Origin of the sequence: Streptomyces sp. NPDC047042 (assembly GCF_040644035.1) — a bacterium.
Lineage (GTDB): Bacteria > Actinomycetota > Actinomycetes > Streptomycetales > Streptomycetaceae > Streptomyces.
The window spans coordinates 1-55,587 of sequence record NZ_JBEYVP010000030.1 but is presented as its reverse complement, the minus strand read 5'-3'; the positions used below and the strand labels follow the sequence as shown (position 1 = coordinate 55,587).

General features: G+C 70.9%; 55 protein-coding genes (1 of these 55 only partly in view). 32 read left to right on the top strand and 23 right to left on the bottom strand.

Annotated elements, in window-relative coordinates:
* The 5 genes in view from ABZ855_RS31615 to ABZ855_RS31595 are tightly spaced (at most 40 nt apart) and all read left to right on the top strand, a layout consistent with a single transcriptional unit that may run on beyond the window.
* Window positions 1–1,155, top strand: partial view of an extracellular solute-binding protein gene (locus tag ABZ855_RS31615; RefSeq protein ID WP_360812686.1) — the 3' portion only. 204 nt of this gene lie to the left of the window's left edge; 1,155 of the gene's 1,359 nt are visible here — the last part of the coding sequence; its start codon lies off the left edge, out of view; the stop codon is at window positions 1,153–1,155.
* Window positions 1,152–2,138, top strand: a complete 987-nt coding sequence (locus ABZ855_RS31610) for a sugar ABC transporter permease (RefSeq protein ID WP_360812684.1) — start codon at window positions 1,152–1,154, stop codon at window positions 2,136–2,138. The genes ABZ855_RS31615 and ABZ855_RS31610 overlap by 4 nt, the downstream gene beginning before the upstream one ends.
* Window positions 2,135–2,977, top strand: a complete 843-nt coding sequence (locus ABZ855_RS31605) for a carbohydrate ABC transporter permease (RefSeq protein WP_360812682.1) — start codon at window positions 2,135–2,137, stop codon at window positions 2,975–2,977. Before ABZ855_RS31610 ends, ABZ855_RS31605 begins: the two co-directional genes overlap by 4 nt.
* 40 nt (window positions 2,978–3,017) lie before the next feature.
* Entirely contained in the window at window positions 3,018–4,043 is a 1,026-nt protein-coding gene (locus ABZ855_RS31600; RefSeq protein WP_360812680.1) for a Gfo/Idh/MocA family oxidoreductase, read from the top strand.
* Window positions 4,040–5,059, top strand: a complete 1,020-nt coding sequence (locus ABZ855_RS31595) for a Gfo/Idh/MocA family oxidoreductase (protein WP_360812678.1) — start codon at window positions 4,040–4,042, stop codon at window positions 5,057–5,059. The genes ABZ855_RS31600 and ABZ855_RS31595 overlap by 4 nt, the downstream gene beginning before the upstream one ends.
* An 85-nt stretch (window positions 5,060–5,144) precedes the next feature.
* Here ABZ855_RS31595 and ABZ855_RS31590 read toward each other — a convergent pair whose 3' ends face one another.
* The 4 genes from ABZ855_RS31590 to ABZ855_RS31575 are packed head-to-tail and all read right to left on the bottom strand — an operon-like array spanning window position 5,145 to window position 8,608.
* Window positions 5,145–5,978 (bottom strand): ABC transporter ATP-binding protein, encoded by an 834-nt coding sequence (locus tag ABZ855_RS31590; protein WP_360812676.1) that lies wholly within the window; start codon window positions 5,976–5,978, stop codon window positions 5,145–5,147.
* A 13-nt stretch (window positions 5,979–5,991) separates the two neighbouring features.
* Complete coding sequence (locus ABZ855_RS31585; RefSeq protein ID WP_360812674.1) at window positions 5,992–6,774, bottom strand: ABC transporter permease subunit; 783 nt, start codon at window positions 6,772–6,774, stop codon at window positions 5,992–5,994.
* Window positions 6,771–7,634 carry an ABC transporter permease gene (locus ABZ855_RS31580; RefSeq protein ID WP_360812672.1) on the bottom strand — a complete coding sequence of 288 codons (864 nt, stop codon included), beginning with the start codon at window positions 7,632–7,634 and terminating at the stop codon, window positions 6,771–6,773. The genes ABZ855_RS31585 and ABZ855_RS31580 overlap by 4 nt, the downstream gene beginning before the upstream one ends.
* Window positions 7,631–8,608, bottom strand: coding sequence for an ABC transporter substrate-binding protein (locus ABZ855_RS31575; RefSeq protein ID WP_360812670.1), 978 nt, complete (start codon window positions 8,606–8,608; stop codon window positions 7,631–7,633). Before ABZ855_RS31575 ends, ABZ855_RS31580 begins: the two co-directional genes overlap by 4 nt.
* 352 nt (window positions 8,609–8,960) lie before the next feature.
* On the opposite strand from ABZ855_RS31575, the gene ABZ855_RS31570 reads away from it, so the two are divergent.
* Window positions 8,961–9,809 carry a PaaX family transcriptional regulator C-terminal domain-containing protein gene (locus ABZ855_RS31570; RefSeq protein ID WP_360812668.1) on the top strand — a complete coding sequence of 283 codons (849 nt, stop codon included), beginning with the start codon at window positions 8,961–8,963 and terminating at the stop codon, window positions 9,807–9,809.
* A gap of 251 nt (window positions 9,810–10,060) precedes the next feature.
* The gene (locus ABZ855_RS31565) at window positions 10,061–10,684 is read left to right on the top strand and encodes a hypothetical protein (protein ID WP_360812666.1); all 624 of its coding nucleotides are present in this window, start codon (window positions 10,061–10,063) and stop codon (window positions 10,682–10,684) included.
* A 19-nt stretch (window positions 10,685–10,703) separates the two neighbouring features.
* Here ABZ855_RS31565 and ABZ855_RS31560 read toward each other — a convergent pair whose 3' ends face one another.
* Window positions 10,704–11,732, bottom strand: a complete 1,029-nt coding sequence (locus ABZ855_RS31560) for a DUF6745 domain-containing protein (protein WP_360812664.1) — start codon at window positions 11,730–11,732, stop codon at window positions 10,704–10,706.
* A gap of 86 nt (window positions 11,733–11,818) precedes the next feature.
* The gene (locus tag ABZ855_RS31555) at window positions 11,819–12,145 is read right to left on the bottom strand and encodes a hypothetical protein (RefSeq protein ID WP_319210619.1); all 327 of its coding nucleotides are present in this window, start codon (window positions 12,143–12,145) and stop codon (window positions 11,819–11,821) included.
* A gap of 247 nt (window positions 12,146–12,392) precedes the next feature.
* Here ABZ855_RS31555 and ABZ855_RS31550 point away from each other — a divergent pair, with 247 nt between their 5' ends.
* From ABZ855_RS31550 to ABZ855_RS31520, 7 genes are all read left to right on the top strand, one after another.
* A complete protein-coding gene (locus ABZ855_RS31550; RefSeq protein ID WP_360812662.1) occupies window positions 12,393–13,361 on the top strand; it encodes an STM4015 family protein in 969 nt (322 codons plus the stop codon).
* 71 nt (window positions 13,362–13,432) lie between these two features.
* The gene (locus ABZ855_RS31545) at window positions 13,433–14,641 is read left to right on the top strand and encodes an STM4014 family protein (RefSeq protein WP_360812810.1); all 1,209 of its coding nucleotides are present in this window, start codon (window positions 13,433–13,435) and stop codon (window positions 14,639–14,641) included.
* A 31-nt stretch (window positions 14,642–14,672) separates the two neighbouring features.
* Window positions 14,673–15,479: an STM4013/SEN3800 family hydrolase gene (locus tag ABZ855_RS31540; RefSeq protein WP_360812808.1), complete on the top strand. Its 807-nt coding sequence runs from the start codon at window positions 14,673–14,675 to the stop codon at window positions 15,477–15,479.
* Entirely contained in the window at window positions 15,476–16,837 is a 1,362-nt protein-coding gene (locus ABZ855_RS31535) for an STM4012 family radical SAM protein (protein WP_360812660.1), read from the top strand. Before ABZ855_RS31540 ends, ABZ855_RS31535 begins: the two co-directional genes overlap by 4 nt.
* A 10-nt stretch (window positions 16,838–16,847) precedes the next feature.
* A complete protein-coding gene (locus tag ABZ855_RS31530) occupies window positions 16,848–17,771 on the top strand; it encodes an STM4011 family radical SAM protein (protein WP_360812658.1) in 924 nt (307 codons plus the stop codon).
* A 25-nt stretch (window positions 17,772–17,796) separates the two neighbouring features.
* Window positions 17,797–18,369, top strand: coding sequence for a hypothetical protein (locus ABZ855_RS31525; protein ID WP_360812656.1), 573 nt, complete (start codon window positions 17,797–17,799; stop codon window positions 18,367–18,369).
* 136 nt (window positions 18,370–18,505) lie between these two features.
* The gene (locus ABZ855_RS31520) at window positions 18,506–19,387 is read left to right on the top strand and encodes an SDR family oxidoreductase (RefSeq protein ID WP_360812654.1); all 882 of its coding nucleotides are present in this window, start codon (window positions 18,506–18,508) and stop codon (window positions 19,385–19,387) included.
* Between the two features lie 17 nt (window positions 19,388–19,404).
* On the opposite strand, the gene ABZ855_RS31515 is transcribed toward ABZ855_RS31520, so the two are convergent.
* Window positions 19,405–20,790, bottom strand: a complete 1,386-nt coding sequence (locus ABZ855_RS31515) for a DEAD/DEAH box helicase (protein WP_360812652.1) — start codon at window positions 20,788–20,790, stop codon at window positions 19,405–19,407.
* Between the two features lie 224 nt (window positions 20,791–21,014).
* Here ABZ855_RS31515 and ABZ855_RS31510 point away from each other — a divergent pair, with 224 nt between their 5' ends.
* Both ABZ855_RS31510 and ABZ855_RS31505 read left to right on the top strand, forming a co-directional pair.
* Entirely contained in the window at window positions 21,015–21,872 is an 858-nt protein-coding gene (locus ABZ855_RS31510; RefSeq protein WP_360812651.1) for an aldo/keto reductase, read from the top strand.
* Between the two features lie 150 nt (window positions 21,873–22,022).
* Entirely contained in the window at window positions 22,023–22,736 is a 714-nt protein-coding gene (locus ABZ855_RS31505; RefSeq protein WP_360812649.1) for a DUF2993 domain-containing protein, read from the top strand.
* Between the two features lie 86 nt (window positions 22,737–22,822).
* Here the strand turns inward: ABZ855_RS31505 and ABZ855_RS31500 are convergent, their stop codons facing one another.
* Window positions 22,823–23,680, bottom strand: coding sequence for a LuxR C-terminal-related transcriptional regulator (locus ABZ855_RS31500; protein ID WP_360812647.1), 858 nt, complete (start codon window positions 23,678–23,680; stop codon window positions 22,823–22,825).
* Window positions 23,681–23,979: 299 nt separating this feature from the next.
* Here ABZ855_RS31500 and ABZ855_RS31495 point away from each other — a divergent pair, with 299 nt between their 5' ends.
* The gene (locus ABZ855_RS31495; RefSeq protein WP_360812645.1) at window positions 23,980–24,855 is read left to right on the top strand and encodes a LuxR C-terminal-related transcriptional regulator; all 876 of its coding nucleotides are present in this window, start codon (window positions 23,980–23,982) and stop codon (window positions 24,853–24,855) included.
* 99 nt (window positions 24,856–24,954) lie between these two features.
* Here the strand turns inward: ABZ855_RS31495 and ABZ855_RS31490 are convergent, their stop codons facing one another.
* Window positions 24,955–25,998 (bottom strand): 2-oxoglutarate and iron-dependent oxygenase domain-containing protein, encoded by a 1,044-nt coding sequence (locus ABZ855_RS31490; RefSeq protein WP_360812643.1) that lies wholly within the window; start codon window positions 25,996–25,998, stop codon window positions 24,955–24,957.
* A 159-nt stretch (window positions 25,999–26,157) separates the two neighbouring features.
* On the opposite strand from ABZ855_RS31490, the gene ABZ855_RS31485 reads away from it, so the two are divergent.
* Window positions 26,158–26,442 (top strand): zinc-ribbon domain-containing protein, encoded by a 285-nt coding sequence (locus ABZ855_RS31485; protein WP_319210594.1) that lies wholly within the window; start codon window positions 26,158–26,160, stop codon window positions 26,440–26,442.
* A 151-nt stretch (window positions 26,443–26,593) separates the two neighbouring features.
* Complete coding sequence (locus tag ABZ855_RS31480; RefSeq protein WP_360812640.1) at window positions 26,594–27,958, top strand: FAD-dependent oxidoreductase; 1,365 nt, start codon at window positions 26,594–26,596, stop codon at window positions 27,956–27,958.
* Between the two features lie 94 nt (window positions 27,959–28,052).
* On the opposite strand, the gene ABZ855_RS31475 is transcribed toward ABZ855_RS31480, so the two are convergent.
* The 4 genes from ABZ855_RS31475 to ABZ855_RS31460 all read right to left on the bottom strand — a co-directional run bounded on the left by ABZ855_RS31475 (window position 28,053) and on the right by ABZ855_RS31460 (window position 31,270).
* Entirely contained in the window at window positions 28,053–28,346 is a 294-nt protein-coding gene (locus ABZ855_RS31475; protein WP_360812639.1) for a YkvA family protein, read from the bottom strand.
* Window positions 28,347–28,388: 42 nt separating this feature from the next.
* On the bottom strand, window positions 28,389–29,051 hold the full coding sequence (locus tag ABZ855_RS31470) for a DUF6629 family protein (RefSeq protein WP_360812637.1): 663 nt from the start codon (window positions 29,049–29,051) through the stop codon (window positions 28,389–28,391).
* Window positions 29,052–29,192: 141 nt separating this feature from the next.
* A complete protein-coding gene (locus tag ABZ855_RS31465) occupies window positions 29,193–29,576 on the bottom strand; it encodes a DUF6479 family protein (RefSeq protein WP_360812635.1) in 384 nt (127 codons plus the stop codon).
* Between the two features lie 176 nt (window positions 29,577–29,752).
* Window positions 29,753–31,270 (bottom strand): helix-turn-helix domain-containing protein, encoded by a 1,518-nt coding sequence (locus ABZ855_RS31460; protein ID WP_360812633.1) that lies wholly within the window; start codon window positions 31,268–31,270, stop codon window positions 29,753–29,755.
* A 77-nt stretch (window positions 31,271–31,347) separates the two neighbouring features.
* Here ABZ855_RS31460 and ABZ855_RS31455 point away from each other — a divergent pair, with 77 nt between their 5' ends.
* A complete protein-coding gene (locus ABZ855_RS31455) occupies window positions 31,348–31,968 on the top strand; it encodes an L-threonylcarbamoyladenylate synthase (RefSeq protein WP_360812631.1) in 621 nt (206 codons plus the stop codon).
* A gap of 94 nt (window positions 31,969–32,062) precedes the next feature.
* On the top strand, window positions 32,063–32,269 hold the full coding sequence (locus ABZ855_RS31450; protein ID WP_360812630.1) for a hypothetical protein: 207 nt from the start codon (window positions 32,063–32,065) through the stop codon (window positions 32,267–32,269).
* Between the two features lie 81 nt (window positions 32,270–32,350).
* Here ABZ855_RS31450 and ABZ855_RS31445 read toward each other — a convergent pair whose 3' ends face one another.
* The 3 genes from ABZ855_RS31445 to ABZ855_RS31435 all read right to left on the bottom strand — a co-directional run bounded on the left by ABZ855_RS31445 (window position 32,351) and on the right by ABZ855_RS31435 (window position 36,539).
* Window positions 32,351–34,282: a DUF2264 domain-containing protein gene (locus tag ABZ855_RS31445; RefSeq protein WP_360812628.1), complete on the bottom strand. Its 1,932-nt coding sequence runs from the start codon at window positions 34,280–34,282 to the stop codon at window positions 32,351–32,353.
* Complete coding sequence (locus ABZ855_RS31440; RefSeq protein ID WP_360812626.1) at window positions 34,279–35,310, bottom strand: hydroxyacid dehydrogenase; 1,032 nt, start codon at window positions 35,308–35,310, stop codon at window positions 34,279–34,281. The genes ABZ855_RS31445 and ABZ855_RS31440 overlap by 4 nt, the downstream gene beginning before the upstream one ends.
* 119 nt (window positions 35,311–35,429) lie before the next feature.
* Window positions 35,430–36,539, bottom strand: coding sequence for a substrate-binding domain-containing protein (locus ABZ855_RS31435; protein WP_360812624.1), 1,110 nt, complete (start codon window positions 36,537–36,539; stop codon window positions 35,430–35,432).
* Window positions 36,540–36,809: 270 nt separating this feature from the next.
* Between ABZ855_RS31435 and ABZ855_RS31430 the strand changes: the two genes are divergently transcribed.
* Genes ABZ855_RS31430 through ABZ855_RS31420 form a run of 3 tightly spaced genes read left to right on the top strand, consistent with a single transcriptional unit; the run spans window position 36,810 to window position 40,318 of the window.
* Window positions 36,810–37,694: an MHYT domain-containing protein gene (locus ABZ855_RS31430; RefSeq protein ID WP_360812622.1), complete on the top strand. Its 885-nt coding sequence runs from the start codon at window positions 36,810–36,812 to the stop codon at window positions 37,692–37,694.
* 20 nt (window positions 37,695–37,714) lie between these two features.
* A complete protein-coding gene (locus tag ABZ855_RS31425; RefSeq protein WP_360812620.1) occupies window positions 37,715–39,256 on the top strand; it encodes a metallophosphoesterase in 1,542 nt (513 codons plus the stop codon).
* A 30-nt stretch (window positions 39,257–39,286) separates the two neighbouring features.
* Window positions 39,287–40,318 (top strand): LLM class flavin-dependent oxidoreductase, encoded by a 1,032-nt coding sequence (locus ABZ855_RS31420; RefSeq protein WP_360812618.1) that lies wholly within the window; start codon window positions 39,287–39,289, stop codon window positions 40,316–40,318.
* Between the two features lie 14 nt (window positions 40,319–40,332).
* Here ABZ855_RS31420 and ABZ855_RS31415 read toward each other — a convergent pair whose 3' ends face one another.
* Window positions 40,333–41,331 (bottom strand): TauD/TfdA family dioxygenase, encoded by a 999-nt coding sequence (locus ABZ855_RS31415; RefSeq protein WP_360812616.1) that lies wholly within the window; start codon window positions 41,329–41,331, stop codon window positions 40,333–40,335.
* Between the two features lie 105 nt (window positions 41,332–41,436).
* Window positions 41,437–42,225, bottom strand: a complete 789-nt coding sequence (locus ABZ855_RS31410) for an IclR family transcriptional regulator (RefSeq protein WP_360812614.1) — start codon at window positions 42,223–42,225, stop codon at window positions 41,437–41,439.
* A gap of 135 nt (window positions 42,226–42,360) precedes the next feature.
* On the opposite strand from ABZ855_RS31410, the gene ABZ855_RS31405 reads away from it, so the two are divergent.
* The 3 genes from ABZ855_RS31405 (at window position 42,361) to ABZ855_RS31395 (ending at window position 45,919) form a co-directional block, all read left to right on the top strand.
* The gene (locus ABZ855_RS31405; protein WP_360812612.1) at window positions 42,361–43,254 is read left to right on the top strand and encodes a helix-turn-helix transcriptional regulator; all 894 of its coding nucleotides are present in this window, start codon (window positions 42,361–42,363) and stop codon (window positions 43,252–43,254) included.
* Window positions 43,255–43,513: 259 nt separating this feature from the next.
* The gene (locus tag ABZ855_RS31400) at window positions 43,514–45,304 is read left to right on the top strand and encodes an acyl-CoA dehydrogenase family protein (RefSeq protein ID WP_360812610.1); all 1,791 of its coding nucleotides are present in this window, start codon (window positions 43,514–43,516) and stop codon (window positions 45,302–45,304) included.
* A 180-nt stretch (window positions 45,305–45,484) separates the two neighbouring features.
* On the top strand, window positions 45,485–45,919 hold the full coding sequence (locus tag ABZ855_RS31395) for a cupin domain-containing protein (RefSeq protein ID WP_360812608.1): 435 nt from the start codon (window positions 45,485–45,487) through the stop codon (window positions 45,917–45,919).
* Window positions 45,920–45,949: 30 nt separating this feature from the next.
* On the opposite strand, the gene ABZ855_RS31390 is transcribed toward ABZ855_RS31395, so the two are convergent.
* The 3 genes from ABZ855_RS31390 to ABZ855_RS31380 form a co-directional block, all read right to left on the bottom strand.
* Complete coding sequence (locus ABZ855_RS31390; RefSeq protein WP_360812606.1) at window positions 45,950–48,319, bottom strand: SpoIIE family protein phosphatase; 2,370 nt, start codon at window positions 48,317–48,319, stop codon at window positions 45,950–45,952.
* 114 nt (window positions 48,320–48,433) lie between these two features.
* Window positions 48,434–48,901 (bottom strand): peroxiredoxin, encoded by a 468-nt coding sequence (locus ABZ855_RS31385; protein WP_360812604.1) that lies wholly within the window; start codon window positions 48,899–48,901, stop codon window positions 48,434–48,436.
* Window positions 48,898–49,278 (bottom strand): hypothetical protein, encoded by a 381-nt coding sequence (locus ABZ855_RS31380; RefSeq protein WP_360812602.1) that lies wholly within the window; start codon window positions 49,276–49,278, stop codon window positions 48,898–48,900. Before ABZ855_RS31380 ends, ABZ855_RS31385 begins: the two co-directional genes overlap by 4 nt.
* 149 nt (window positions 49,279–49,427) lie before the next feature.
* On the opposite strand from ABZ855_RS31380, the gene hemC reads away from it, so the two are divergent.
* Window positions 49,428–50,363: a hydroxymethylbilane synthase gene (hemC, locus tag ABZ855_RS31375; protein WP_360812600.1), complete on the top strand. Its 936-nt coding sequence runs from the start codon at window positions 49,428–49,430 to the stop codon at window positions 50,361–50,363.
* Between the two features lie 30 nt (window positions 50,364–50,393).
* Here hemC and ABZ855_RS31370 read toward each other — a convergent pair whose 3' ends face one another.
* Complete coding sequence (locus ABZ855_RS31370; RefSeq protein ID WP_360812598.1) at window positions 50,394–50,987, bottom strand: hypothetical protein; 594 nt, start codon at window positions 50,985–50,987, stop codon at window positions 50,394–50,396.
* 423 nt (window positions 50,988–51,410) lie between these two features.
* Here ABZ855_RS31370 and ABZ855_RS31365 point away from each other — a divergent pair, with 423 nt between their 5' ends.
* On the top strand, window positions 51,411–52,238 hold the full coding sequence (locus ABZ855_RS31365) for a SigB/SigF/SigG family RNA polymerase sigma factor (protein ID WP_360812596.1): 828 nt from the start codon (window positions 51,411–51,413) through the stop codon (window positions 52,236–52,238).
* A gap of 291 nt (window positions 52,239–52,529) precedes the next feature.
* A complete protein-coding gene (locus tag ABZ855_RS31360) occupies window positions 52,530–53,345 on the top strand; it encodes a VOC family protein (protein WP_360812594.1) in 816 nt (271 codons plus the stop codon).
* A gap of 48 nt (window positions 53,346–53,393) precedes the next feature.
* On the opposite strand, the gene ABZ855_RS31355 is transcribed toward ABZ855_RS31360, so the two are convergent.
* Window positions 53,394–53,897: a pep a2 gene (locus tag ABZ855_RS31355; RefSeq protein ID WP_360812592.1), complete on the bottom strand. Its 504-nt coding sequence runs from the start codon at window positions 53,895–53,897 to the stop codon at window positions 53,394–53,396.
* Between the two features lie 260 nt (window positions 53,898–54,157).
* Between ABZ855_RS31355 and ABZ855_RS31350 the strand changes: the two genes are divergently transcribed.
* Both ABZ855_RS31350 and ABZ855_RS31345 read left to right on the top strand, forming a co-directional pair.
* Window positions 54,158–54,454 (top strand): DUF5133 domain-containing protein, encoded by a 297-nt coding sequence (locus ABZ855_RS31350; protein WP_360812590.1) that lies wholly within the window; start codon window positions 54,158–54,160, stop codon window positions 54,452–54,454.
* A 96-nt stretch (window positions 54,455–54,550) separates the two neighbouring features.
* Window positions 54,551–55,587: maltotransferase domain-containing protein (locus ABZ855_RS31345; RefSeq protein ID WP_360812588.1), on the top strand; the 1,037-nt coding region annotated here is incomplete at its 3' end.

Below are 55,587 nucleotides of genomic sequence, written 5' to 3'. Positions count from 1 at the left end.
GACGACACCACCATGACCCCGGGCCTGATCGCGGCCTTCCGCGAGAAGCACCCCAACATCACCGTCAAGCGCCAGTACACCGGCTGGGACGACTACCTCAAGAGCATCAACACCACGATGTCCGCCGACAGCGCCCCCGACATCGCCCAGTTCACCTCCGGCATGCAGAACCTCGTCCCCGGACGGCTGCTGCTCAAGGTCGGCGAGTACGGCAAGGCGTACGGCTGGGCGGGAAAGTTCCCCGGCCTGGACCAGATCACTCTCACTCAGGACGGCAGAACCGTCGGCACCGGTGACTTGTACGGGGTGGGCGCGGGCCTGTCCTTCGAAGGCCTCTACTACAACAAGGACAAGGCGAAGAAGCTCGGTCTGACCGTCCCGCCGGCCACCCTGGCGGAGTTGGAGGCCCTGTTCGCCAAGGCCAGGGCGGCCGGGGAGACCGCGCTGGTCGCAGGCAACCTCGACGGCGGGCTCAACCACCCCTTCAACGTGCTGCTCTCGGCGTATCTCGATCCGAAGGACCGCGAGGCGTGGGCCTTCGGCCACAAGGGCGCCACCATCGAGCTGCCGGAGGCGAAAACCGCGGCCGAGACACTGCTGCGGTGGGTGGACAAGGGGTATGTCACCCCGAAGGTGAACGGTGTCAGCGACAACGACGCCACCGCCGCGTTCGCCAAGGGCCAGGGTGTCTTCCGGATCAGCGGGAACTGGGCCGCCGCCGCGGTGGCCAAGGGGCTGGGCGAGCAGGCCGGATACTTCAACATGCCGCCCGTCACCGCCGGCGGAAAGGTCAGAACGACCGGCGCCGGCGTGTACTACTGCGTGTCCAGCAAGTCCCGCAACGCCGCCGCGGCCGCCGCGTTCCTCGACTTCGCCGCCGGCGCACAGGCCGCCGCCGTCACCGCCAAGGCGGGCTTCATGGCTCCCGACGCGGGCGCCATGCCGAGCCAGAGCGGCCTTCTCGCCGACGTCCAGCAGGGCTGGCAGGCGATCGTCAAGGACGCCGGACTGCAGCCCTTCATCCAGAACTCCTCCACCCCGACGATGGGCGACACACTCACCACCCAACTGCAGCTACTGGTCGGCGGCAGGGCCACCCCGGAGAAGTTCCTGGCCGGGCTCCAGACGGACTACGAGAACTACCACAACAAGTGACCACTGCCGACCGCCGACTTGTCGATCCCGCCCGCGCTCCCCGCGCCCCGCGTCCGGCGGAGCGCGGCGCGGCGGACCACACCCCGCGCGGGGCCCTTCGTACGGCGCGCTCCGGCCGCCGCCGACGTCGGGCCGTGGCGTTCCTGTACCTGCTGCCGGCCCTGCTGCCCTACACGCTCTTCGCCGTGCTGCCGACGCTGCACACCGCCTACCTCTCCCTGTTCGACTGGGACGGGGTGACCCTCCCGTCCTTCGTCGGCCTCGACAACTACCGCCGTATCGTCGACGACCCCCAACTGCGCGCCGCCGCCTGGCACGCCGGGGCGCTGATCCTCTTCTTCTCCGTGCTGCCGATCTGCGTCGGGCTGGTCGCGGCGGCGATCGTGTCCCGGCGGGCCGGGCGCCGGGGTACCGGCCTGGTCCGTACGGTGCTGTTCCTGCCCCAGGTCATCCCGCTGGTCGCGGTGGGCATCCTGTGGCGCTGGGTGTACGCCGAGGACGGCATCCTCAACCAGGCGCTGCGGGCGGTCGGTCTGGGCGGGCTCGCCGACGCCTGGCTGGGCAGTTTCACCTGGGCCCTGCCTGCCGTGGGGCTCATCGGGACCTGGGTCGTGTCGGGCCTGTGCATGGTGCTGTTCCTGTCCGGGACCCAGCGCATCGACCAGGAGATCTACGAGGCGGCGCGGATGGACGGGGCGGGCCCGGTAAGGGAGTTCGTGTCGATCACCGTCCCGCTGCTGCGGCCGGAGTTCGCGGTGGCGCTGTCCATCACCGTGATCGCGGCCCTGTCCAGCTTCGACCTCGTCTACATCACCACCGGCGGAGGCCCGGGCAACAGCACCGTCGTCCCCGGCATCCTCATCTACCGGCTGGCCTTCGGAGGCGGCGCCGTCGGGGTGGCGAGCGCGCTGGCGATCGTCCTGACGGCGGTCATCTCGGTCGCCGTGCTGGTGATCAACCGGCTGTCCAGGGAGGCACCGTGACCTCGCCGACCTCGCCGACGAGAGCGGTCGCGGGACGCTTCGCGGCGCCCGTCGTCCTCGCGGTCTTCATGGCCGTCGTCCTCGTGCCGTTCGCCTCGCTGCTGCTGGCGGCGCTGCAGCCGGCGGGCGCCCCGCTGACCGGTTTCGCCCTGCCGGACGGGCTGCATCTGGAGAACTTCTCCCGCGCCTGGTCGGCGGCGGGGTTCGGGACGCTGCTGCGGTCGAGTGTGGTGATCGCGGTGTGCGTGGTGCCGGCCGCGGTGGTGTGCGCGACGCTGGCCGGGTACGCGCTGGCGACGCTGGACGTCCCCGGCCGGGGGCGGCTCTACGCGTATCTGCTGCTCGGCCTGTCCATCCCGACCGAGGGCACGGTCATCCCGCTCTACTACGACCTGCGCGCCGTGGGACTGACGAACACCGTGCCGGGGCTGGCCCTCGCGGAGATCGGCGCGTTCATGCCGTTCGGGGTGTTCTGGATGCGCGCCCACTTCGCGACGATGCCGCGCAGCCTGATCGAGGCGGCGCGGCTGGACGGTGCCTCGTCGTGGGCGACGCTCTGGCGGATCCTGCTGCCCAGTTCCCGCCCGGCGGTGACCACGCTGGGCGTCCTGTACTTCGTGTGGAGCTGGAACCAGTTCCTGCTTCCCCTCATCCTGATCCAGGACCCGGCCCGCCGTACGGCCCCCGCCGGACTGGGCTTCTTCACCGGGCGGTTCGGCGTCGACGTGCCGCTGCTCGCCGCGGCGACCCTGATCGTGATCGCCCCGGTGGTGCTCGTCTATCTGTTCTTCCAGCGGCATTTCATCAGTGGCGTGCTCAGCGGCGCCCTCAAGGGCTGACCGCGCACATGAACGAACGCACCGGAGGTCGGAGATTTCCATGGCAGAACTCGAAGTCGCGCTGATCGGCGCGGGCGGCATCGCCCGCACTCATCTGCCCGCGTGGACCGCCCTCGGCGCGCGGGTTCGTCTCTACGCGCCCGACGGCCAGGCGCCGGCCCTGGCCCGCGAGTTCGGCGCGACGTCCGTGGGCTCACTGCGCGAGGCGATCACCGGCGCCGAGGTGGTGGACGTGTGCACGCCGACCGACAGCCACCGGGAGATCACGCTGGCCGCCGTAGCGGCCGGGGCCCATGTCCTGTGCGAGAAGCCGCTCGCGCTCACCGCCGCCGAGGCCGGGGAGATGGCCGACGCGGCGGAGGCGGCCGGGGTGCTGCTGTACCCGGGTCACGTGGTGCGCTTCTTCCCCGCCTACGCGCGGCTGCGCGACCTGGTCGCCGGGGGTGGCCTCGGCCGGGTGGCGGTCGCCCGGTTCACCCGTACCGGCCGTTATCCCACCTGGAGCGACTGGTTCGCCGATCCGGCGCGTTCCGGGGGGATCCTGACGGACCAGATGATCCACGACATGGACATCGCCCGCTGGCTCTTCGGCGACGTCGTCCGGGTGCACGCGTGGCAGCGGGGGCATCTCACCGCGCCGGCCCCGGAGGACGCGGTCGCCACCGGGACCGCCGTGCTCACCCACGCGGGCGGCACGATCACCCAGGTCGTGGGGGTGTGGGGGCCGCCGGCGACACCGTTCCGTACGACGTTCCACGTGTCGGGCACCGGCGGGACCGTGCAGCACGATTCGCAGGCCCATTCCGAGCTGCGGATCACCGGTGCGGTGTCCGGCGGACCGGCGGCGGGCATACCGGGCGGGGATTTCGGGGAGTCGCCCTACCTGACCCAGATCCGCGAGTTCGCCGAGGCGTTCACGGGCGGACCGCGACCCCGGGTGAGCGGCCGGGACGGCGTGGCGGCCGTCCGTATCGCCGAGGCCGCCGCCGAGTCCGCCCGTACGGGGAGGGCCGTGGAACTCGGCGCGGGCGCAACGACCGTACTCACGGAGGGAATCGACCAGTGAGAGTCGCCGTACTGTCCTTCGCCCATCTGCACGCCGCGGCCTACATCCAGTTGCTGCGCGACCGCGAGGGCGTCGAACTGATCACCGCGGATCCCGAGGCCCCGCCCGGCGACCCCACCCGTGGCCGGAGCCTCGCCGAACGGCTGAACGCGGACTACGTCGACACCTGGGACGAGGTGTTCGCGCTGCGCCCCGACGCCGTCGTGGTCACCAGCGAGAACGCCCGCCACCGGACGCTGGTCGAGCGGGCCGCCGCGACCGGGGCGCATGTGCTGTGCGAGAAGCCCCTCGCGACGACGGAGGCGGACGCCCAGGCCATGATCGACGCCTGCGCCCGGGCGGGGGTGCGGCTGATGACCGCGTATCCGGTGCGGTTCAGTCCCGCTTTCACGGCTCTGCGCCGGGCGCTGGCCGAGGGCTCGCTCGGCGGGCTGATCAGTGTCCACGGCGCCAACAACGGTTCGAATCCGGCCCGTTCGCATCCCTGGTTCGGCGACCCGGAGCTGGCGGGTGGCGGAGCGCTGGCCGACCACACCGTCCATATGGCCGACCTCGTGGACGCGCTCCTGGACGGCGAGCAGGCGGCGGAGGTGTACGCCCAGGCGAACAGCGTCCTCGACGACGGCGGGTCCACGCCGGAGGTGGAGACCGCGGGGCTCGTCACCATCCGGTACCCCAGCGGGCTGGTCACGGCCGTGGACGCCAGCTGGAGTCATCCGCCGGACCACCCGACCTGGGGCGGGCTCGCGATGACCTGCGTCGCCGAGAAGGCGATCGTGGAGTTCGACGCCTTCCCCCCGCTGCTCGACGGCTTCGACTCCACCACCGGCCGAGGCCGTTGGGAGGCGGGCGGCGCCGATCTGGACGCCGCCATGCTCGACGAGTTCCTCGACGCCGTACGCACGGGACGGCGCCCCTCCCCCGACGGCGAGGCGGGCCTGCGCACGCTGCGAATCGTGCTGGCCGCCTACGAGTCGCTGCGCACCGGGCAGCCGGTCGCACTGCCGGTGGGGTGAGAGCGGGGCGGCGGTGCGGGCGCCGCGCCTCGTTCCGGGGGCGCGGCGCCTCGTCGTCGTCCGGCGAGGCAGACGGGGAGGCCGCTCAGTGTTCGGTCTTCTGGAGGGTGGGCTCGGGTACGCGGTCGGCGACGGGGGCGTCCGTTTCGGCGCCCGGGTGTTTCGCCCGCTGGATCTGTTCGTAGACGTGGGCGCGCAGTTCGGCGAAGCGGGGGCTGGAGCGGGTGTGCAACTGGTCGCGTTCGTCGGGGAGGTCGATGGTGAGGTCCTCCTGTACGACGGTCGGCGACTTGGACAGGATGATGGTGCGCTGACCGAGGTAGACCGCCTCGTCGATGTCGTGGGTGACGAACAGGACGGTGACGCCGAGTTCGCGCCACAGGCGGCGGATGAGGTCCTCGAGTTCGGCGCGGGTCTGGGCGTCGACGGCCGCGAAGGGCTCGTCCATGAGCAGGACCTTCGGTTCGAAGGCGACGGCGCGGGCGATGGCGACGCGCTGCTGCATACCGCCCGACAGCTGCCAGGGGTAGGCCTGGTGGGCGTCGGCCAGGCCGACCACCTCCAGCGCGTGGTCCACGAGTTCCTGTGTCCTGGCCTTGCCGAGCTTCTTGTTGCGCAGGGGCAGGGCGACGTTGTCGCGGACGTTCATCCAGGCGAACAGGGAGCGGCCGTACTCCTGGAAGACCACCGCCATGCCGGGCGGGGGTCCGTCGACCGGGCGTCCGTCCAGGAGCACTTCGCCGGAGGTGGGGGTGAGCAGGCCCGCCATGCACTTCAGCAGCGTGGTCTTGCCGCATCCCGAGGGGCCGACCAGGCAGACGAGTTCACCGGCGGCGAGCTCGAACGTCAGGTTCCGTACGGCTTCGACGCTTCGGTTCCGTCCGGTGTAGATCTTCTGCAGGTTGCGTACGTCGAGCATCGACGGCTCCGTTTCAGGGGTTGCGCTGGGCGCGGCGCAGGCCGTGGTACCAGGCCAGGACCCGGTTCTCGGCCAACCGGAAGAGCAGGGAGAGGAGGAAGCCGAGGATGCCGAGCAGCAGGACCCCGCTCCACATCTCGGGGATGGCGAACGAGCGCTGGAACTGCACGATCGTGAAGCCCAGGCCGTTGCTGGCGGCGAACATCTCGCTGATGACCATGAGGATGATCCCGATCGACAGCGACTGGCGCATACCGGTGACGATCTGCGGGCTCGCCGCGCGCAGCACCAGGTGCCGCAGCCGGGCCGTGCCGGTGATGCCGTAGGAGCGGCAGGTGTCGCTGAGCACCTCGTCGACGGCGCGGACGCCCTCAACAGTGTTGAGCAGGATCGGCCATACGCAGCCGCTGACGATGACGATCACCTTCATGGTGTCGCCGATGCCCGCGAACAGCATGATCACGGGCACGAGTACGGGCGGGGGGATGGCCCGGAAGAGTTCGAGGACGGGTTCGAGGACGTCCCGGACGGCGCGCCGCATCCCGACCAGCAGGCCGAGGCCCACTCCGACCACCACCGCGAGGAGATAGCCGGCGGTCAGGCGCAGCAGACTCGGGACGACGTCGGACATCAGCCGCTCTCCCGTCCAGACCTTCCCGAAGGCTTCCAGGATGGTGGACAGCGGCGGGACGTAGAAGTCGGTGCTGTCGGCGGTGGCGAACCACCACACGGCGAACAGGACGGCGGGCAGGCCCAGGACCAGCAGGGCGCGTCGCAGGACGGTGAGGACGGTCATGAGGCAGCCACCTCTGTGCGTACGGACTGGTGCCAGTGCAGTGCCCGTCGCTCGACCGCGCGTGCCACGAGGTTGACGGCGACGCCGAGCAGGCCGGTGACCAGGACTAGGGCGTAGACCCGCGGCACGGCTCCGGACGTCTGGGCGACGGCGATCTCGTTGCCGAGTCCGGGTGCGCCGATGACGAGTTCGGTGGTGACGGCGAGGATGAGCGCGACGGTGGCGGCCAGCCGTACGCCCGTCATCACATACGGCAGGGCGGTGGGCCACATGACGTGGCGCAGCCGTCCCCAGGTGCCGAGCCGGTAGCTGCGGGCGGTGTCGTCCGCGACCGGGTCGACGTCCTGGATGCCGGCCAGGACCTGGACGAGGACCTGCCAGAAGGAGGCGTACACGACGAGCAGCAGCTTCGACCTGAGGTCGGCGCCGTAGAGGAGGACGGCGACGGGGATCAGGGCGACCGACGGGATGGGGCGCAGGAACTCGATGGTGGAGGCGGTGACCGCGCGCAGGACGGGTACGGCGCCGATGACCAGTCCGGTGGCCACACCCGCCACGACGGAGATGGCCAGGCCCAGGCCCCAGCCGGTGAGAGTGTCGCCGAGAGCGGTCCAGAAGGTCTGTTCGGCGAGCAGTTGCCACAGCGCGCGGAAGGTCTCCGAGGCCGGTGGCAGATAGTCGGCCGACACCAGGCCGGTGTGCGGCAGGACTTGGAGTACGGCGACGAGCCCGGCGATTCCGGCCAGTCCGCGCAGGGGGGTGATGGCCCCCTCGGGGAGCCGCCGGGCGGGGGCCCCGCCGGGCCCGGTGACGGTTTCGGCGGGGCGGGTCACCTCGGTGGTGACAGCGGAGCGGGTCATGAGAAGAGGGCGTTCAGGTCGGGCTTCTTGCCGTCGAAGAGGCCGTCCGCCTCACCGAGGGAGGCCAGCTTCTGCAGCGAGGCCAGGTCGATCGCGGTGGGCCAGGCGGGCAGCGTGAGCTTGTCCAGGACGTCGCCGCCGATCTTCGTGTAGGTGGTGAGGATCTGGCGTGCCTCGTCGGGGTGGTCGGTGGCGTACTGGAGCGACTCGCTCATCGCCGCGGCGAACTTCTTCACCAGGTCGGGGTTCTGCTTGGCGAGCTTGGTGGAGGTGAAGTAGGTCGCGACGGTGAGCTTGGGGTCCGTCTCGGCGAACGGCGAGGCCACCACGCGGGCACCCTGCGCTTTGGCCATGGTCATCGCGGGATCGCCCATCCAGGCGGCGTCCACCCGTCCGCCGTCCAGCGCGGCCGGCATCTGGTCGAACGGCATCTCGACGAACTTGACCTTGGACGCGTCGCCCCCGGCCAGCCGTACGGACTCACGCACCGTGGTGGACCCGATGTTCTGCAGGGTGTTGACGGCGACCGTGCGCCCGGCGAGGTCCTTGGCCGACTTGATCGAGCTGTCCTTCTTGACGGCCACACCGGTGACGTCCGCCCCGACCTTGCCGTTGGAGGCCGCGCCGTTGACCACGGACTTGATGGGTACGCCCTTGACCTGGGCGATCATCAGCGACGTGGTGTTGCTGAACCCGAACTGGAACTGGTCGCTCACCACACCGGGGATGATCGCCGCGCCGCCCTGGGCGCTCACCATCTCCAGCTGGATGCCTCTGCTGCTGAAGAACCCCTTCTTCTGGCCGAGATAGAGCGGGGCCACGTCGATGATCGGGATGATGCCGACCTTGACCTGCGTGGTCTTGTCGCCGTTCGACGACGACGAACCGCTTTCGGCCGGATCCGAGGACCCGCATCCGGCCACGCCGACGACCGTGATCACTACTGCGGCAAGCCCGAGAACGCGCCTTTGCATGGGCCTCTCCTGACGGGAGCAACGCTGAATGGGTGAACGCCCCGAGGTGACGGAACGCCGTGGACGGAACGAGGTCGACGGAACGAGTCGGCGGACCCGCGAACCGAATGTTGTGCACTTTATTGACGGCCGCAATGTACACGCCTAGGTTCGCGCTGTCAGCACTCCGGACAAGACCGGCTCCGAGAACTTCGACGAGCCTGGCCACGGCCCAACAGGGCCCGGACAAAAGGGAGTTTGCGTCCATGCAGCTCAGCGCGAGAATCAGCGGCCTCGTCGGCCCGACAACCCCGTGACCTGGCCCGTCCCCCCTGGCGCCGATGACCGGCAGGGCGGCCGTACCCTTTCCGACGTGCACGACGAGAATCCACAGGCCGCCGGGGAGACCTCCGCCGGACCACAGCTGCGCCCGCAGTCGCTTCTGTTCGCCTTCTTCGGCAGTTACGTTCTGGACGAGGGGCTCGGGCATGTGTACTCGGGCAGCATCATCGATGTCCTCGCCCGGGCCGGGGTGGGGGAACACGCCGTCCGCTCCACCCTCACCCGCATGGTCAACCGGGGTCTGCTCCAGCGTCAGCGCCAGGGGCGCAGGATGCACTTCGGGCTGACCGCGCAGACGGAGGAGATCCTCCTGGACGGCAAGCGGCGTCTGTGGCAGACCGGCGCCGTCAACGCCGACTGGGACGGCACCTGGACGCTGCTCGGCTTCTCGCTGCCCGAGTCCTGGCAGCGTCAGCGGCACGATCTGCGCTCCCGGCTCACCTGGTCGGGCTTCGGCGCCCTGTACAGCGGGCTGTGGATCGCGCCCGGTGACGTCGACGCCTCCTCGCTCGTCTCCGAGCTGGGCCTCGCCGCCCACGTCAAGATCTTCCACGCGACCGCCGACGAAGCCACCGACATCGGCCTGATGATCCGGGACACCTGGGACCTCGGCGGCGTCGGCGCCCGCTACGCCGACTTCGACAAGCGCTGGCGCGCCTGGCCGGGCGTCGACTCCGGCGACCCGCTCGGTGTCCGGCTGCACGTGATCAGCGAATGGCTGGACACGATCCGCACGGACCCCCGGCTGCCGGCCCGCCATCTGCCCCCCGACTGGCCGGCCCGCGCGGCCCAGAAGACCTTCCACCGCGTCGCCCACGAGACCGAGGCCCCCGCCCACCGGATGGTCACCGAACTCCTGGCGACACAGTCCAGTGCCTAGCCGCCGGAGATGTCGTTCATGGCGGGACAGCAACGCACCCAATGATCACGTATCGGTAAAACGATCCAATGGACACACGTATGAAGTAATGATGACCCCTTCGGCCGGAATGACGATGGGGGAGTCACCAAGTGCCCAGCAGTCAGTACAAGTTGGCGGCGTTTGTCTTTGCAGCGGTTCTGCTGGCAGGCTGCGGGGGCGGGGGCGACAGCGCTTCCGACACCACGGCCTCCCCCTCCGAGTCTCCGTCGGTGTCCGCTTCCGCGTCGACGGACCCGGACGCGGATGTGCCGACGGCGTCGCCCGCCCAGGCGTCCGAGACTCCCGCCGAACCGCTCGGCGCCACCGAGCTGAAGTCCGCGGCGCTGTCCGCCACCGAGGTGGACGGCTTCCAGATCGCCGACTTCCCCGCGAAGCCCGCCGGCGGTGGCACCGCCCGGCCCGCCGCCTGCCAGCCGCTCGAGAACATGCGCACCGCCTCGCCGAAGCCGGCGCCGAAGCAGTTCCTCGGCCTCCTCGCCTACGCCACCTCCGGCTCGTCGGCAGGCTCGGGCACCACCATCGGTCTGATGGCGTACGACCAGGCCGGCGCGAAGGACGTTCTCGACGGCCTGCGCACCGCTGTGCAGGCGTGCACCGCCTACGAGGGGGGTGTACCCGCCCGCACCACCGTGAAGGCGGCCACCGCACCCGACGCGGGCGACGAAGCCGTCGCCTTCGAAATGCAGACCCGGGGCGGCTCCTCGGACGCCTTCGTGGTCGTGCGCAGCGGCGCCACAGTCGTCCTGTTCTACACGGCGAGCGGCACCGGATCCGCCGCCGAGGTACCGGGTGAACTGGTCTCCGCCCAGATCAAGAAGCTGGAGCAGGCCTAGGCCTGTCCCTAGAGCCGGCTCATGTCTGCCGCAGCGGCTCGTACGCCTCCGCGGTGATTCCGAACGTCCAGGCCACTCCCTCGTGGGCCGTGCGGGTCGTGGGCGGCACGCGCAGCCAGTAGGTGCGGCTCGTGCCGTCCGGTTCCGGGGTGGAGTTGACGACCTCGACCATCACCACGTCCTCGTCACCGGCGAGTTCGACGCGCCACAGCACTCCCGTCTCGTCACGATGGACGGGTTTCGCGCCCGACTCCTCCAGGTAGCGGTCGTAGCCGTAGAACTCCAGCATCACCCGGCGGAGTTCGGCGTTCTCCTCGTCGCGGATCCGCTCCGGGGTCAGCGTGGTCAGCTCGTCCAGGAAGTCCCGGGGAACGGGCATGCCACGCCAGGCGTACAGCTCGAATCCGTCCGCGTAACCGAGCGCCGGCCCGTCGCCGCGGTCCAGACGGCCCGCCTCGTCGCGGTGCAGGGTCAGGGGGCGCTCGCTGACGATCGCCGTCTTCTCGTAGGGCCACCACCAGCCGGCTTCGCGCGCCACGGCGGCCAGGCCGGCCAGGGGGCTGTCGTCGCCGGATGCGAACGCGCACAGCCAGGCGGAGTCGTGCTGACCCAGCGCGGCGTCCAGGAGAAGCAGGCGGACCTGTGTCTCCTCCTTGCGGTCGGCGGCGAGTTCCTCGACGATTCCCGCCCGGACCCGGTCGACCAGGGTGCGGGTCGACTCCCACAGGCTCGCTCCCGTGGCCCGCCAGTGCCCGCTCCACCGCTCCGGCCCCAATCGGGCGTGCAGCCGCTCGCGTTCGGCGGCCCAGGGCGCGCCCAGCACGGCCTCGCGGACCCCGCGGCCGAGGGAGCCCAGCGGCGAACCGTCCGGCAGCGTCGCCGTCATGAGTATCCGTACCGCCTCGCGGGGCGAGCGCGCCCAGACGATGCGCTCGGGTTCCGGCAGTCCCGCCAGCCGGTAGGCGAGTCGCACGCCCTCCTCGGCCGCCGCCCGCTCCCCCGGTCCCGTCGCTGCCGCCGCCGCCCGCCAACTGCCCTGATCCGTCAACGCCGTTCCTCTCCAAGTGCTGTGGTGTGCCGGGCCGCATCCCCGGTGCCGCCCGTGTCCTGCCCCGCCCGTGCGGACGGATGGTGTCAGTCGGCGACGACGCGCACCGAACCCGGCACGTACTCCCGCTGCCGGATCACCCGGTACCAGCCCTTCGGGATCGTGATCGCCGCGTGCTCCTCGTGCACGACACGCGCTCCCTCGGGTACGTGCAGCAGCATCGGCCCGAACACGCCGGCCTCGCGGATCAGCCGTCCCGGACCGGCCACCGCGTGGGCGTGGCCGGTGACTTCGCCGAGTGCCAGGACGAGTCTGCCGCGGCCGTCACGCGGCTCCGACGCCGCGTCGATCGCGTACTCCGGCACCGCCTCCTCGGCCAGCGCCACGATCAGAACGTCTCCTTGCCGGTACATGGGTCTCCCTCCCGTAGTGGCACGTCGAGTGCCATAGAACGACCGTAGAGGCGGGCACTGACAATCGGTCCTGACGGCCGGTCACGGCCCGCCGGGGCCGGGCGGGTCGGCGGCCCGGAGGCCCCCGTTCGCGGCGTTGTCAGTGGGGCTTGGTAGAACTCCTCTACCCGGACGCGATCGGCGCGCGCCGGGCCGGGCGACACCACCGCCGATCCACCGGCCGCAGCATCAGGGAGCAGGCACACGTATGACACTCGGTAACCACCTCGAGGAGTTCCACGGCCTGCCGGCCTTCACGTTTCCCGACGCCGGTGACACGTCGGCGGACGTGTCCGTCTTCCCGTCGCCCGAGTCCGTCGCCTGGCGGATCGCCGTGGACTCCTACGAGTCCGAGGAGGAGTGGGAGGAAGCCTTCGCCCGCTTCCTGAAGGCCGTCGACACCGAGCGGGTCCGCGCACTGATCGTCGGCGCGTGGAGCGACGCGTACGACACCGGGCCCGACGCCGTGATCGGGGCACTGCTGGCGGCCCGCGACCGACTGCCCGCCCTGCGCGGTCTGTTCCTGGCCGACATCCTGTCGGAGGAGTGCGAGATCTCCTGGATCAACCAGGGCGACGTCACTCCCCTGCTGGAGGCCTTTCCCGACCTGGAGGAGTTCGGGGTCCGCGGGGGCAACGAGCTGGTCCTGTCCGCGTTCCGCCACGAGCGGCTGCGCAGCCTGACGGTGGAGACCGGCGGCATGCCCGCCGCGGTGGTGCGCGCCATCGCGGCCAGCGATCTGCCCGCCCTCGTCGAACTCGACCTGTGGCTGGGCACGTCCGAGTACGGGGGCGACGCCGACGTCGCCGACCTGGAGCCGATCCTCGCGGGCACCAGGCTGCCGAGCCTGACCCGTCTCGCGCTGCGCAACAGCGAGATCCAGGACGCCATCTGTACGGCGCTCGCCTCCGCCCCGGTGGTGGCCCGCCTGGAGGTGCTGGACGTCTCGATGGGCGTGCTCACCGACGAGGGTGCGACGGCGCTGCTGACCGGTCAGCCGTTGACCCATCTGAAGAAGCTCGACCTGCATCACCACTACGTCAGTCAGGCACTGTGCACCCGGCTGCTGGAGACGCTGGAGCCGGCCGGTGTGGAGGTCGACACCGACCGCGACGACGCCGATGACGACGAGGACGACGACGGCACCGTCTGGCGTTTCGTCGCCGTGGGCGAGTAGCACGCCGGCATAGGTACGAGGCGGACCGAGGCAGACCGAGGCAGTCAGGGGGGAAGGTGAGGGTGAGCGGCATGCGGTGCACCGGGGACGGGGGCGGGGGCGCCTCGCCGAGGTGGGCGGTGGTCGCCAACGGGGACAACCGCCGCGTGGGCCTGTTCGTCGCGGCGGCCGAGGCAGCAGGTCACGGCACGCCTCGCGTGGTCGAGTGGCGGGATGTACTGCGGGAGGGCGGGCACGAGTTCGCCGCCGACGAGCTGGTGCGCCTCGACTCTCCGGGGGAGGACCCGCGGGTGGACGCCCTGTTGCGTGGGGTGGACGATCCGACGCGGGTTGAGGGGTCCGCGCGCTGGTACGGCCGCTTCCTGGAGTGCGTGGCCTCGTTGCGCGGCGGGAGACGGCTCGACGACCCGGCCGAGCTTGCGGTGATGTTCGACAAGCGGCTGTGTCACGACCGGCTTCTCCGGGCGGGCGTGCCGGTGCCGCCGTCCCCGACCTCCGGAGGCGTGCCGCCCGTGCGGGACTGGACGGACGTACGGCGTCTCATGGAGGAGGCGGGCCTGCGGCGGGTCTTCGTCAAGCTCGCGCACGGTTCCTCCGCGTCCGGTGTGCTGGCGATCGAGACGACCGGCTCGGGCCGTATGCGCGCGACCACGTCCGTGGAGCGGGCCGAACAGGGCCGGCTCCACAACTCCCTGCGGGTGCGCCGCTACACCGAGGAGCGGGAGATCGCCGAGATCGTCGACACGCTCGCCCCGGACGGGCTGCACATCGAGCGGTGGCTGCCGAAGGCCTCGCTCGGCGGCCGGTCGGCGGATCTGCGGGTTGTGGTCGTGGGCGGCCGGGCCACCCACGCCGTGGTCCGCACGAGCCGTTCCCCGCTGACGAACCTTCATCTGGGCGGGGCGCGCGGCGATCTGGCGGCCGTACGGGCGCTGGCCGGTGAACGTTGGGCGGCGGCGCTCGAAACGAGTGAGCGGGCCGCCGCCTGCTTCCCCGGCACCCTGTGCGTCGGTGTCGATCTGCTGCCCGCCATCGGCTGGCGCCGCTTCGCCGTCGGCGAGGTCAACGCCTTCGGCGACCTCCTCCCCCGCCTCACCGGCCTCCCGGGCAGCGGGGCGGAGGGCCTGGACACGTACGCCGCGCAGGTCGCGGCGGCCCCCTCCTTCCTGCCCGGCCCCCTCCCGGACACACGGGGGCCGTCCGCACGGCCCACCGCACAAGCACAGGCACCCGCACCCGCACCACCCGAGTTGCCGAAGGAACTGCATGCCACCGTCTGAGCCCCTTCCCGCCCCGGCCGCCGAGCCGGACATGAACCAGGTGGTGGGCCGCGACGACCTGCTCCTCCTCACCCTGGACACCCTCCGCCACGATGTGGCCGTCGAACTCGCCGCCGCCGGACGGCTGCCCAACCTGACCGCGCACCTGCCAGGCGGCACCTGGGAGAAGCGGCACGCGCCGGGCAGCTTCACCTACGCCTCCCACCAGGCGATGTTCGCGGGCTTCCTGCCCACCCCGGCGACACCGGGTCCGCATCCGCGTCTGTTCGCGGCCCGGTTCGCGGGCAGCGAGACGACAGCGGACGGCACGTACGTCTTCGACACCCCGGACCTGGTGTCCGGTCTGGCCGCGCACGGCTACCGCACGGTGTGCATCGGCGGCGTCGGCTTCTTCAACAAGCAGGGCGCCCTGGGCGGCGTACTGCCCGGGTTCTTCCAGGAGAGCCACTGGGAGCCGGAGTTCTCGGTGGCCTCCCCGACCTCCTTCGAGGCACAGGTCGCTCGCGCCGAGCGGACAGTGGCCGAACTGCCGCCCGAACAGCGGCTGTTCCTCTTCCTCAACGCCTCGGCACTGCACCAGCCGAACTGGTTCCACCTTCCCGGTGCGACCCGCGAGGCGGGCGACAGCCGACTCACCCACGCCGCCGCGCTGGAGTACATAGACCGTCACGTCGGGCGACTGTTCGCGGCGATGAGTTCACGCCGCCGCTGCTTCGCCATCGTCTGCTCCGACCACGGCACCGCCTACGGGGACGACGGCCACACCGGTCACCGCCTCGGCCATGAATCCGTGTGGACCGTGCCCTACGGCCACTTCTTCCTGGAGCCGTCCGTATGAGCACGACCCTCCCCTTGGTGGACCCCGCTGTGGACCTGCCTCGGCCCTACCAGAGCTATACGTACGCGTACCCGCACAAGACCGCCTACGGCGAGCTGCCCGACAAGCCTCGCCTCGCAGACCTGTGGGCCGGGGAGTCCCGCCAAGCCCTGTCGCTGTACCTGCACATTCCGTTCTGCGAGGTCCGCTGCGGCTTCTGCAACCTGTTCACCCGGATCGGCGCGCCGGACGGCCTGACGGGACGTTACCTGGACGCCCTGCGGCGTCAGGCCGCCGCCGTCCGCGAGGCCCTGGGCGACGAGGAACCTCCGAGGTTCGCCAACGCCGCGTTCGGCGGGGGCACTCCAACCTTCCTGGAGGCGGCGGAGCTGGAGCGGCTGTGCGACATCGCCGAGCGGGAGATGGGCGTGGACCTGCGGGCCGTCCCGCTGTCCGTGGAGGCGTCGCCGGGCACGGCCACCGCCGACCGGCTGGCGGTGCTGGCCGAGCGGGGCGCCACCCGCCTCAGCCTCGGTGTGCAGAGCTTCGTCGAGGAGGAGGCGCGGGCCGCCGTACGCCCCCAGCACAGGTCCGATGTCGAGGCGGCGCTGGCCCGTATCCGCGAGGCGGGCGTGCCCGTCCTCAACATCGACCTCATCTACGGCATCGACGGGCAGACGGCGGCCAGTTGGCGCTGCTCCCTGGACGCGGCCCTCGCCTGGCGCCCCGAGGAGATCTACCTCTACCCCCTCTACATCCGGCCGCTCACCGGCCTCGGCCGCCACACCGACCCCCTGGCGGCCGACCGGGAGTGGGACGAACAGCGCCTGCGCCGCTACCGGGAGGGCCGCGACCACCTTCTCTCCCACGGCTACGAGCAGGTGTCGATGCGCATGTTCCGGCGCTCGGACGCGCCACCGCAGGGACCGGACGACTACGCCTGCCAGACCGACGGCATGATCGGCCTCGGGTGCGGGGCCCGCTCGTACACCTCCCGGCTGCACTACTCCTTCGACTACGCCGTCTCCATGCGGGAGATACGCGGCATCATCGACGACTACACCGCCACCGAGGACTTCTCCCGCGCGCTGCACGGTCGCTGGGTCGACGAGGACGAGGCACGGCGGCGCCATCTGCTGCAGTCGCTGCTCCAGGCGGAGGGGCTGTCCGTCGCGGAGTACCGCCTGCGGTTCGGTACCCGGCCCGGCGACGACTTCCCCGCCGAGCTGGACACCCTCGCCGCCCGTGGCTGGCTCGACGACGGTCCGGCCGACCGGCTGCGGCTGTCCGCCGAGGGGCTGGCTCACTCCGACGCCATCGGCCCCGAGTTCTTCTCACCGGACGTGCGCGAGGCCATGGCCGCCTACGAGACGAAGTGAGGGGCGCGCCGTGGATCTGACGCTGCTGTACCGCGGGCCGCTCTCCTCCTGCGACTACGACTGCCCCTACTGCCCGTTCGCGAAGCGCCGCGACACCACGGCGCAACTGCGCGCCGACCGCGCGGCACTCGAGCGGTTCACGGCGTGGGCGGGCGAGCAGCGGGAGGACAGGCTGTCGGTGCTGTTCACCCCGTGGGGCGAGGGGCTGGTCCGCTCCTGGTACCGGCGCGCGCTCGTGGAGCTCTCCCATCAGCCGCACATCCGCCGGGTCGCCATCCAGACCAACCTCAGCTGCCGCACCGGCTGGCTGGCGGACGCGGACCGCGACACGGTCGCCCTGTGGTGCACCTACCATCCCGGGCAGACGCCCTACGAACGGTTCCTGGCCAGGACGCACGAGCTGTCCGCCCTCGGGATCCGCTTCAGCGTGGGCATCGTCGGCGTACCGGAACATCTGGAGGACACGCGACGGCTGCGCGCCGAGCTGCCGGACCACGTCTATCTGTGGGTGAACGCGGCCGAAGGGCACACCTACACCGACGAGCAGGCCGATGAGTGGAGCGCACTGGACCCGCTCTTCCCGTACAGCCGCCATCCGCACCGCTCGGCGGGTCTGCCGTGCCGCACGGGTGAGTCGGTGCTCTCGGTGGACGGTGAGGGGACGGTTCGCCGCTGTCATTTCGTCCCCGCGGAACTGGGAAATCTGTACGACGGTTCCTACCGTGCGGCGCTGCGCCCCCGGCCGTGTCCCCTGGACGTGTGCGACTGCCACATCGGCTACGTGCACCTGGAGACGCTGCCCCTGTACGACGTGTTCGCGGGCGGCGTCCTGGAGCGGGTGCCGCGTTCGCTTCCTGACCGGCCGCTCCTGCCACTGCTCCCGTCCGGGTTGGCGCCGACGGCGGCCGGCGTGACAGGGTCGCCCGAGTCGTGAAGATGCAGTTGGTGAGAGGAAGTTCGTGGACACGCAGACCTGGGACGCACTGGCCGCCTCGATGAAGAACGCGTACACCGCCGGCCTGGGCGAAGGGGCGGTGCCCCGCCCGGTCATCATGCCGCTGGTCCGCGGTGAACTGGTCGGCCTGATCCGGCTGCGTCCCGTCGAGACCGGCAAGGACGCGCTCACCGGCATCGCCCAGCTGTCGAACATCGCCGCGGCGGCCGGAGCCGACGAGGTCGTCCTCGCCTGGGAGACACAGGACGTCGCCGCCGTCTGTGAACTCCCGGCCGCCGACCCGGCGCCGTGCCTGAACATGGTGCACGCCACGAAGGACGGCCACACCTTGCACCGCTTCCCCTACGCCGAGCAGACCCCGGGTGACTCCGCCGAGCGTTCGAACGGGGTCGTACCGCAGTGGCTGCCCGCGCCCGAAGCGCAGCCGGGCGGCGAACTGATCCCGCCGGTGCGGGCAGCGGTCGACTACTCCTTCATCCCGCTCGAGATCGACCATCCCTCGCCCTTCGGCGTCACCGTCGTCCTCATGGAGGAGGACGGCTACGACGTGCGCCTGACCGAGGCGTTCGCCCTCTGACGGCCGGCGTGCGGTCGCCGTCACCGCGCGACGCGCCCAGCGGTACCCGCGTGCCCGTCCTGCGGATCCGCGCCGGTTTCAATACACCCGGCGCGCTCCGCCGCCCGAGCCGCTCACCCCGACCCGACCGGAAGTGATGCCAGCCATGACCGAACAGCCCACCGAATCGTCCACTCCCCCGGTCGTGGTCACCGGAGCCACGGGAAACCTCGGCGGACGCGTCGCCCGACGCCTGGCCGAGCGGGGCGTCGCCCAGCGACTGCTGGTGCGCGACCCCGACCGGGCGCCCGAGCTGCCCGACGCCACGGCGGTCCGCGGCGAGTTCGGCGACCGCGAGGCCGTCGTCGATGGACTCCGCGGCGCGAAGACGGTGTTCATGGTGTCCGCGTCCGAGAGCGCCGACCGGCTCGACCGGCACAAGGCCTTCGTGGACAGCGCGGCCGAGGCGGGTGTCGAGCACCTGGTGTACGTGTCCTTCTTCGGCGCGGCGCCCTATGCGACCTTCACGCTGGCCCGCGACCACTTCCACACCGAGGAACACATCCGCACCAGCGGGATGGCGTACACGTTCCTGCGCGACAACATCTACGCGGACTTCGTCCCCCTGCTGGCCGGCGCGGACGGTGTCATCCGTGGTCCGGCCGGGCAGGGGCGGGCCGCCTTCGTCTCCCAGGACGACATCGCCGACGCGGCGGCCGCGATCCTGGCCGGGCCCGGCGACCACACCGGTGCCGTGTACGACCTGACCGGCCCCGAGTCGCTGACGCTGGACGAGGCCGCCGGAATCCTGTCCGAGGTACTCGGCCGCGACATCACGTACCGGCCCGAGACGGTCGAGGAGGCCTACGCCTCGCGCGCCTCCTACGGCGCGCCGCCCTGGCAGCTCGACGCCTGGGTGTCCACGTACACGGCCATCGCGGCCGGTCAGCTGGACGGCGTCAGCGACGCGGTGCCCTTCCTCACCGGCCACCCCGCCACCCCGCTGGCGGACGTCATCCGCGCGACCGCCACTTCTTGATCATCGCGGCGCCGGCCTCAGCGGCCCTTTCGGACCCGGGCCGCGGCACGCGCTTCCGCCGTCTTGCGGGCCTCCGCCGCCTTGCGGGACTCCTTCGCGGGGCGGCCCGGGCGGGTGCCGATACCGCGGAACGGGGCGTTGCCGGTGCTGCTCTTCGTCTCGGTCGGCGGGCGCTTCGCGCCGGTGATGGCGGTCAGCTTCTGCTCGCCGGAGCGCACCTGCGCGACCGTGGGCCGGATCCCGGCCTCGGTCATCATCCGGTTGGCGTCGCGCCGCTGGTTGGGGGTGACCAGGGTGACCACCTTGCCGGACTCCCCCGCACGGGCCGTACGCCCGCCGCGGTGCAGGTAGTCCTTGGCGTCGGCCGGCGGGTCGACGTTGACGACGAGGTCGAGCGCGTCGATGTGGATACCCCGCGCGGCGACGTTGGTGGCCACCAGCACGGTGATCTCGCCGTCCTTGAACTGGCCGAGCGTATGCGTGCGTTGGGGCTGTGACTTCCCGCTGTGCAGGGCTCCGGCCCGTACCCCGCTGGCCCGCAGATGGCGGGTGAACTGGTCCACTCCGGTCTTGGTGTCGAGGAACATCAGCACCCGGCCGTCCCGCGCCGCGATCTCGGTGGCGGTCGCGTACTTGTCGGCGGCGTGGATGTTCAGGACGTGGTGTTCCATCGTGGTGACCGAGCCCGCCAGCCGGTCGACGGTGGCGAGTACCGGGTCGTGCAGATGGTCGCGCACCAGTTGGTCCACGTTGCGGTCGAGCGTCGCCGAGAACAGCAGCCGCTGTCCGTCGACGGGGATCTGGTCCATGAGGTCCGACACCTGTGGCAGGAAGCCCAGGTCGCACATCTGGTCCGCCTCGTCCAGCACCGTGATCCGCACGTGGTTCAGGACGCAGTCCCGGCGCGACACCAGGTCGGTCAGCCGTCCCGGCGTGGCGATGACCACCTCGACGCCGGCCCGCAGCTCCGCCTGCTGCCGGTTGATCGACAGCCCGCCGACCACCGTCGTCAGTCGTACGTCCAGTGCCCGCGCGTACGGGGTCAGCGCGTCGCCGACCTGCTGGGCGAGTTCCCTGGTCGGCACCAGCACCAGGGCGAGGGGCCGCTTGGAGTCGGCGCGCCGGCCCGCCGTCCGGGCGAGCAGCGCCAGCCCGAAGGCGAGCGTCTTGCCGGAGCCGGTGCGCGCACGGCCCAGCACATCGCGGCCTGCCAGCGCGTTGGGCAGGGTCGCCGCCTGGATGGGGAAGGGCTCCGTCACCCCGAGGCCCGTCAAGGTCTTCATGAGCCCCGACGGCAGTCCGAGCTCGCCGAAGGACGCGGCCGGCGGCAGCCCCGGGGACACCTTCCCCGGGGTGGTGAGCTCGCCCTGCGGCACTGTGCGGGCCGGCGGTTCGGCGTTCATGAGGAGCCTTTCTGGTCTGACGCCCGCAATGCGCCGGGGCCCGTACCCCTCGGTACGGGCCCCGGCGGTGTCGAAGCGTGCACCCATTTTATCAGCGGCGGAACAGGCATTCAGCTGCCCGAGTACTGAATGCGTTCGTATTCCTCTATTGGACCTCTGGACGTCGGCAGGCAAGGCTGGGGCGCGACCCCTGTTTCGCGACATCCGAAAGAGGCCACGAGCACATGCACACTCGACGCATCGGTGATGTTGAGGTCAGCGCGATCGGTCTGGGCGGGATGCCCATGTCGATCGAGGGACGACCGGACGAGGCGCGGTCCCTCGCCACCATCCACGCGGCACTGGACGCGGGCGTGACCCTGATCGACACGGCGGACGCCTACCATCTGCACGCCGACGAGGTCGGCCACAACGAAACCCTCATCGCCAAGGCGCTCGCCTCCCACGACCGCGGCGCGGACGTCCTGGTCGCCACGAAGGGCGGTCATCTGCGTCCCGGTGACGGCAGTTGGACCCTGGACGGCTCCCCCGAGCACATCAGGGAGGCGTGCGAGGCCTCGGTGCGCCGCCTGGGCGTGGAGGCCATCGGGCTGTACCAGTTCCACCGCCCCGACCCGAAGGTCCCCTACGCGGAGTCGGTCGGCGCGGTCCGGGAACTGCTGGACGAGGGCAAGATCCGTATGGCCGGTATCTCCAACGCCGATCCGGAGCAGATCCGGCTGGCGAACGAGATCCTCGGCGGACGTCTGGTCGCCGTGCAGAACCAGTTTTCCCCGGCGTTCCGCTCCAGCGAGCCGGAGCTGCGGCTGTGCGACGAGCTGGGCATCGCGTTTCTGCCCTGGAGCCCGCTCGGCGGCATCGCCCGGGCCGGCGATCTCGGTTCGGCGTACGCCCCCTTCGCCCGCATCGCCGCGGCGCACGATGTCAGTCCGCAGCGCGTGTGCCTGGCCTGGATGCTCGCCAAGTCACCGGTGGTCGTCCCGATCCCCGGCGCCAGCCGCCCGGAGACCATCCGCGACTCCGCGGCCGCCGTGGATCTGGTGCTGTCCGCCGAGGAGTCGGCCGAGCTGGACGCCGTCTGAGCCGCTGGGCGCCCGGTCCGCCGAACCGGGCGTCCTTGACGTGGCTTTGAACAACCTGACGCCTGTTCATGTCCAACGGCGCCCTAGAGTCTCCTCCGGCCTCCGTGTGAGGGCCATGTACTCAGTTAGCCACATCATGGGGGGATCGACGTGCGACGTCGATGGGTGAAGGTTCTGGTGATCGTGGTCGTGGTGCTCGCCGCGCTCTTCACGACTGTGGACCGGATAGCCGTGCACTACGCCGACAAGGAGGCCGCGCAGCTCGCCAAGGAGAAGTACGGCTACGGGAACACCACCGACGGCCACCTGGACGTGTCGATCGAGGGCTTTCCCTTCCTGACCCAGGTGGCGAGCCAGGACTTCGACCACGTGTCGCTGACCGCGAACCGGTTCACCGTAGACACCATGAACAACGCCCAGGGCGGCTATCTGAACGTCGACCGGCTCCATCTTGACCTGCGGGGTGTGACGGTGACGTCGCTGGCGGCGCGCAGCGCGGAGGCGAACCTCGCCACCGGCACACTGACCCTCTCGTACAAGGAACTGTCCGAGGTACTGACCCGGCTCGCGGGCCACGGCGGCCCGCTTCAGGTGTCCCGGGCGCCGGGGTCGAACGGCCAGGCGGCACGCGTGAAGGTCTCGGGCACCGTGGACGGGACGGCGTTGGACGCCACGGGCACGCTGCTGGCGCAGGGCGACGAGTTCTCCCTGACGGTCCCCGGTGTCGATCGGGCCGGGATGGACTGGCGGGTCGGTCTGCCGGAGGGCGTCGGCTTCGAAGCGGCGCGCGCCACGGCGGACGGCGTCGAGATCAGCCTCGTCGGTCACCAGGTGCGGCTCGGCTCGTCGCGGTTCGGAGCGTAGGGAGTTCGTCGGTCGTCAGTTGACGGTCGTCGGCCATCAACGGGCCTGTGTGCGGCGGCGGTTGTCCGGGCGGGACCAGTCCGGTTCTACGCGAGCAGGCCCGCCCGGCGGGCGGCGGTGACGGCCTCGAGCCGGGTTCTGGTGCCGAGTTTGCGCATCGCCGAGCGCAGGTGGCCCTTCACTGTCTCCAGGCCGATGCCGAGCCGGTCGCAGATGACGAGGTTGGTGCAGCCGGCGGCCACCGCGGTCAGGACGTCGAGTTCGCGCGGCGACAGCCGCACCGCCGCCTCGCCCGCCGTCCGTTCGGAGCAGCAGCCCGACTCCAGTAGGGAACACACCTCGTGGAAGCGTTCCTTGAGGTGGGTCTCGTCGATGGTCGCCGTCAACTCCAGCAGCTCGGTGTGGACTTCGTGCACCTGCGCCAGGGCCGCAGTGCCGTGGGGCGTGGCGGTGGTCCGTCCGGATCTGGCCTCCGTGAGTAGCCGGTGCGCGTGCTCGTGGGACGCGAGGAACTGCTCGAGGTCGCGTGCCGCCTCCGCCACCGCGGTCAGTACGCGGTCGCCCAGTCGTAGCGCTTCGCGCGAGCCCACGAAGAGCGCGGCCCGCACCCTGGTTCCCACGATCACGGGCGCCGCCGCCATCGCCCGTACGTCCTCCGCCGCGATGAACGCGTCGTACTGATGGGTGATCTGCCGGGCCGACCGGTAGTCGCTCACGGCTACCGGCCGACGTGTCGTCAGCACCTTGCCGAGCAGACCGGTGCCCGCCGGTACGGGAAACCCCCGGCGTTGCGGTGACTTCGCGCCGCTGGTCTCACCGATCCGCAGCAGCCGCGGGCCGACGACCCAGGCCGTCCCCGCGACGGGCAGACCGCTGTCCCTGCGCAGCGCCAGTACGGCGGCTCGGGCGGCGGCGGCCTCTGCGCTGTCTTCCGCCGGCAACATCACGGGCTGACTCCCTACCTGGCCGAACCCGGCCGACACTCGGAGTCCCCCGTCGCGAGGCAAACAGTCCTGCAAGCGCTTCCTGGCCGTCAAGAGGAGTGCAGGCAAAGGTAATTGACGGTACGTCACATTCCCTCTCCGCTGCCCGAACCCGCGCGCCCACCTCCCTCATCCGGGGGTAGCTCGGGCGGCCCGCTTTACCTCATGGTGGTGAAAGGGGAAGGCCGCTTCCAGCTCCCAAGAACGGGGTGTACGCCTGTATAACCTGTCGAGTCGACCCGCGCGGACCGAGGAAACGCATGACAGTGAAACCACCCCCCACATCGGACGACGACCGCCAGCTCAAACGCTCCATCGACGCGTTACGCCACACCGCCGGCGTGGATCTCACCTTCGGCGGTGTCGTGACCAGAGGGCGGCACGCCCAGCTCACCGAGTTCGCCGGCAATTCGACCAGAGCCCTCATGGGCCTGACCCTCGGCTTCGGCATGGGGCTCGGCGGGAAGGCGGTGGCTCTGCACCGCCCCGTCGCGGTCAACGACTACGCGAACTCGCGGCAGATCAGCCATCACTACGACCTCATGGTCGCCGCGGAGGGCATCCGTGCCGTCGTGGCGGCCCCCGTCGTGGTGAACCGGACGGTGCGGGCGGTGATGTACGGGGCGGTCCGCCAGTCGGTCGGGCTGGGTGACCGCACCGTCGACGCCGTCATGGACACCGCCCGCGCCCTGGAACAGAACCTGGCGGTGCGCGACGAGGTGAGACGCCGTCTCACCGCTCTCGACGAGCCCCCGGGGGACGAAGGGCGGTCGCCGCTGGGGGCGTCCCCCCGCTGGGAGACGATTCGAGAGGCGTACGCCGAACTGCGGGTCCTCGCCCAGCACCTCACCGACACCGATCTGCGGGACCGGGTCGCCGCGCTGAGCGGCCGACTGGCCGACGCGGGAGCCCCGGCGGACCGACGCTCCCCGGCCCCGGCCCCGGCGCTGTCGGCGCGTGAACTCGACGTGCTGTCGTGCGTCGCGCTGGGGCGGACCAACACGGACGTGGCGGATGAACTCGGCCTGCGGGCCGAGACGGTGAAGAGCTATCTGCGCAGCGCGATGCGCAGGCTGGGCTGCCACTCCCGGCTGGAGACGGTGACGACGGCCCGGCGTCTGGGCCTGTTGCCCTGACAGCGGAGGACCCGATCGCGGAGGGCCCGAGAGCGGAGGGTTCGTCACCGGCCGCGCGCTGGAGCCGCCCGGCAGCCGCCGGGCGGCTCCAGGCGTCGGTCAAGAGGTCAGGGCCTCCTTGCGGAGACGCTCGAGGACGGCCAGCCGGTCCTCCTGTTCGATCCGCGCGGTGGTGGAGCGCTCGGGGTAGCAGCGCATGAACATGTTGGTGAAGTGCGTCCCGTAGTGGATGAACTCGTCGGAGTCGGGGGCGTCCAGGGGGCGCGCCACGGCCTGGAAGGACGGCTCGTGGAAGTACGCCATGGTGAACCGCTCACGGTCGGCCAGGCGCACCTTGTGCGGGGTGGAGAGGAGCGTCCCGCCGGTGATGAACTGCATGATGTCGCCGGGGAAGACGGTGAACACCGAGGGGGTCGGGGGCACGAAGGTCCAGGGGTCCTCGTTCTCGTAGCGCCCCGCCATGGACTCCTCGGGGAGCCAGTTGCGTCCCCGGGTCTCGCCCGGGACGGGCGGCCGTATGTAGAGGCCGCCGACCTCGTCCTGGGCCGCGATGACGAGCAGACCGTAGTCGGTGTGGGAGCCGATGCCGCGCTCGGTGGTGGCGTCGGCCGGCGGGAAGCGCAGCACCCTCATGTGGTGCCAGCCGTCCTCCGTGAGTCGTGTGAAGTGCTCCATGTCGTCCAGGCCGAGGCCCAGCGCGGTCAGTCGGAGCAGCCGCAGGCCGATGTCGCCGACGGCGGCCATGTAGTCCTTCATGGCCGCCGCGTAGTCCTCGGACGGCCAGGGGGCGGGTCCGTGGCAGGGCCACTTGTCGAGGACGCGGGGGTCGTCCTCGGGGATGTCGGGGCAGACGGTGAAGATCTCCGAGCCGTCCTTCTCCCCGGCCGTCTCCTCCTCGCCGGAGGCGACGTATCCGCTGTAGGTGACGTCGGAGACGTGCCCGGCCTTCTCCTTCAACGGGCGGGCCACGAAGGCCCGGGAGGCGGCGAGGGCTCGTGCGGTGGCGGCGTCCTGTTCGGGGGTGGCCAGGATCTGGAAGATGCCGTCGGCCTGCCAGGCGGCGACGAGCGCCTGGCCGAGTAAGCGGTCGGCGTCGCCGCCGTCGACGGTCAGGGGCAGTTGGAAGGTCTGCAGTTCGGTCATGTGCACCACGATGAACCGGACGTATACGATCCACTACCCCCTTCTGAGGGGCCTGCGGGGCGGACGGACCGCGGATCCGCGCTCACAACGGCATCATGACGCGCTCAGTATCATCGGCAGCCCCGCACCGGCGGGCGCTCACCCGGGAGGGACCTGGACATGATCATCTTCGGCACCAAGGGGTACCTGTACCAGCTCGCGATACTCACGCTGGTCTGCGGGCAGTGCGGAAACCCGTCGGCGCACGCACTCAGGAAGCGCGTCACGAAGTTCACGCTGTTCTTCGTGCCCCTGTTCCCGTTCTCCACGAAGTACACGACACAGTGCACCTTCTGCGGCGTCGAACAGAAGGTGACCAAGGAGCAGGCGGAGCACCTGCGAAGCAGCGGCACCGAGGGCCGGACGCACACGCCGTCGCAGCAGCAGTCGTACCGCCCGCGATGATCCGCACCTGACGCGGCGGGCTCGCCACCGTCGAGCCAAGCCCATAAGTCCACTTTATGAGCTCATAACCCCGACCCCCGTACCAGCTTAGGCTTGCCTTAGTTTAGGCTTCACTTCGAAGATCTTGTCATCGCTCGAAGGGAACCTGATCATGCCTCGCCCTCTGCGGGTGGCCATTGTCGGAGCCGGCCCCGCCGGGATCTACGCCGCCGACGCGTTGCTCAAATCCGCAGTGGCCGCGGAGCCCGGCGTGTCCATCGACCTGTTCGAGCGGATGCCGGCCCCGTTCGGGCTGATCCGGTACGGCGTCGCCCCCGACCACCCCCGCATCAAGGGCATCATCACGGCGCTGCACCAGGTGCTCGACAAGCCGCAGATCCGTCTCTTCGGCAACGTCGACTACCCGAGCGACATCAGCCTGGACGATCTGCGCGCCTTCTACGACGCGGTGATCTTCTCGACGGGCGCCACCGCCGACCGGGCGCTCGACATACCCGGTATCGAGCTCGAGGGCTCGTACGGGGCGGCGGACTTCGTGTCCTGGTACGACGGCCACCCGGACGTGCCGCGTACGTGGCCGCTCGAGGCCGAGAAGGTCGCGGTCCTCGGAGTCGGCAACGTCGCTCTCGACGTGGCACGCATCCTGGCCAAGACGGCGGACGAACTGCTGCCGACCGAGATCCCGCCGAACGTCCATGAGGGCCTGGGGGCCAACAAGGCGCTCGAGGTGCACGTCTTCGGGCGTCGTGGCCCGGCGCAGGCCAAGTTCAGCCCGATGGAGCTGCGCGAGCTGGACCACTCCCCCAACATCGAGGTCATCGTCGACCCCGAGGACATCGACTACGACGAGGGCTCGATCGCGACCCGGCGCGGCAACAAGCAGGCCGACATGGTCGCGAAGACGCTGGAGAACTGGGCGATCCGCGACATCGGCGACCGCCCGCACAAGCTGTTCCTGCACTTCTTCGAGTCGCCGACCGAGATCCTCGGCGAGGACGGCAAGGTCGTCGGCCTGCGGACCGAACGGACCGCTCTGGACGGCACCGGCAACGTCAAGGGCACCGGCGAGTTCAAGGACTGGGACCTCGGAGCGGTCTACCGCGCGGTCGGCTACCTCTCCGACAAGCTGCCCAAGCTGCCCTGGGACGTCGAGTCGGGCACCGTCCCCGACGAGGGCGGCCGGGTGATCGAGGAGACCGGCAACCACCTCACGTCGATGTACGTCACCGGCTGGATCCGGCGCGGCCCCGTCGGGCTGATCGGGCACACGAAGGGCGACGCCAACGAGACCGTCGCCAATCTGCTGGACGACTACACGAACGGCCGTCTGCCCGAGCCCGCTTCGCCCGCGCCGGAGGCCGTGGACGCCTTCCTCGGCGAGCGGAACGTCCGCTTCACCACCTGGGAGGGCTGGCACCGGCTGGACGCCGCGGAGAAGGCTCTGGGCGAGCCCCAGGGTCGCGAACGCGTGAAGATCGTCGAGCGCGAGGACATGCTCCGGGCCAGCGAGGCATAAGCAGCACCGCGGTACAGAGGTACACAGGTACACAGCACGAGCGACGACGAGGGCCCGGCCCGCGGAACACCGCGGGCCGGGCCCTCGTCGTTTCTCAGCCGGACGATCGTTCGCCGTCGAGCTGCCGCCCGCCCTGCGCGCGCAGACTGCGCAGCGCCAGCAGGAGTACGCCGATGTCGTCGAGGTAGACGGGGTCGGGCACGAGGTCGGTCGGGAGCACCAGATAGAGGACCGCGCCCCAGAAGACCCAGCGCGGGCCGGTGGGCAGGCCCGCGCGCCGCAGGTCCCGGCGGGCGCGCACCAGCCGTACCAGCAGTGTGGCCGCCACGGCCAGCGCGGCTGCCGCGAGGGCCGCGGCGATCAGGATCAGTGTCGTGGTGGAATCCATCGCCCCTCCGCCGTTCGCCTCTCTCCCTCTACGACTTCCCCTTCACGATGTCTCCACACCGCGGTCCCCCACCTCTGGAGTACGGCACATTTGCGCACCGCGCGCCCAGTGCAGCAGGACCAGGGAGCAGAGCGCGGCGAGGGCGCACCAGGTCGACACGAACTCCAGTCGCCACAGCGCCCAGCACACCGGCGCGCCCACACCGGCCAGGACCCCGAACAGCAGCAGCCGGCGGTCGCCGGAGAGGAGGAGTGCGCCGACCGTCGCGAGCAGGTAGCCCGCGAGGATCAGTCCGGAGTGGGAGAGATGGACGGCGTACCCGACTGTGTGGCCCCGGATGTCCGCGGTCACCTGGTGCGTCGCCAGGTTGTACGCGAGTGCCGTGCTCGTCGCGAGGCCGGCGGCCAGCGGCAGCAGGAGGCGGCGTCGCGCGGTCCTGGGTGCCGCGCTCAGGACGGCTACCGGCACCCACAGCGCGAGCAGCGGGAGGGCGATGACGGCCCAAGCCAGGGTCGCCGGACCGGCGCCGCCGTCCGCCCGCCAGACCAGGGACTCGACGATCTGGTGGGCCCCCAGGAGCAGGGGCAGCGCGGCCAGCGGCAGATCACGGCCCCGGCCCGTCCGGGCCACGGCGCTCACACTCGCCACGCCCACGGCGGCGATGCCCACGCCCGCCACGAGATCCGCCGTCGCACTCCAGCACATCGCACCGCCACCGGGTCAGTCGTCGTAGACCTTGACCTCACAGCGGATCACGACGCGACCGGGGCCGCACGCCGGGCCTCGACGCCTGAGCGGCGATTCGGGCACGTCACGCCGATCAAGGGGGCCCACCCGCTCCATGAGTCACTTACGGCCCGAACCACCGCTGCCGAAGGATCCGCTGTTGCCCGGCGACCAGCGCGGACGCGTCTGGTCTTCGCCCCGTTTGGTCCCGGAGGCATGGAGATTGTGCGGGTTGAGCCGTTCGCTCTCTTCCGTGGCGGGCGGCACCTCGTTGGGCGCGCGCTGCTCCCGCTCCTCGCGCACGGGCCCCGACTCCGGCAGCCTGGGCTGCTCGTCGGGGCTGGGCGGGGGCGACTCCGCCTCCTTGGTCCGCACTCCCAGCCGGACGGCCCAGATCAGCAGGGCCACGACGATCAGGCCACCGGCGAAGGCGGCGATCACATTGAGTACGTTGCTCGATGCGGCGAGTACCTGTCCCGCGTCTGCTGCTTCTGCGGTAGTCATGGCGGCCGAGTGCCCCGAAAGCGGTCGGCTACTCGCACCCCGGAACGCGGAAGTGATCGCGGGCGCGGGGAACGGCCGCACCCCCGTGCCGGCCGCGCCGCGCCCGCAAAAGTGAACTTACGTCCGTACGGACACGATGTGTATCTCGCCCGTGCCCTCTCCGGTGCGCCGAACACTCAGTCGTGCACAGTCGCGTCCTGATGGTCCCGCTTCGCCCGGCCGACCGCCGGTTCGTCGAGGTCGCCGAGCGCCAGATGGGCGAGGACGACCTCGTACAGGTCGCTGCCCCCGGCGAGGAGCTCGCGTTCCAGGACGGGTTCCGCGCTGCGTACGTGGTCGCGCACGGTCTGCGCGTGGATGCCGAGCACCTGTGCGGTGCGTTCGGCGTTTCCGCCGGCGGTGATCCAGGTGCGGACCGTCCGCCGCAGGTCGCGGGTGTCACCGGCGAGACGCCCGAGGAGGCCGTCCGCCCAGGCCACCAGGGCTTCCGTACGCAGCAGTTCGGTCAGTCCGGCCGCCGGGGCCCCGGGCGGGCGCGGTCCGTCGGGGGCTGCTGCCTGGGTGTTCAGGGCCAGTTGGACGGCGGCCCGGGTGGTGAGGTCCGAGAAGTCGGCTTCGAGCAGGCCCTCCACGCGTTCCATCCGGGCCCGCACGGTGTTGCGGCTGACGCCGAGGATGATCGCCGTCTTCACGGCCGTGAAGGAGAATCCGAGGCGGGTGGTGGCGAGGAGTTCGGCGCGCGTGTGGTGGGGCAGGTCGTCGAGCGGGCTGAGCAGCCGGTCCGCCCAGCCGCGCAGCGCCGGCGGGTTCATGAGCCGCTCGGGGTGCGTGCGTTCCGCGTACACGGCGGCTCTGTCCGAGCGGAAGCGGGCCACGGCGAGGGCGCTCACGGCCTGTCCGTAGGCGGTGGCCGTCTGGGCCAGGTTCTGCCCCACGCTGCCGCCGATGAACGTGTCGGGATGGCCGCCGACGACCGAGCGCAGCTCCGGGCCCGCCAGGTCGTGCCCGCGTTCCATGGGCGCCACGACGATCAGGTGCTCGTCCACGGCCGGGCAGCGGACGATCAACGCGTGCCCCTCGGCCGCCGCCTGGCAGTCATCGGCCAGGTCGTCGCGTCGCGCGGCGTGGCCCTCCAGTACGTAGACGCGGGCGGAGTCGGTGTCGAACAGGCCGGGCCAGAGGCCGGCGGCGACCCGGCGGGCGGCGATGATGTCGCCCACCATCAGCAGCTGGAGGATGGCGAGCCTGAGGTCGGCGGTCGCCCGGTCGAGGCGGCGTACGGCGCCGGCCGTCTCGCGTTCCCGCAGGAGTAGTTCGAGCACCCAGACGGAGCGGGCGACGATGTCGGTGGCCCGTCGGTCGAAGGGCCGGCGACGGGCCACCCCGAGGACGCCCTTGGTGTCGGGGTGCCCGAGTCCGACCAGCCGGACGTGGTGTCCCGGGGTGTCCACCGCGGCGGAAGCGATTCTGCCGCTGGCCACGTCCGTCACCAGGGCGTCGTCCGCGGGCAGTCGGGTTCCGGCGAGGAGGGTGCCGGTCACGTCGTGGAGGGACACCTCCGCCTCGATGGCTCCGGCGAGCCAGGTGGTCACCCCGTTGATGTCGCGGGCGGCCGGCCTCAGCTGCTCGAGGAGTTCGTACGTCCAGTCGCCGCAGGTGCCGTCACGTCCGCCTCCGGTCCTGCTGCCCAACACGACGGCTCTCCCCAGGTCGATCACGTGCGCACCGCACCGGTCCGGAATTTACCTCACGTAGGGCATAGGCTCGACGGATGGCAAGGTACTTCGACGTCCATCCCGACAACCCGCAGCCCCGCACGATCAGTCAGGTCGCCGACAGCATCCGCTCCGGTGCGCTGATCGCGTACCCGACGGACTCCTGTTTCGCGCTGGGGTCCCAGCTCGGCAGCCGTGACGGTATCGACCGCATCCGGTCGATCCGGCAGCTCGACGACCGTCACCACTTCACCCTGGTCTGCCAGAACTTCGCGCAGCTCGGCCAGTTCGTGCAGGTCGACAACGACGTGTTCCGGGCGGTGAAGGCGTCCACGCCGGGCAGTTACACGTTCATTCTCCCCGCGACCCGCGAGGTGCCGCGCAAGATGCTGCACCCGAAGAAGAAGACCGTGGGCGTGCGCATCCCCGATCACACGGTCGTGCAGGCCCTGCTGGCGGAGCTGGGCGAGCCGCTGCTGTCCAGCACGCTGCTGCTGCCCGACGAGAAGGAGCCGCTGACGCAGGGCTGGGAGATCAAGGAACGGCTCGACCATGTCCTGGACGCGGTCGTCGACTCCGGGGACTGCGGTACGGAGCCGACGACGGTCATCGACTTCTCCAGCGGCGAGGCCGAGATCATCCGCCGGGGCGCGGGGGACACGTCCCGCTTCGAGTGACGGCGCCCTGACGTCGTTGTCACGGCGGTGCGGGGTGCGCGCGGGGCGTGGGCTGTGCATGGTGGTAGGAGGTCCGGTCGAGCAAGGAGACGTCATGCCGATCCAGCACTCCGATTCGCCCTCTCCGTCCGACGACACCACGACCCCCGACGCCCTGCTCCACACCGGTGCGGAGCATGGCGCTTCGGCGGAGGATCTGGTGTTGGCCACGGGTCGTGATCTCACTCCGCGTAATTTGGCTTGGGCGGAGCGGAAGCTGGCGAAGGAGGGGGCTGCGGCGTTGGACAAGTTGTTGCCGTGAGGTTGGTTGTTTTCTGTGCCCCGGGGCGTGGTTCGTTTGCTGCGGGCCGGTGGGGGCTTGTCGCGCAGTTCCCCGCGCCCCTTAGGTCAGTTCTGCGAGCGCGTGGAGCACAGTCAAGGGTTCGAAAGTGATCCTCGTGCGGGCGTTGTCCTCCGTCCATTGAATCTCGATCGTCTTTTCGGTGGCCTCGATGCCGGTGATCACTTGCTCGGGTACGACCGGTTTCGGGTCGGCTGTCAGGGTTGCCAGGGACGCGTGGAGTGAGGTGCCGGAGGTTTCGGTGGTCAGGCGGGGGACGAGGGCCCAGCGGGTATAGGCGGTGCCCTGGGGGGCGCGGGCCTCCTCTGTTTCCGGGTTCCAGCCGTACAGGGCGTGCAGGGTCGATGTCACCTCCTCCTCCGGGCCCGTCGCCCACCCGGTGTGGGTGACGCGGGTGCCGGACGGAGCGCCGGTCACGCGGTGGACACGGAGTTCGTGGCGGCCTCGTACCACCGTGACGCTCTCCACTCGCAGTCCCGGCACCATGGGCGGCCCGGCGGTGAAGACCGGCCGGTGCCAGGAGGCGGCCCAGCCCCAGCCGTCCCCGTGGCCCGCGCCCAGCGGGTGGAGACGGCGGCGCACACTGCCCCGGCCGCCGATCTCCACGGAGAGGTGGTTGTCGGCGAGATTCGCCAGGGCCGTCGGGCCGGAGTGCGTCGAGTAGGCCTGGCGGCCGTAGTGCGGATCGTCCTCGGCCGCCGTCTCGCCCTCGTGCGGGCGGACATGGTCGCTGCCGTGGTTGTGGAGCCGTACGATCCCGTCCGCGCGGGTCGACTGCACCAGCAGCCCCGGGGCGGGCAGCGCGAGCACCCGGTCGGATTCCTCGACCGGTGCCGGTTCCTCCGTGGCCGTCCACAACGGGGCGTCGGCGGGGGCAAGGAGCGAGATGAAGGCCTTCGAGGCCCAGTACGGGGAGGCGGGGCCCGAGTAGGTCTGGAGCGTGGCCGGGTGGGGGCCGTGCCAGCCGAGGGTGAGCAGGCCGTCGTCGGTCAGGGCTCCACGGTCGAGGAAGTGGCGGAGGTTGCCGCTGATCAGCCGGCGGCTCGCGCCGGGAGTGAGCGGGGTGTGGCCGGTGAGGGCGCCGAGGCCCACGGCGGCGGAGGCGGCGAAGCGGTAGGACAGGGAGCGGCCGAAGTGGATCGGGGCGCCGTCTCCACCGAACATCAGCGCGAAGCCCTCGAGGTGTTCGCGCAGCCGGGGGCCGTACAGGGCGGACTGTTCTCCGTCGTCGGCGAGATGGGCGTCGAGGACCGGGTACAGGTGCAGCGCCCAGCCGTTGTAGTGGTCGAAGGCCCGGCCGTCGCCGTCCGCGTACCAGCCGTCGCCCCGGTACCAGGTCTCCATCAGCCCCAGGGCGTGTTCGCGGGCCCTGGCCGTCTCCGCGTCCCCACGTCCCACGGACTCCAGGAAACCGGCGACGGTGTAGGGGAAGAGGTACCAGTTGTTCGGCGCGGGCGAATGCCGCAGCGAGCCGCGCAGCCATTCCTCCGCCCGGTCCTGTACGGCGGAGTCGAGCCGCTTCCACAGCCAGGGCGCCGTCAGTCTGAGGCCGAGGGCCACGGAGGCCGACTCGACCATCGGCTGGCCCTGGACGTCGTGGTCGAGGATGAGCGGCCAGGACTCGGTGTCCTCGCGGCCGGGGGTGCGGGTGCCGGCCGTGAGGCCCTGGGCGTACCGGTCGAGCCAGCCGTGCGGGTCGTCGCCGCCGGCGCCCGCGACGCGGAAGGCGGCGGCGAGGAACGTGCGGGCGTAGCCTTCGAGACCGTCGGAGCGCACCCCGGAGCGGGACGGGACGCCGGGCAGGTCCAGCAGGGCGCCGCCGGGGGTGCTGAAGCGCCACGCTGCGGCCAGCAGCCCGTCCGCCACGGCCTCCCAGTGGGCCCGTGTGTACCCGGTGTACGGGCTCGGCCCACGGTCCTCGGGCGGGAAGGCGAAGGGGATGCGGCTGCTGGTGTTACGGGCCGTGCTGCTCATGCGAGGAAGGCCAGCCTTTCGCGTCGTACGGGATGCCGGAAGCCCGCGCCGGATGCCCAGTGCTCCGTCTCGGCGACGGCGACATCGGCCAGGCGGCGCCATTCGTTGCCCTGGGAACCGGCGAGGTGGGGAGTGAGGAGCACGTCGGGGCAGTCCCACAACGGGTGCCCGGGGGGCAGGACTTCGGGGTCGGTGACGTCGAGCACGGCGCGGATGCGGCGCGCCCGTACGGCGTCGGTGAGGGCGTCCTGGTCGACGACGCCTCCTCGGGCGGTGTTGATGAACACGGCGCCGGGACGCATTGCGTCGAGCAGGGCGCGGCTCACCAGGCCCCGGGTGGCGGGCAGCAGCGGGGTGTGCAGGCTGACCGTGTCGGAGCGGGCGAACAGCGCGTCCAACTCCACCCGTTCCACGCCCAGTTCGGCCACGTCGGCGTCGGTGACGAAGGGGTCGTACAGGAGGACGTCGAAGTCGTGGGGGCGCAGTAATTCGATGACGCGCCGGCCGATGAGGGACGCGGAGACGATGCCCACGGTCCGGCGGTAGTTGCCGATGGTGCGGGAGGTGCGCAGCCAGTTGTCGCGGGTCTTGGTGGTGGCGTAGGCGTGGGCCCGTTCCAGCACCTGTTTTCCGCTCAGCAGGATCATGGCGAGGGTGTACTCGGCGACCGGCAGGGCGTTCGCGGCGGCGGCGGAGGACACCTCGATGCCGCGTTCCCAGCAGGCGTCGGTGACATGCGGGCGGACGCTGCCCGCCGTGTGCACGACCGCCCGCAGCCGGGGTGCCGCCTCGAGGACGTCGGCGTCCAGTACGGGGCAGCCCCAGCCCGTGACCAGGAGATCGACGTCGGCGAGGATCTCGCGTGCGCGCTCCGTGCCGAAGTCGTCGAGGACCGGCAGCGGGGCGAGGTCGCAGACGGCGGCGAGGGCGGCCAGCGAGGCGGGATCGAGGACGGCGGCAGCGGCGTCCGGGGACATGGCGAGGGCGGCACGGGGGCGGAAGCCGGGGCCCGGCGAGTACACGGTCATTCGGGTCGGTCACTCCTTGCTGCGAGACAGGGAAATCCTGATCGGCACAGAGCAAACGGTCAATAGAACGATCAGAAGAAAATAAAGCGGTCAAACGATCGTTGCGAGTCGGAGGCCGATTACTGGGAGGTCAGCGCCCTGGTCGAGCCGCGCACCTTCAGTTCCGGCAGCAGTTCGATCCGTCGGGCCGGCCGCCCCCCGCCGCCACGCGGATCCCGCAGGCGCTCCAGCAACAGCTCGGCGGCGGCTCGGCCGACCTCGCCCTTGGGTGGCGCCACTGCGGTGAGGGGAGTGCTGCCGAGGGCGGCCACGACATCGTCGTACGCGACGACCGAGCAGTCCTCCGGCACCCGGATTCCGTGCGCGGCCAGGTCCTGGACCAGCATCAGCGCGTCCGCGTCACCGTGCAACACGCAGGCCGTGGCCTCCAGTTCACGCAGGACACCGGGCAAGGCGACGGGCGGCCGGTCCGCGCCGTCGGTGCGGTCGGGGCCCGCCTCGGGGGAACTGAGGGTGAGAGTCCAGGCGTCGAGTTCCGGATGGGCGCCGGCGATCTCGGCGAGGGCGGCACGCAGGGCCCGGGCGGTGGGGCTGTCGTCCCGCGCGGCGAAGACGACCCTGCGGTGACCGAGGGCGACCAGGTGTTCGACGGCGAGATGGGCGCCGTACCAGTGGTCGGAGCACACGGAGTCCAGGGCGTGCAGGGCGCTGCCGGGGCGTGGTCTGCGTTCCATCAGGACCGTCGGTACGCCGAGGGCGCACAGCCACTTCGCGTCGGCCTCCTCGGCGGCGAGGGTGTGCCAGGTCGGGGCGATCAGCACACCCCGGGCTCCGTCCGCCAACGCCCGTTCCACCAGGGGCTGTTCGGCGCCGGCGACCTGCGGGGCGATGTGCAGGGCGATGCGCGCGCCCGCCTCCTCCAGGACAGAGCGGGCGCCGTGCAGGGTCTCATAGAGATAGGAGTGGCGGGCGGGTACGACCAGGACGACCGTGTCGCCGTCGCCGGACGCGGCGGCCCGCCCGGGCGGGGGTGCCGGGACGGGGAGGGTGGAGCGGGCGATGCCGTGGCCGCGCCGGAGTCTTCCCTCGCGGGCGAGTTCCTCCACGTCCCGGCGGACGGTGACCACCGAAACCTCCAGCTCGGCCGCCAGATCGGTCACCCGGGCCGCACCGCGCGCCTGCACGGCGGCCAGGATCCGCTGCCGCCTCAGTTCGACGGGCTCGCGCATGCCGTTCGCTCCCTCAAGTCGGCGCATCGGGCGGGCCGGTGCAGCGGATGTTCGTTTGAACGCTTTGTCGCGCAGCATAGCGATCAGCGAACCGAACAGCGGCATCACAACCGGAACAAGGGACTCCGACCGAGTCCCATCCTTTTTCGACCGATACTGACCTTCGTTCAAGCAAATTTCACCGAATACTCGCGGTAACTGCTTGATTTACTCGCATCCGAGGCGAGAATTTCATCCCTCAACATCTTGCGCCTCAGGGGGAATTGGCATATGCAGGGAACAATTGACGGATTCAGCTACGGGTTCGTCACCCCGGTGGCCGCCTACGTCATGGCCTGCCTGGGAAGCGCCCTGGGCCTGCGCTGCGTGGTCAGGACCCTGCTCAACCAGGACTCGTGGAAGCCGGGTTGGCTGGCGCTGGGCGCCGCGGCCATCGGGTGCGGAATCTGGACCATGCACTTCATCGCGATGATCGGGTTCCAGGTCGAGGAGACCGCGGTCCGTTACGACACCGGGCTGACGGTCATCAGCCTCGCCGTGGCGATCGTCGTCGTCGGTGTCGGTGTGTTCGTCGTCGGATACCGGGGCGCCACGCCCGCCGCGCTGTCCATCGCGGGCATCGTGACAGGCCTCGGCGTCGCCGCGATGCACTACCTCGGTATGGCGGCACTCCATCTGAACGGCACGATCCACTACAACGGGTTGACCGTCGCGCTCTCCGTGGTGATCGCCATCGTCGCCGCCACCGCCGCCCTGTGGGCGGTCGTCTCCATCCGGGGCTTCCTGACGAGCCTCGGGGCCAGCCTGGTGATGGGTGTGGCCGTCACCGGCATGCACTACACGGGCATGGCCGCCGTCAGCGTCCATGTGCACGAATCGGGTGGCACCATCTGGTCCGGGGACTCGCCGACCTCGCTCCTGCTGCCGATGCTGATCGGCCCGGTCATCTTCCTGCTGCTGGCCGGGGTCGTGGTGATGTTCGACCCGCTGCTCGTGCTGGGCGACGGCGAGTGGGGCGGGCGGACCTCGCGGCAACAGCCCACAGCTCAGGAGACGCCGCTCATCGGTAAGCAGCCGTCTCGGCGGGAAGCCGAACAGCCCTTCCCCGGCCGGCCGCGGACCACGTCGCCGACCCGGACGGATCTTCGGCTGTAGAACATTGCTACGGTGCGCCGATGGTCGACTCAACACAGTCCCACTCCTCCCGCGACACCCCGGAGGGCGCCGGCTGGAACCTCGAAGAACCGGGCTCCTACCGGGAGTTGATGCCACGTCGGGTCGAGAAGCTCTCCTGGGTCGACCCCCGGACCCTGTGGCCCGCCCGCAACGGTGTACTGGCCTCCTGGTTCGGGGACCCGACGGGCCGCACCCGGAGCCGTCTGGCGGCGGAGCGAACGGCAGCGGGCGCGCCCCCGGACAAGGTGATCAGGCGGAGCGATCCGGACCACTTCTCCTTCATGGTCATCGGCGACACGGGCGAGGGCGACGCACCCCAGTACTCCGTCGTACCCGGCTTTCTGAAGGTCGGTCAGGACACGGCGTTCACCGTGCTCGCCAGTGACGTGATCTACCCGGTCGGGGCGACCGACGACTACGGCACCAAGTTCTTCCGCCCCTACCAGGACTACCAGGCGCCGATCTACGCGATCCCGGGCAACCACGACTGGTACGAGGACCTGAACGGGTTCATGCGCGTGTTCTGCGGCGCTCCGCCCCTTCCGGCCGACCCCGCGCCCCGCCCCCTCACCCGGGCCTGGCTGCGTTCCCTCCTGTGGCACAGGCCGAGCGCGGTCGACGAGCAACGCCTGGCCGAGGCGGGCAAGTTGCGCTCGGCGCCCGCCCAACAGGGCCTCCAGCCCGGCCCGTACTGGGCGATCGACGCCGGACCCGTGCGCCTCATCGGCATCGACACCGGTCTGCTGGGCACGCTCGACGCCGAACAGGGCCGCTGGCTGCGGGAGGTGTCCGAGGGGCCGGTCCCGAAGATCCTCGTCACCGGCTCGCCCCTGTACGTCGACGGCGAGCACCATCCGTGCCCCATCGAGGGCGGAGGCACGGTCGACGACCTCGTCCGCGATCCGCAGCGCAACTTCGTGGCCGCGATCGGTGGCGACATCCACAACTACCAGCGCTATCCGGTGACCGTGCAGGGCCGCACCATCCAGTACGTGGTGTCGGGCGGGGGCGGTGCGTTCATGCACGCCACCCACACCATCAAGCGCGTCGCGGTCGCCGATGTCACCGAGGACGACTTCCGCTGCTATCCGCTGCGCGGCGACTCGCTGGCCTTCTACAGCGGGGTATACGGCAGACGACTGCGGCTGCGGCGCTTCTTCACCCTCTCCGAGGCCGAGGCGACGGCCGTGATCGCCGAGCGTCTCGGGATCCGTCCGGCGCGCGCACCGGGTGAGCCGGTCCGGCTGACCTGGCGCATCCGGCTGGTCGCGGGGCTGCTGGGCACGGCACGCCGGCCCGGCCGCACACGGCGCCTGCGGCTCCCTGTCCGCAAGGCGTACACACAGCTGTTCTCGCCCGGCTCGGCGACGTACAGTCCGCCCTTCTTCAAGAGCTTCCTGCGTCTCGACGTGTCCCCGGAGGCGGTCCGGCTGCGCTGTTTCTCCGCGACGGGCATGCTCAGGCAGGAGCTGGACCCGCCGGTCGAGGACGAAGTGGTGATCGCTTTGACCCCGCCGCCTGGCACAATCGACACAGCGTGAACATCCGTACGACGTTCGTTGGAGGAGCTCGTGCCCACCCCCTCACAGCCACTGCGCAAACTGGGCTTTCTCACCATCGGGCTGTTCGACGGGGACGATCCACGGGCAGGGCACGAGTCGACGCTGGAGATCATCGAGCTGGGTGAGCGACTGGGCTTCGACAGCGCGTGGCTGCGCCACCGTCATCTCCAGTACGGGATCTCCTCCCCCGTGGCCGTCCTCGCGGCGGCCTCGCAGCGCACCAGCCGGATCGAACTGGGCACCGCGGTCACCCCGTTGGGCTGGGAGAACCCGCTGCGCCTGGCGGAGGACTGGGCGACCGTCGACATCCTGTCCGGGGGCCGGCTCAACCCGGGTCTGAGTGTCGGCCCGCCGATGAACTACGACCACGTCAAGGACGCCCTGTACCCCGACACGGCGGACGCCGAGGACTTCAGCTACCGGCGGGTCGAACGGCTGCTGGACCATGTGCGCGGGAAGGCGGCCAGCGACTTCAGCGGGGTGCAGGGGTTCGAGGTGTTCTCGGACCGGGTGCAGCCCCATTCCCCGGGGCTGGGCAGCCGGCTGTGGTACGGCGGCGGGAGTCTGCGCTCGGCACGGTGGGCCGGTGAGCACGGGATGAACTTCCTGACCAGCAGCGTCGTCAAGGCCGAGGGCGACGAGGAGTCGCCGGACTTCGCCGAGATCCAGCTCGCGAGCGTCCGTGCCTTCCGGGCCCACCACCCCGACGGCGACCGGGCCCGGGTCTCCCAGGGCCTCGTCGTCATCCCCACCGACAGCGCCTCCCCCGAGCAGCGCGCGAAGTACGAGGAGTACGCGGCGAAGCGGCTGCCGCGCACCGCGTCCCCGCAGGGTCCGGCGCGCCTGATGTTCGCGCCGGACCTCGTCGGTACATCAGCCGAGATCGCCGAACGCCTGTACGCGCACGTCGCGTTCCAGGAGATCGACGAGGTGGCCTTCGCACTGCCCTTCACCTTCGAGCACGAGGACTACGTCCAGATCCTCACGGACATGGCGACCCGGCTCGGCCCCGCCCTCGGCTGGCAGCCGGCCACCGGCTGAGAGTCGTCGGGTTCTCACCACCGCCCGGGTTCGGTGCCGGTGACCGGCGCCGACGGCCTGCCGTCCACGCCCACCGGGATGTCGCCGGTCAGCATCACTCGGTGCATGACCCGTGGGTGGCCGAGGTGGGCGTTGTCGCTGGGGGCGAGATGGATGGTGGCCCGGTTGTCCCAGAAGGCGACGCTTCCGGGCTCCCAGCGGAACCGGACCGTGTACTCGGGCCTGGTCGCCTGTTCGAGAAGCATCTCCAGGAGCAGCCGGCTCTCCGCGCGGGAGACGTCCACGATCTGCTCGAGGTAGTAGCCGTTGACGAACAGCACCCGCTCCCCCGTCTCCGGGTGCACCCGTACCAGCGGGTGCACCGAGGCGACCTGGTGGTCCAGCAGATGGCGGAGGTACGCGTCGTCGCCGGGCCGTGCCTGGTAGCCGACGCCGAGCCGGTGCTCCGCCCGAAGCCCGTCCGCGAACTCCCGTACGGGCGCGGAGAGTCCGGCGTACGCGGCGGCCAGATTGGACCAGGTGGTGTCGCCGCCGTACGGCGGTACGGTCTCGGCGCGCAGGATGGTCGCGGCGGGCGGGTCGATACGGGCGCCGTGGTCGCAGTGCCAGCCGCGCAGCAGTGAGTGGCGGCGCCGCTCCAGCCACTCGGCGTGCTCCATGCCGTACCGTCCGCCCAGCTCCAGCCGGTCGGCGGTCGTCTCGACCTCCGGGAAGCCGGCCGGGGACGCGCCGCCGCGCCGTCCGAGAACGACGGGCTCGCCGAACCGGCGGGCGAAGGCGATGTGCCCGGCGTGGTCGAGGCGTTGGCCGCGGAAGAACACCACCTTCCAGCGCAGCACCGCCGCCCTGATCGCGGCCACCACGGTGTCGTCGAGGGGTTCGGTCAGGTCGACTCCCGAGATCTCGGCGCCGATGTGCCCGGCCACCGGCCTCACCTCGAGTCCGGCGGCCCCCGCCGCCGATGCCGGGGCGGGCGGCGGTACTTCGCCGTTCGTGGCCTGGTCCGTCCTCATGCACGCTCCGATCGTGATTCCGTGACGCCTGTCGGCCTCCCTCGTGAGTGTGCCGGTTGGACGCGGCGCTGGAAACGGCGGTCCACCCGACGGCTGGGCTGCCGCCTACGCGCCCGCCTCCACCATCCGCAACCCTTCTGTCCGGTCGCGCTGGGAGACCGCCTCCGCCGCGGCGAGGACCAACGGGGCCAGCCGGGACGATTGCAGCAGGTCCAGCGATCCCACGACGCCCACCGCCGCCACCACCGTGCCGCGCGCGTTGCGCACCGGGGCCGCGATCCCCCCATGGCCCTCGCTGAGGGCGCCGCAGAACATCGCGTATCCCTCCCGTCTGATCTTGTTCAGCAGGTTCCGCAGTGCGGTGCCGTCGGTGACGGTGGCACTGGTGTACGCGCGCAGCGGACCGGCGCAGACCTCGTTCTGCAGCTCGACATCGGCGTTCGCCAACAGGACGAGGCCCACCGCGGTGACATGCAACGGCAGCCGGCAGCCGGGGTCGCCCCAAACCGACGTGAGACAGGGATCGTTGGAGATGAACGAGAGACAGACGCTCTCCGTCCCGTCCCGGAGGGCGAGGACCGCCGCGCCGCCGGCCTGGTTCTGGAGTTCCACGAGACAGGGCCGCGCGGCCTCGGCCACGCTCGAGTAGCGGGGGGCGAGGGTCGCCGTCTCCCACAGTCTCAGGCCGATGCTGTATCCGCCTCGCTCTCTCCGTTCCAGCGCGCCCCAGCCATGGAGCTTGTTGACGATGCGATGGACCGTGGTGATCGGAAGCCCGGAGCGTCGGCTGATGTCGCTCAGCGTCAGGGTGCGATTGTCGCGGTCGAAGACGCCGAGAATGCTGAGCGTGCGGTCGACAACCGAGCGCTCGGGGGCGCCGGGGTGGGTGGTCATCCCGTTACTTCCCTTCACCTGCACATCATGCGGGGAACGTTACTCATGCATGGGCCGGACATGATCCGGCGACGGGCGGCCACGCCTATCATTGAGATTTGAAGGAGCATGAGAAAGGTCGATTCCGGAACGTTCATGGTCGATTTCGCTACGTTACCGATCCCTGTGGTCCCGTACACCCCCGCCTGCAGGCCCGGCATCGGCCTGGCGATGACCTCGCTCAGCGAGCTACGCCGGAGGCACTGCTCGGACGTGCCCACGACTCCGCACCGGCTGGCCTTCCACCAGGTCACCCTGGTCGGGGCGGGCACCGGGGAGATCACGATCGACTCCACCCGCTACCCCTGCCGAGCGGGTTCGCTGCTGTGGATCCGGCCGAACCAGGTGATCCAGTTCGCCCCCGGGCCGGACATGGACGCGCGCATGGTCATGTTCACCGAAACGTTTCCCCTGCGCCTGCGCGCCCACATGGGGATGCTCGACGACGTCCTGCGCCCTTCCCACTGGCAGCTCCACGACGACCAACTGGCCACCTTCGAACGCGTACTGGACATGTTGCAGGAGGAGTTCGAGCGGCCCGACCAGGGGCTCGGCGAGGACATCCTCAAGCATCTGCTCGCTGTCACCCTGCTGCACATCGACCAGATCTGCCGCAGCCAGGGCCGGGGGCTCGCGCGGCAGGAGAGCCCCTCCCACGAGAACGGCGAGCTCTTCCTCCGTTTCCGGCGAGAGCTGGAGCACAGCTACCGCACCACCCGCCTCGTCGAGGACTACGCCGCCGCCCTCAACTGCACGCCCCGCACCCTGTCCAGGGCCTGCCACTCCGTCGTAGGCACCTCCGCCAAGGATGTGATCGACGCCCGCGTCGCCCTGGAGGCGAAGCGTCTGCTGGTCCACACGGATCTGCCCGTGGGAACCATCGCCCGCCAACTCGGGTTCACCGAGGTCACGAACTTCGGCAAGTTCTTCGCGCGACGCGTGAACATGACTCCTGGCGCGTTCAGACGCGGCGCCGACGCCGGCGATTAGCGTGACCACGGAAGCAAACCAAAGTTTGTTTTCCACTCCGTGGAAGATCGGTTGTCCAAAATTCAGCAGGCTGGCAAGACTGTGACCTGCGTGCTTCGGGCGGCCACTCCCGAACTCCGCCTCTTTACACGTGGAACCGCATGTCTGGACCAGGTGATCGGACGCGTGCCCGCGCGGCAGCAATCGTGAGCCAGGAACGACGAGTTGTGCCGCTCCGTGTCCGAACAGGCCGCCGATCACAGACCGTTGGGAGACCCCCATGCCGAAATCGGACCTCACGGAGCTGGCCGGACGGCTGGAACGCGACCTGGGCGATCCGCACGACCCCAGCAGCCGTATGCCGTACACCCGTGTCCTCGAACACGACGAACAGGACGACCACCCCACCGAGTTCGTGCACCTTCTCCAGCGCTGGGGCGCCCTGGACTACTCGCTCCCCCGCGCGCAGGGCGGCAAGGCGGGCGATGTGGAGACCGGCTTCAACCTGATGCGGCTGATCGCCCGCCGGGACCCGACCACCGCGACCGCGTTCGTCATCACTAGCCTCAGTTTCATGCCGGCGTGGGTGGCGGGCACCGAGGCCCAGAAGCGGGCGCTGGTGGACTCCATCCGGCGTGGCAACCGCTTCGCCTGGGGCCTGTCGGAAATCCGGCACAGCGGTGATCTGCCGGCCGACGAGATGACCGCCGAGAAGACGGACGGCGGCTATCTCCTCACCGGGGAGAAGTGGCTGGTCGGCAACAGCAGTGTCACCGGCGGGCTCAGCATCTACGCCCGCACCGACCCCCGGGGCGGACCGGGCGGCTACTCCGTCTTCGTCCTCGACCGGCGGCAGACCCCCGCCGGGGCCGTGAACGAACTGCCGCGCGAGCGCATGCACGGACTGCGCGGGCTCGACATGAGCGGCTTCCGGCTCGACCGGGTCTTCGTGCCGGACTCCGCCCGCCTCGGCCGCGAGGGACAGGGCCTGGAGATCGCGCTCAAGACCGCGCAGACGGCCCACACCCTCGTCAGCGGCATCGCGCTCTCGGCCGTGGACACCGGATTGCGGGGCATCCTCGACTTCACCGACGGACGAACCGCCCTCGGCCGCAAGGTCCGCGAAACCCCTTACTCCCGACGGCAGTTGACCGAGTGCTTCGCGGACCTGATGGTCGCCGACGCGGTCAGTCTGGGCGCGGTGCGCGCCCTGCAGGTCGTGCCGGAGCACACCGGCGTGTGGTCGTCCGTCGTCAAGTACTTCGTGCCGACGCTCCTGGAACGCACCTACGCACAGCTCAACGTCGTGCTCGGAGCGAGCTTCTACCTCCGCGGCCATCCGCAGTACGCGATCCACCAGAAGATGCTGCGTGATCTGTCGGTCGCCACCTTCGCCGACGGCAACACCGCCGAGAACCTCAGGAACATCGCACTCCAGCTCGACGGTCTGCTCGCCACGGCCACGACAGCCGGCCAGGACCTGCTCGACGAGGCGGACACCCGGGCGGCCGTGCTCTTCGGCATCGACCGTCAGCTGCCGCTGTACCGGCCCTGGGACCAGGAGTTGAACAGCCGCGGCCGTGATGACGCCCTCCTCGCCGCTCCCGCCGCCCTCGTACGGTTGCGCCGGCTGGCCGCGGAAGCGAGGCCCGACGAGCGGGACCGGCTGACCCGGGCGGCGGACACCGCCGCGCAACTCCTCGCCGGGGCGGCCTCGTTGCGCGAACGCGTCACCTCGCTCAAGGCCTCGCTGGGCCGGGACTACGGTCAGTCCGCCGAGTTCTTCGACCTGGCCAAGGAGTACTGCCTCCTGCACGCCGCCGCGGCCTGCGTGCACACCTACGTCCACTCCGCGGCCGCGCTGGAGGAGCCACTGCCCAGCGGCGCACTGCTCCTGCTTCAAATGGAGCGTCTACGACGGCACTTGCGGCCCCACGAGGCCGTCACCGACGCCGGGGTGGTCAACGACGTGATGCGGGTACTGCGGCGGCTGCACCTGGAGAACCGGCTGTTCTCGTACTGGCAGTTCCCGCTCGCCGAGCGAGGCGACCCGCGCGCCGCCGGGCTCTGACCGGCGACGGACAACGCAGAGCGCCGAGTTTTCCGCACTCCGGCCCAACTCCTCCCCCAACGCGTCGAGTTCGGCCACCTCCGGGTCCGGGGCCCCCTTTCCGCCCCCGGCGCACCCCTTTAGGATCACGTCACCTGCTCGTCACGCGCTCACTCGCTCGCCCTCGAGGGGACCCCCACCATGCGCAGTCTGCTTCGCGCCGCCACCGCCGGGGCCGTCACGGTCACCGCCGTACTCGCCTGCGGCACGGCCCACGCCACGCCGCCCGGGCCGGGAGTATCGGGCCGCGTCCTCTTCCGGACCACCGTCGGCGACACCGACTACATCCTGCGGGAGGTCACCATCCCCGCAGGTCAGGCCACCGGCTGGCACTATCACGACGGCCCGCTGCGCGGTTACGTCAAGCAGGGCACCCTCAGCCACTTCGACTCCACCTGCGCGTCGGACGGCGTGTACACGCAGGGCGGCACCATCAGCGAGCCGGCCGGCTCCGACTACGTCCACATCGGCCGGAACCTCGGCAGCACGCCCCTCGTGCTCGACGTCCTGTACGTCCTGCCGCAGGGCTCGCCCTTCTCGGAGGACGCGCCGAACCCCGGATGCGACTTCGAGTGACCGGTCGCCGAACCCGACCGGCCGGCCGGATCACTCGGCCGGCAGCGGCTGCTCCGCCCAGATCGTCTTGCCGGTGCCCGTCTGGCGGCTGCCCCAGCGCTGGGTGAGCTGGGCGACGAGCAGCAGGCCTCGGCCACCCTCGTCGTAGGCGTGCGCCCGCCGCAGATGCGGTGAGGTGGAACTCCCGTCGGAGACCTCGACGATGAGGGCCCGGTCGCGGATCAGCCGGAGCTGGATGGGCGGTTCGCCGTACCGGATGGCGTTGGTGACCAGCTCGCTGACGACCAGTTCGGTGACGAACGTCTCCTCGTCCAGCCCCCAGGCGGCCAGTTGCTCCATGGCCGCCTGACGGGTGACCGCCACGTGCGCGGGGTCCGGCGGGACGTCCCAGGTGGCCACCCGGCCGGCGCCCAGCGCGTGCGTACGGGCGAGCAGCAGGGCCACGTCGTCGCCGGGCTGCTCGGGCAGTACGGTCTTGAGGACCGCGTCGCACACGGCGTCGAGCGAGGCGCCGGGCAGGTTCAGCGCGCGGCACAGCTCGGCGGTGGCGTGGTCGATGTCCCGGTCTCGGTCCTCGATCAGGCCGTCGGTGTAGAGGGCGAGGAGCGAGCCCTCGGGCAGTTGCAGCTCGGTCGCCTCGAAGGGCAGGCCACCGACGCCGAGCGGCGGTCCCGCCGACACCTCGATCAGCTCGGCGACACCGCCGGGTGCCAGGACGGCCGGCGGCGGGTGTCCGGCGGAGGCGAGGGTCAGCCGGCGCGACACCGGGTCGTAGACGGCGTAGAGGCAGGTGGCGCCCACCTCGGCGACGTCTTCGTCGTCCTCCTCGTCGGCCAGATGGGTGACCAGGTCGTCGAGGTGCGTGAGGAGCTCGTCCGGCGGCAGATCGACGTCCGCGAGGGTGCGTACGGCCGTACGGAGCCGTCCCATGGTCGCGGAGGACTGGATTCCGTGGCCCACGACGTCACCGACGCACAGGGCGACCCGGCTGCCGGACAGCGGGATGACGTCGAACCAGTCGCCGCCGATGCCGGCCACCGATCCGCAGGGCAGATAGCGGTGGGCGACCTCGACGGCGGCCTGACCGGGCAGCCCCCGGGGCAGCAGGCTGTGCTGGAGCGCCAGCGCGGTCGAGCGCTCGCGGGCGAACCGGCGGGCGTTGTCGACGCAGACGGCGGCGCGGCTGGCCAGTTCCTCGGCGAGGGCGACATCGTCCTCGGTGTAGGGGTCGGGCCGGGTGATGCGCAGGAAGACCGCGACGCCCAGGATGGTGCCGCGCGCCCTCAGCGGCACGGTGACCATGGAGTGGACGCCCACGCGGTACGGCCGTCCGACGGGCTCGCGGGCGTTGCGCTCCGCCACCCAGTCGTCGAACGCCTGCTCGCCGACGTTCACGAGAACCGCCCGGCCTTCCGCCATCGCCCGCACGGGCGGGGTGGACGGCGGGTAGGTGTCCTTGGCCCCCAGCGGAATCACGGCCTCCGGCGTGCCCTCGTTGCCGGACCCGTGGGCCACCCGGTGCAGTACGACCTCCTCGGCGGGTGCCGCCGGGGGTTCGTCCGCGCCGAGCACCCAGTCGAGCAGGTCCACGCTGACGAAGTCGGCGAACCGGGGAACGACCAGTTCGACGAGTTCCTCCGCGGTGCGCACCACGTCGAGGGTGGTCCCGATGGTGGCCGCCGCCTCGTTGAGCAGGGCCAGTCTGCGTCGCGACCAGTGCTGCTCACTGTTGTCGAACGCGGCGATGCCCACCGAGGTGATGGCGCCCCGGTCGTCGCGCACCGGCCATATCTCGAGGCTCCACGCGTATTCGCGGCCGTCGTTCGCGTCCTTGCCGAAGGTCTCGTAGCGCACTGGTGTTCCCGTGCGCACGACCTGCCGTGCTTTGAGCAGGAATCCCTGGCTGATCCGGTCGTCGGGCACCAGGTTCGTGTCCCCGTAGAACTGCCCGATCAGGTCCTGTTCCGTCGCGCCCATCAGGTCACAGGCGGCTTCGTTCAGCCAGAGGTATCGCTGGTTCGTGTCGAGGGCGGACATCGACACGGAGGCCTGCCGGATGGCCCGTTCCAGTGAGGCGGGCCGCTCCGCGACCGGTTGCGGCCGCGGTGCCGGCGGTTCGGGCAGGGCGGTGACGACGAATCCCCGGGAGGCGCCGTCCTCGCCCAGTACCGGGCACGCGCTGACGGCGATCTCGACGCGATGGCCGTCCCGGTGGCGCAGTGCGACCACTCCGCTCAGCCCGGTCATCGCCGACGGCGGCGGGTTCTCGGCGAGAAGTCCGGCCGCCGGACGTCCGACGACGTCCTCGGCCCTGTGTCCCGTCAACCGCCGGGCGCCCTCACTCCAGCCCGTCACCATGCCTCGGGCATCGATGATCACCGCGGCGGCGACTTGTTTCATACGCCCCAGGATGGTCCCTGGTCCCCGGGGCATCAACCCCGAGGACCCAGGTCGGCTCGGGAATCCCGCGAAGCCGCCCCGCCGCGGGGCGGCCGACCACGGTCCCGGCGGGCGTCAGCCCTTGTGGGCGCGGAGTGCGGCGAGGGCGCGGTCCGCGTGGGTGTTCATCCGCAGCTCGCTCGTCACCACCTCCAGGACCGTCCGGTCCTCGGCTATGACGAAGGTGGCCCGCTTGGTGGGCATCATCGAGAACCCGCGCTTCACCCCGAACAGCTCACGGACCTTACCGTCGGTGTCCGACAGCAGCGGCATGCCGAGGGTGTGGCTCTGCGCGAACTCCTGCTGGCGCTCGACCGAGTCCCCGCTGATCCCGACCGGCCGCGCGCCGACGGCGGCGAACTCGGCGGCCAGGTCCCGGAAGTGGCAGGCCTCGGCGGTGCAGCCGGGCGACAGGGCCGCGGGGTAGAAGAACAGGACGATCGGCCCCTCGGCGAGCAGTTCGGAGAGCTTGCGGGGCGCTCCGCTCTCGTCGGGCAGCTCGAAGTCCTCGATCTTGTCGCCGACGTTCACCTTGTGTGTCATGACCGGCCCTCTCCGTTCTTCGCGACGCTGCGTGCCCACAGGACGAGCGGTACCTGGAGCGGCAGCCGCCCGATGGCACCGGCCCGCAGGGCGGCGGGCTTGTTCCGCCAGTCGACGGCCATCTTCACGTTGGCCGGGAACACCCCGACGAAGAAGCCCGCCGTGGCGAGCGCGGCGGCCCGCCGGGTACGCGGCAGCGCCACCCCGGCCGCCAGCGCGAGTTCGGCGACGCCACTGGCGTACGTCCACGCCCTGGGCGTGCCGGGCAGTACGCGCGGCACGATGGCGTCGTACGTGCGGGGTGCGGCGAAGTGGGTGACGCCGGCGGCGGCCAACAGACCGGCGAGCAGCAGGGGCGAGCGTTGGGACCGGGGCACGCTTCCTCCTCGGATGGTGTGCCGGGCGATCCTACTGGACGGTAAATGCAGGTCGAGGGGCGGGTGTTCGTACCACACGAGGGCCCCTCGCACCGCGGGGCGACCGGTTCTCGAGCGGGAGGGCGGCCGGAAGGGTCTATCGTGTCGGCATGTCCGTCCCTGAACTGATTCGTATCGTCTCCCGCGACTCGCCCATGGCGCTGGCACAGGTGGAACGGGTGCGCGCCGAGCTGGCCGTCGCGCATCCGCATGTGCGCACCGAGGTCGTCCCCGTGAAGACCACCGGCGACAAGTGGATGGGCGATCTGTCCAAGGTCGAGGGCAAGGGTGCGTTCACCAAGGAGGTCGACGCCGCGCTGCTGGCCGGTGAGGCCGATCTCGCGGTGCACTGCGTCAAGGACGTACCGGCCGACCGGCCGCTGCCGGCGGGCACGATGTTCGCCGCGTTCCTCAAGCGGGACGACATCCGCGACGCCCTGATCCACCCGGGTGGCCGCACCCTCGACGAGTTGCCGGACGGCACCCGGATCGGTACGTCCTCGGTACGCCGGATCGCCCAACTGGCCGCCTCCCACCCGCACCTGGAGTGCGTGCCGTTCCGCGGCAACGCCAACCGGCGGCTGGAGAAGCTCGCGGCCGGGGAGGCGGACGCGCTGCTCCTCGCCGTGTCCGGTCTGGAGCGCATCGGCCGGATGGACGTGGTCAGCGAGGTCCTCTCCCCCGAGACGATGATGCCGCCGATCGGCGCGGGCATCCTCGCCCTGCAGTGCCGTGAGGGCGACACCGAACTGATCGACGCGGTCAGCGTCCTCGGTGACCCGGACACGCATCGTGAGGCGACGGCCGAGCGCATGTTCCTGCACGTTCTCCAGGGACACTGCAACAGCCCGATCGCCGGTTACGCGCAGGTGGCCCGCAACGGCGAACTCTCCCTGCGTGCCTGCGTGTTCACCCCGGACGGCAAGGTGCAGCTGAACGCCCACGAGTGGGCGGGGCGCCTCGACCCGGCCACGCTGGGCACGTCCGTGGCGGTGGCGCTGTTGCGACAGGGCGCGCGCGAGCTGATCGACAACATCGCGCACTGAGGTTCAGGAAGGCAGCTTCGGGCCGGCCGCTCAGGTGGGCCCGGTCTGATCCTTCTGGTCCCGCTGCTCGCGGAGGTCCCGCTGCTCCTTGAGGTCCCGCTGTTCCTTGAGGTCCCGCTGTTCCTTGAGGAAGTTGCTCGCCTGGTGGGCCACCCCGTCACGGGCGGGGCCGTGGTGCGCGCCGGTGCCGGTGAAGTCCTCGGGCAGGCCTATCCCGCCCGCCCAGAGACGCCGGGCGGTCCACTCCTCCTCGACCCGCAGCTGGATCTGTACGTCCACCTGCGTCAGGGACGCTTCCGGGCCGGCCGCGTACAGGACGGCGGTGGCACGGCGCAGCGGGTGGACGTCGAAGCCCTCGATGAACTGCGAGTTCCGCCAGTCGATGAAGGCGCCCTCGCCGTCGGGGCCGAGCCGGACGTCGATCTGGCCGTCCTCCAGGTGGACGCCGAAATGCCGGTCGCCGCGGTTCTCGACCGTCACCCGCAGGCTGAAATAGGTCAGCCCCTCGGCGGCGTCGTCGCGCCCGCGCGGCGGTTCCGCCGCCACCAGACGGTGGACGCGGACACGCAGGCCGGCATGCTCTTCGTACTCGTGCCAGTCCCCGACCACGTTCGGCTCGCGCACAGTCCACCTCTCCACCTCGGATGGCTGCTTCCTATCCTTGTGCCCGGCGCACAGTCAAATGAGCGGAATGCGCTGTGGCCAGCGAATTCGCCCCCTTGATCACTGATCAAGCGGTGAGCGGCGGAAATCCACCGAAGGGCCCTCCCACACCAGGTGGACGCGTGCCACACATCACGTTCGGGTGCATGGTCGTGACCGCCGTTCAGCGGGCCGGTCGGCAGCCTCCCGGATGTGCGCACGGTGTCATAGTTCATGCCGATTTGTTTCTTTATCGCCTGAAAGGGGAATCCCTTAGTCAGTGCTTCGGACTGGAGGCACGTCCGTGGGAGCCGGTTCCGCCGGATCTCGGCCGACGTCCGTCCGGTCCGAGCGCACCCTCCCCGGTGTCTGCCCATCCAGCACCAGCTGAGGAAGGTGCGCACCATGCGTGTCGCCACCAGAACGAAGCAGCATCCGCACGATGACGCCCCCGACACCGCCGCCGACTTCGAGCGGCTCGCGCGTCTGCCGGAAGGGCCGGAACACCACGCCCTCCGGGACGATCTCGTACAGGCCTGGCTGCCCATGTCGGAGCGGATCGCCGTCCGCTTCCGGGGGCGCGGCGAGGCCCTGGAGGACCTCTACCAGGTCGCGGCCGTCGGACTCGTGAAGGCCGTCGACCACTACGACCCCGAGCGGGGCGCCGCCTTCGAGGCCTACGCAGTACCGACCGTCACCGGCGAGATCAAGCGCCACTTCCGCGACCATCTGTGGGCGCTGCATGTGCCGCGCCGGGTCCAGGACCTGCGCAACCGGGTGCGCAGCGCCACCAAGGAACTGTCCGCCACCGTCCCCGGGCAGCCGCCGACCGTCGCCGAGATCGCCACGTACGCACAGCTGAGCGAGAGCGAGGTGCGTACCGGCATGGAGGCGCTGGAGTGCTTCTCCGTGCTGTCGCTGGAGGCCGAGCTGCCGCGCACCGACGGGTACGCCCTCGCGGACACCGTCGGCGGGCCCGACCCCGGCTTCGACCTGATCGTCGACCGCACGGCCGTCGGCCCCTGTCTGCGCGCCCTGCCCGAACGTGAGCGGACCATCCTCTACCTGCGGTACTTCCGCGGGATGACGCAGAGCCGGATCGCGTCGCAGCTCGGCATCTCGCAGATGCACGTCTCCCGGCTGCTGAGCACCTGCTGCGCACGCATCCGGGAGCAGCTCGAGGAGGAACCGTCCGCCGAGCCGCGTGACGATGTGCTCGCCGAAGCCTGCTGACGGAGTGGCCGGCCGTCCCGTACAGACCACGGTCGCCCGGGCGAGTCTTTCGCGACCGGGCGACCGGGGGACGGGCTCACTGCCGAACCCTCCCGGGAATGGCTCCTCAGCGCGCCCTCCAACCCCCGGTGTCACCGGAGGAAGGGACTTGAAACCCGCTGTCCGGGCCGGATGGCGGCCATGCGTCCGTGGGCCCGATCGGGGTACTCGACAGGCACTGGGAAGGGGTCCGGCCGGAGACTGGTGTCCGGACCGGTGCCTGCCGGCCGATCGAGTCAGGACGCGAGTGCCATGAACCACGACCCGACACATCCCAGCGGCGCGACGGACGTCGTCTCGACCCACTCCGTGTTCGGCGCCCCCTGCTGGGTGAGTCTCACCAGCCGCGACCTGCGGGCCACCGAGGCCTTCTACAGCGCCGTACTGGGCTGGCGCTGGCGTTCGGCCCGGCTGGGCGACCGGTTCCGGGTCGCGCTGGTGGACGGCACCCCGGTCGCGGGGATCGCCGCGGTGGCCTCCGTCTGGCAGATGGTGGTCGCCTGGATCCCGTACTTCGCCGTACCGAGCGCGGACGACGCGGTGGCCCGGGTCCGCGAGCGCGGGGGTACGGCGGCGGTCGGACCGCTCTCCTTCCCGCCGGGCCGGGCGGCCCTGCTGGCCGACCGGGACGGGGCGATCTTCGGAATCTGGGAGGGGGAGCTGCTCGCCGGCTGGGAGGCCTGGCGACGGGCGGCACCGACGTTCGTCCGGCTGCAGACCCGTGACGCGTTCGACGCGGCCATCTTCTACGGCGAGATCCTGGAGTGGGCGTCCGAGCGCCCCGGCTGCTGCCAGGTCGACTACGAGGGCGACGAGGTCGTGCTGCGCAGTAGGGGCGACGTCGTCGCCCGCATCGTCTCGGGTGCGCTGGAGGCGGCACCGGATCCCACGATCCGGCCCCACTGGCAGGTCCACTTCGCGGTCGAGGACGTGGCGGCCTGTGTCAAGGCCGCCCAGGACAACGGCGGCAGCGTCCTGCGGTACGACGCGGTCACCACGCCCTTCGAGGCGGTCCTGCGCGATCCGGACGGCGCCCAGTTCACGGTGACTTCACGCGTCCCGCGCTGAGGGGTCCCGGCTACCGCCCGGACCGACGACGCGTCGGGCGGAGTGCCCCTACGCGTTCGTGAGAACGTCCGAGCCCCTGCTCCGGGTGTCGGCGAAGGGCGGGAGGGGGCGGGGTGCCCGTCGGCCCTCGCGCAGGGTCGGCGGGGGCGGGGACGGGATCAGGGGGACGCCTTCGCAGGAGCGGGCCCGGCGCGAGAACCAGATGACCTTGGCACCGGTGCCCGTGGCGCAGCAGCCCCAGCCGTCGCTCTCCGCGGCGATCCGCGCCAGGCAGCTGCCGAGTTCCTGGTCGAGATGCGGGCCGGTGTCGTTCTCGCCGATGGCGGTGATGATGTGCTGGCCGTTCCACCACATCTCGACCACGGCGTTCTTGTCGGACGCGTGCTCGTCGATGGCGCGCAGCAGCGCCTCGGCGCCGTGACATACGGGCCCGACGAGGTGCTCCAGGTCCCAGAGCCGGAGGTGGGCGGCCAGGATGCGGCCCACCTGACCGACCCGTTCGGGACAGACCTCCACGTCGAGGTGGTAGTAGCAGGGCTCTGCGGTCTTCATCGTCGTTGGCTCCTCACGGCGGACTCACGTTTCTCCACGCGGCCCGGGACCGGGCCCGAACGCGGAGCGTGAGCACTGTTCGCTTCTGAGTCAGCTCCAGAGTGGGATCACTAGTCCATTCGTGCAACACGAGCAGCCCGCACGGTCGTTGAAGATCCAACAAGACGCTTGGTCGTCGCGCGTGCACCATGAGTGAAGGTCTCGCTGTAGAAGCCGTTCGGCCATCAGGCCGTTCAGTCACCAGGAAGGGGACCAGCGCCATGCTGTTGCCCGCCAAAGCCGAGGTCGCCAAGCAGCTGAACCGGTACCGGGCGTGGGAGCGTGTCACTCTCGCGGCACCCTCCGACCGTTCCGCTCGGGACAGTTTCGAGGACTCGGGCTACACCCTGTGCGTGCTGATGGGGAAGCGCTGCGCACGAGAGGCCGTACACGCAGCCGAGCGCTATCTGCGCACCAGCCTGGTCGCCTACCTGCGGGAACAGGCCGGCTGGGGCCACGCGGACCGATTCACCGGACACGCTCCCCCGGCCGTCCAGCGTTCCGCGGCAGGGGGATAGCCGGCCGGACCGTACCGGCCGCCGCCCCCGTCCCCGACCGCTTTCCCCGATCCCCCGTCCCCGGTTTTGACCCAGACCACGGCAGAGGTGAGACCCATGAGCCCGAGTCCGGCCAGCGGCCGTATCCCGGTGCGGGATGTGCGCCCGGCCGTCGAGAGCGGCAGAAGCCCGGCCAAGGCCGTCGCGGGAGAGACCTTCCAGGTCACCGCGACGGTCTTCCGCGAGGGCCATGACGCGGTCGGCGCGAACGTCGTGCTGTGCGACCCGAAGGGCCGTCCGGGCCCCTGGACACCGATGCGTGAACTCGCCCCCGGCACCGACCGCTGGGGCGCGGACGTCACCCCGGACGCGGTGGGCCACTGGACCTACCGGGTGGAGGCGTGGGGCGACCCGATCAGCACCTGGCGGCACCACGCCGGCATCAAGATCCCGGCCGGGATCGACGTCGGGCTGGTCCTGGAGGAGGGCGCGCTGCTGTACGAGCGTGCCGCCGCCGGCGTACCGAAGCGGGCGGGCCGAGCTGCCGTACTGGCCGCCGCACGAGCCCTGGGCGACGACTCCCTCCCCGTCACGGCTCGGCTCGCGCCGGCCCTGACGTCGGCCGTGGACAAGATGCTGCGCCGGTATCCGCTGCGTGAACTGCTCACGTCGAGTGAGCCGTTGGCGCTGGTGGTGGAGCGGGAGCGGGCGCTGTACGGGGCGTGGTACGAGTTCTTCCCGCGTTCGGAGGGCACGCCCGAGCAGCCGCACGGGACGTTCCGGACAGCCGCGCGGCGGTTGCCGGCGATCGCGGCGATGGGTTTCGACGTGCTGTATCTGCCGCCGATCCATCCCATCGGGCACACCTTCCGCAAGGGCCCCAACAACACGCTGTCCGCGTCCGCGCAGGATGTCGGGGTGCCGTGGGCGATCGGTTCGGAGGCCGGCGGCCATGACGCCGTCCACCCCGACCTCGGGACCTTGGAGGACTTCCAGTTCTTCGTCGCGGAGGCGGCCCGGCACGGGCTGGAGGTGGCGCTGGACTTCGCGTTGCAGTGTTCGCCGGATCATCCGTGGGTGCAGAAGTACCCGCAGTGGTTCCATCACCGCCCGGACGGGACGATCGCGTACGCGGAGAACCCGCCGAAGAAGTA

Coding starts and splice junctions, on each gene's coding strand:
- ABZ855_RS31600 (WP_360812680.1), top strand. CDS start 3,018: ATGGCAGAACTCGAAGTCGCGCTGATCGGCGCGGGCGGCATCGCCCGC.
- ABZ855_RS31590 (WP_360812676.1), bottom strand. CDS start 5,978: ATGCTCGACGTACGCAACCTGCAGAAGATCTACACCGGACGGAACCGA.
- ABZ855_RS31585 (WP_360812674.1), bottom strand. CDS start 6,774: ATGACCGTCCTCACCGTCCTGCGACGCGCCCTGCTGGTCCTGGGCCTG.
- ABZ855_RS31580 (WP_360812672.1), bottom strand. CDS start 7,634: ATGACCCGCTCCGCTGTCACCACCGAGGTGACCCGCCCCGCCGAAACC.
- ABZ855_RS31575 (WP_360812670.1), bottom strand. CDS start 8,608: ATGCAAAGGCGCGTTCTCGGGCTTGCCGCAGTAGTGATCACGGTCGTC.
- ABZ855_RS31555 (WP_319210619.1), bottom strand. CDS start 12,145: ATGTACCGGCAAGGAGACGTTCTGATCGTGGCGCTGGCCGAGGAGGCG.
- ABZ855_RS31550 (WP_360812662.1), top strand. CDS start 12,393: ATGACACTCGGTAACCACCTCGAGGAGTTCCACGGCCTGCCGGCCTTC.
- ABZ855_RS31545 (WP_360812810.1), top strand. CDS start 13,433: ATGCGGTGCACCGGGGACGGGGGCGGGGGCGCCTCGCCGAGGTGGGCG.
- ABZ855_RS31540 (WP_360812808.1), top strand. CDS start 14,673: ATGAACCAGGTGGTGGGCCGCGACGACCTGCTCCTCCTCACCCTGGAC.
- ABZ855_RS31535 (WP_360812660.1), top strand. CDS start 15,476: ATGAGCACGACCCTCCCCTTGGTGGACCCCGCTGTGGACCTGCCTCGG.
- ABZ855_RS31520 (WP_360812654.1), top strand. CDS start 18,506: ATGCCAGCCATGACCGAACAGCCCACCGAATCGTCCACTCCCCCGGTC.
- ABZ855_RS31515 (WP_360812652.1), bottom strand. CDS start 20,790: ATGAACGCCGAACCGCCGGCCCGCACAGTGCCGCAGGGCGAGCTCACC.
- ABZ855_RS31510 (WP_360812651.1), top strand. CDS start 21,015: ATGCACACTCGACGCATCGGTGATGTTGAGGTCAGCGCGATCGGTCTG.
- ABZ855_RS31500 (WP_360812647.1), bottom strand. CDS start 23,680: ATGTTGCCGGCGGAAGACAGCGCAGAGGCCGCCGCCGCCCGAGCCGCC.
- ABZ855_RS31495 (WP_360812645.1), top strand. CDS start 23,980: ATGACAGTGAAACCACCCCCCACATCGGACGACGACCGCCAGCTCAAA.
- ABZ855_RS31490 (WP_360812643.1), bottom strand. CDS start 25,998: ATGACCGAACTGCAGACCTTCCAACTGCCCCTGACCGTCGACGGCGGC.
- ABZ855_RS31485 (WP_319210594.1), top strand. CDS start 26,158: ATGATCATCTTCGGCACCAAGGGGTACCTGTACCAGCTCGCGATACTC.
- ABZ855_RS31480 (WP_360812640.1), top strand. CDS start 26,594: ATGCCTCGCCCTCTGCGGGTGGCCATTGTCGGAGCCGGCCCCGCCGGG.
- ABZ855_RS31475 (WP_360812639.1), bottom strand. CDS start 28,346: ATGGATTCCACCACGACACTGATCCTGATCGCCGCGGCCCTCGCGGCA.
- ABZ855_RS31470 (WP_360812637.1), bottom strand. CDS start 29,051: ATGTGCTGGAGTGCGACGGCGGATCTCGTGGCGGGCGTGGGCATCGCC.
- ABZ855_RS31465 (WP_360812635.1), bottom strand. CDS start 29,576: ATGACTACCGCAGAAGCAGCAGACGCGGGACAGGTACTCGCCGCATCG.
- ABZ855_RS31455 (WP_360812631.1), top strand. CDS start 31,348: ATGGCAAGGTACTTCGACGTCCATCCCGACAACCCGCAGCCCCGCACG.
- ABZ855_RS31450 (WP_360812630.1), top strand. CDS start 32,063: ATGCCGATCCAGCACTCCGATTCGCCCTCTCCGTCCGACGACACCACG.
- ABZ855_RS31445 (WP_360812628.1), bottom strand. CDS start 34,282: ATGAGCAGCACGGCCCGTAACACCAGCAGCCGCATCCCCTTCGCCTTC.
- ABZ855_RS31440 (WP_360812626.1), bottom strand. CDS start 35,310: ATGACCGTGTACTCGCCGGGCCCCGGCTTCCGCCCCCGTGCCGCCCTC.
- ABZ855_RS31435 (WP_360812624.1), bottom strand. CDS start 36,539: ATGCGCGAGCCCGTCGAACTGAGGCGGCAGCGGATCCTGGCCGCCGTG.
- ABZ855_RS31430 (WP_360812622.1), top strand. CDS start 36,810: ATGCAGGGAACAATTGACGGATTCAGCTACGGGTTCGTCACCCCGGTG.
- ABZ855_RS31425 (WP_360812620.1), top strand. CDS start 37,715: ATGGTCGACTCAACACAGTCCCACTCCTCCCGCGACACCCCGGAGGGC.
- ABZ855_RS31415 (WP_360812616.1), bottom strand. CDS start 41,331: ATGAGGACGGACCAGGCCACGAACGGCGAAGTACCGCCGCCCGCCCCG.
- ABZ855_RS31410 (WP_360812614.1), bottom strand. CDS start 42,225: ATGACCACCCACCCCGGCGCCCCCGAGCGCTCGGTTGTCGACCGCACG.
- ABZ855_RS31405 (WP_360812612.1), top strand. CDS start 42,361: ATGGTCGATTTCGCTACGTTACCGATCCCTGTGGTCCCGTACACCCCC.
- ABZ855_RS31400 (WP_360812610.1), top strand. CDS start 43,514: ATGCCGAAATCGGACCTCACGGAGCTGGCCGGACGGCTGGAACGCGAC.
- ABZ855_RS31395 (WP_360812608.1), top strand. CDS start 45,485: ATGCGCAGTCTGCTTCGCGCCGCCACCGCCGGGGCCGTCACGGTCACC.
- ABZ855_RS31390 (WP_360812606.1), bottom strand. CDS start 48,319: ATGAAACAAGTCGCCGCCGCGGTGATCATCGATGCCCGAGGCATGGTG.
- ABZ855_RS31385 (WP_360812604.1), bottom strand. CDS start 48,901: ATGACACACAAGGTGAACGTCGGCGACAAGATCGAGGACTTCGAGCTG.
- hemC (WP_360812600.1), top strand. CDS start 49,428: ATGTCCGTCCCTGAACTGATTCGTATCGTCTCCCGCGACTCGCCCATG.
- ABZ855_RS31365 (WP_360812596.1), top strand. CDS start 51,411: ATGCGTGTCGCCACCAGAACGAAGCAGCATCCGCACGATGACGCCCCC.
- ABZ855_RS31360 (WP_360812594.1), top strand. CDS start 52,530: ATGAACCACGACCCGACACATCCCAGCGGCGCGACGGACGTCGTCTCG.
- ABZ855_RS31355 (WP_360812592.1), bottom strand. CDS start 53,897: ATGAAGACCGCAGAGCCCTGCTACTACCACCTCGACGTGGAGGTCTGT.
- ABZ855_RS31350 (WP_360812590.1), top strand. CDS start 54,158: ATGCTGTTGCCCGCCAAAGCCGAGGTCGCCAAGCAGCTGAACCGGTAC.